This is a genomic window from Phycicoccus duodecadis (assembly GCF_002846495.1).
GTDB lineage: Bacteria > Actinomycetota > Actinomycetes > Actinomycetales > Dermatophilaceae > Phycicoccus > Phycicoccus duodecadis.
In genome coordinates this window covers 3399489-3456367 of record NZ_PJNE01000001.1, presented here as the reverse complement: position 1 = coordinate 3456367, position 56879 = coordinate 3399489, and the positions used below count along the sequence as shown (strand labels likewise).

The following is a 56879-nucleotide window of genomic DNA, read 5'->3' as shown; positions in this document are numbered from 1 at the left end:
CCAGCAGGGCGGCCCGGATGGCGGTGACCACCCACTCGGGGTGCGAGTGGCGCACGGCCAGTGCCGGCACTCCCCCGCCCGCGGGCGTCACGGCCTCGGTCCACTCCTCGAGCGAGCGCTCGCTGGTGCGGCGCAGCACGGCGTTGACCAGCCCCGACGCGCCCTGCCCGACCACGGTGCGCGCCAGCCCGACGGTCTGGTCGGCGGCGGCGTGAGCGGGGACCCGCATCCCGAGCAGCTGGTGCACCCCGAGCCGCAGCACGTCGAGGATCTCGGGGTCGATGCGCTCGACCGGGCGGTCGGCGGCCACGGCGATGACGGCGTCGTAGAGCCCCTGCCAGCGGACCGTGCCGAACGCGAGCTCGGTGGCGAAGGCGGCGTCCCGGGGGCCGAGCGCGCGCTGGCGGATGATCCGGGGCATCTCGAGGTTGGCGTAGGCCCCGTCGGCGACCGCCCGCAGCAGCTGGAAGGCGGCGAAGCGGGTCGGCTCGGCGCGGCGGGTCCGCTGCGCCGGGGTGGTGACGGAGCGGCGGCGCGGGCCGCCGCCGGTGGGTCGGTCGGGGCGGTCGGGCACCCGCCGAGGCTAACGGTCAGCGGCCCGCCCGTCCCACCCGCCTCACCGGCGACCGGCCGGCGGCCCCAGCCGCCACCGGGGCCGCTGATGTGCTGAGATGCCGTCATGGCACCGGACGACATCAGCGAGTGGCGGCGCGCGCACGACCGCGTCTGCACCCTCGTCCTCGACGCCGGCGACGACGCGATGGAGTTCACCGTGCCGGCGACCCCGGCGTGGACCGCCCGCGACCTGCTGTCGCACATGGTCGGCCTGGGCGCCGACGTGCTCGCCGGCGACGAGCCCGACGACCACAACGCCACCTGGACCCAGGCCCAGGTCGAGGCGCGGCGCGGCCGCCCTGCCTCCGCGCTGGTGCGCGAGTGGCGCTCGCTGGCCCCCGACCTCGTCGACTGGATGCGCCTGAACGGCACCCGCCCACTGGGCGACGTCGTCATCCACGAACAGGACCTCCGGGGAGCGCTCCGCATGCCCGGCGCCCGCGACACCCCCGGGCTCGACGCCGTCCGTGAGCGGATGCTGGGGCGCTGGCGCGCCGCCGTCGCCGACCTCCCCCCGGTGCTGCTCGACGCCGGCGACCGCCGCTGGGTGTCCCACGGGACCGACGACGACGCGGCGACGGTGCTGCAGGCCTCCGGGTTCGACCTCTTCCGGGCCCTCACCGCCCGCCGCACCGAGGCCCAGCTGCGGAGCTGGGTCGCCCGCGGTGACGTGCAGCCCTACCTGGCAGCGTTCAGCGGGCTCGGTCCCCTCCCCGCGGAACCACTGCCGGGCGAGTGACGCGCGCGCCTCAGCCCAGGGTCTCGCCCTCGGCGACGCGCACGCCCCGGGCCCAGTCGGCCGCGGCCATCCCCTTCTTGCCGGCCGGCCGCACCTCGCCCAGGACGACCGGGCCGGAGGCGGTACCCACCAGCACCGCACGCTTGGTGGCGCGGACGGCGCCGGGCGCGAGCGCGGGCCCGTCGTCCGGCGGCGCGGTGACGGACGCGAACGGCCCGATGCCCAGCCGCTCGCCACGGAACGTGCTCCAGGCCCCGGGGTTCGGGGTGCAGCCGCGGACCTGCCGGTCGACGACGTGCGCCGGGAGCGCCCAGCGGACCGCGGCCTCCTCGGTCGTCAGCTTGGGCGCGTGGCTGACCCCGTCGGCAGGCTGGGGCACCGCGACCAGCGAGCCCTCCTCGAGCCCGTCCATGGTGGCCACCAGCAGCCCGGCGCCGGTGTCGGCCAAGCGGGCCAGCAGCGTGCCGGCGGTGTCGTCGGGGCGGACGGTCTCGGTGACGGCGCCGAGCACGGGGCCGGTGTCGAGACCCTCCTCGATGACGAAGGTGCTGGCGCCGGTGAGCTCGTCGCCCGCCATCAGGGCCCGCTGCACCGGTGCGGCCCCCCGCCACGCGGGCAGCAGCGAGAAGTGCAGGTTGACCCAGCCGTGGACGGGGACGTCGAGCGCGACCCGCGGCAGCAGCGCCCCGTAGGCGACCACCGGGCAACAGTCGGGGGCGATGGCCCGCAGCCGGTCGAGGAACTCCGGGTCGCGCGGCCGGTCGGGCGTCAGCACCTCGAGGCCGTGCTCGAGCGCGACCTGCTTGACCGGCGAGGCCACCAGTGAGCGGCCCCGACCGGCGCGGGCGTCCGGGCGGGTGACGACGGCCACGACCTCGTGGCGCGAGGCCAGCAGGGCGCGCAGCGACGGGACCGCGGTGTCGGGGGTACCGGCCAGGACGAGACGCACCCGGCGAGTCTAGGTGCGCCCCGGGACCCCGCCTCAGGAGGCGGGGTCGCGGGGGTCGACCCGCACGGTGACGGGGTCGGGCTCCTTGCGGGCCGAGGCCCGGGCCTTGAGGGCAGCGAGCTCGCGCGCGAGGACGGCGCCGTCCTCGACCGTGGCGGTGAGCAGGGCCCGCCAGCGGTCGCCGGCCTGCGGCAGCGGGCCGAGCACGGAGGCCGGCACGAGGGGCTCGAGCTCGGCCAGGGCCGCCGCCACGGCCGCTCGCGACCCGGTGAGCGCGGCCAGGCGCGCGGTGGGCGGCAGCGACAGCTCGCGCCGCTCGTCGAGCTCGCGGCCGGCGAACCAGGCGGGGTCCCAGCGCACGAGCGCCTCGACGGCCGGGACCGACACGTGGGTGGGGGCTCCGGCCAGGACGACGCGCCCGCCCTCGGCGGCCGGGCGCACCAGGGCCACGGCCGCGCACCAGCGGCGCAGGGCCTCCTCGCCGGCGTCGAGCGTGGGGCGGTCGAGCAGGGCCCACGCGTCGAGCAGGAGGGCCGCCGCGTAGCCGCCGTCGGCCACCGGCTCGGCCCCGGGCGTGGAGACGACCAGGCGCGGCCCGCCGGCCACCGCGTCGAGCACGGTGCCGGCTCCCGAGCGCTCGACCGGCACCCCCGGGAACGCGCGCCCCAGCTCCTCGGCGGTGCGGCGCGCCCCCACCACCGACGAGCGCAGCCGCGTCCCCGAGCACGCGGGGCACGAGAACGCCGTCTCGACCCGCCCGCACCAGCGGCAGGCCGGCGGCCCGGCGGGGCCGGCCAGCGCCAGCGGGCCGGCGCACACGACGCACCGGGCCGGCCGGCGGCAGTCCTGGCAGGACAGCGACGGCAGGTACCCCCGGCGCGGCACCTGCACCAGCACCGGCCCCGACGCCAGGGCCTCCTTGGCCAGCCGCCATCCCACGCTCGGCAGGTGCGCGGCGGCCGCGGCGGGATCGCGCTCGACGTCGGTGCCCTCACCGGCCACGCGGACCGCCGCCACCGCCCCACGCACGGCGGTTCGCGGGGCGTCGACGGCCTTCAGCACGTCACGCGCCACGAGGTCGGCCACGGCGACCGAGCGGGTGAGGCCGGCGGTGAGGACGGCCGCCCCCTCCTGCTCGGCGCGCGCCAGCAGGACCTCGCGCACGTGCGGGTAGGGCGCCCGCGGCTCCTCGAGCAGGTCGTCGCCGTCGTCCCACCACACGACCAGGCCGAGGTCGTGCACCGGCGCGAAGGCGGCCGCCCGGGTGCCGACCACCACCGGTACGTGGCCGCGCCGCGCCTTGAGGTAGGCGGTGTAACGCGCCTGCGGCCCCTGGTCGGCGGTGAGCCGGACGTGGCGCCCCGGACCGAGGACGGCCAGCAGGGCCGCCTCGACCCGCCGTACGTCGCGGTGGTCCGGCACGACCACGACGGCCCCGCGCCCGGCCTCGACGCAGGCCCGGGCCGCTTCGGCCACCAGCGCGGGCCACGCGGCATCCGGCGCGACGGTGGGCAGCGCCAGCACCGAGGCCCGGGGAGCGCCCCCACCGCGCAGGTGGGTCAGGAAGGCCGGCCCTGCGGGGTACGGGAGCCAGGCTCGGGGCTCGTGCTCGGGGAGGGGCGGGTGCTCGGGCGGCTCGGGGGGCAGCGCCTGCTCGGCCCGGGCGTGGCGCGGAGGCACCGCGAGCCGCAGGACGTCGCCGAGGGTCCCCGCGTAGCGGGCGGCCACCGCCCGCGCCGCGCGCAGCACCTCGGGGGTGAGCACCGGCTCGGGCGAGACCACCCGGCGCAGCGGCGAGAGGCGGCCCGCGTGGTCGGCGGCGTCGCGGCGCTCGAGGACCCAGCCGTCGAGGTCCTGCCCGGCGAAGCGCACCTTCACCCGCACCCCGGGCTCGGCAGCGGCGGCGGCCGACTCGGGCACCGTGTACTCGAAGGGCCGGTCGAGGTGGGCCAGGCCGGTGTCGACCTGGACCAGGGCCACCGGCCGGTCGTCGGTGGTGGGGTCGGCGCCCACGGGCCGGCGCCGCGGGGCCGGCGTGGGCGCGGCGGGGACGCCGAGGGCCAGCTGCTGGCCCTCGTCCGCACTCCCCGTCACGGCCCCGAACCTAGCGGAGCCCGCCGACCCCGGAAGGGCCGGCGGGCTCCGCCTGTGGACGACGGGCCGGTCAGCCGGCCACCGCGCGCTGGAGCGCCTCGACGCGGTCGGTGCGCTCCCAGGTGAAGGCGTTCTCGACGCCCGCGGCGCTCGTGCGGCCGAAGTGCCCGTACGCCGCGGTCGGCTTGTAGATGGGCCGCAGCAGGTCGAGGTCCTCGAGGATGGCGAGCGGGCGCAGGTCGAAGACGCGGTGGATGGCCGCCTGGATCTTGTCGACCGGGGCGGTCTCGGTGCCGAAGGTCTCGACGTAGAGCCCCACGGGCTGGGCGACGCCGATGGCGTAGGCCACCTGCACCTCGCAGCGGCGGGCCAGGCCGGCCGCGACGACGTTCTTGGCGACCCACCGCATCGCGTAGGCGGCCGAGCGGTCGACCTTCGAGGGGTCCTTGCCCGAGAACGCGCCGCCACCGTGGCGCGCCATCCCGCCGTAGGTGTCGACGATGATCTTGCGGCCGGTGAGGCCGGCGTCGCCCATCGGGCCACCGATGACGAACTTGCCGGTGGGGTTGATGTAGGTCGTGTAGGAGTCGGTGCGCAGCTGGGTGCCGGAGTCGGCGAGCTCGGCCAGGACCGGCTCGATGACGTGGCTGCGGATGTCGGGGTCGAGCAGGCCGTCGAGGCTGATGTCGTCGGCGTGCTGGGTCGAGAGCACCACGGCGTCGAGCGAGACGGCGGTGTCGCCGTCGTACGCGATGGTGACCTGGGTCTTGCCGTCGGGGCGCAGGTAGGACAGCTCGCCGTTCTTGCGGACGGCCGTCAGGCGCTCCGAGAGCCGGTGCGCGAGGTAGATCGGCAGCGGCATGAGCTCGGCGGTGTCCTCGCAGGCGTAGCCGAACATCAGGCCCTGGTCGCCGGCGCCCTGCTTGTCCTTGGGGTCGACCCCGCCGGTGCGGTTCTCGAACGCGGTGTCGACCCCCTGGGCGATGTCCGGGCTCTGCTGCCCGATCGACACCTCGACGCCGCACGAGGCGCCGTCGAAGCCCTTGGTCGAGGAGTCGTAGCCGATGCCGAGCACCGTCTCGCGGACCACCTGCGGGATCTCGACGTACGCCTCGGTGGTCACCTCGCCGGCGACGTGGACCAGACCGGTCGTCACCATCGTCTCGACCGCGACCCGGCTGTGCGGGTCCTGGGCGAGGAGCGCGTCGAGGATGCTGTCGGAGATCTGATCGCAGATCTTGTCCGGGTGGCCCTCGGTGACGGACTCGGACGTGAACAGGCGTGCGGACACGCGGCAACTCCTTCATGGTCGACATCCACCGCGAACCGGTGGTGGCACCTCGTCAATCTACCTGCCGCGTGAGACCCGCTTCCTCTGGTCCGGCACGTGGCGGGCCGTTCTGTAATCATGGGCCTCGTGTCCGACCGGTCGAGCAGTGAGCCGACGACGACGGGCCGTGCGCCGACGCCGCCCGCGAGCCCCGTCGACGAGGCGCTGGGCCTGCTCACCCGGGCCCAGACCCTGGCCGACCAGCTCCGTGAGGACGCGGGTCGCGAGCTGCGCGAGGCTCGCGCCGAGGCGGCCCGGATACGTGACGAGACCGCCGCCGCCGCCCACGAGCTCGCCACCCTCTCGGCGCGCGTCGAGGCCGGCCGGGCCGAGGCCGAGCGCACCCTGGCCGACACCCGTGCCGAGGTCGAGATCATGCTGGCCGACGCCGCCGACCAGGCGGCACAGCTGCGCGCCGGGGCCACCAAGGCCACCGACGAGGCGCTCAACATCGCCCAGGACCAGGCCGCCGCCCTGCTGGCCGACGCCCAGGAGCGCGCCGAGGCCCTGCTGGGCACGGCCCGCGGCGAGCACGACACCACGATGGCGCGGCTCGCCGACGAGGAGCGCGCCCACCAGGAGCGCTGGACCCACGAGCACGAGCGGCACACCGGCGAGCTCGTCGCACTGCGGGAGTCGACCGAGCAGGAGCTGCACGGGCTGCGCGACGAGGCCGAGACCTACGCGGCGCGCCACCGCGAGGAGGCCGAGGCCGAGGTCGCCTCCCGGCTGGCGGCCCTCACGACCCGCGAGAACGGCGCCCGCGTCGAGGCCGACCTGCTGGTCGAGGACGCCCGCACCGCCGCGGCCCGCATCGTCACCGACGCCGAGATCGAGGCCCACGCCACCGTCGAGGCCGCCGACAAGCACCTCACCTGGGCACAGGGAACGGTCCGCGAGATCCTCGACCGCACCGAGACCGAACGCGAGCGGCGCGCCCGCGAGCACCACCAGGAGCTCGCCGACCGGGCCCGCACCCACCGACACCGGGTCCAGACCCTCCTCGGGAGCGCCACCGCCAAGGCCCGCGACCGGCTGGCGGAGGCCGAGGCCGAGTCGCGCCGGCTGCGCGAGCAGGCCGCGTCGGTGCTGGCCGAGGCCCGCGCCGACGCCGAGCGCACCCGGGCCGCCGCCACGGCCGAGTCCGACCGGCTCCTCGAGGAGGCCCGCCGCCGGGAGGTCGAGTCGACCCGGCGCGCCGAGCGCCGCCTGGCCGAGGCCGAGGACGGCGCCCGCCTGGTGCGCCAGCGCGCCGCCGAGGACGTCGAGCGGATGCAGCGGGAGGCGCACGAGTACCACCGCGGCGCCCGGGCCGAGATCGTGCAGGCCTCGGAGGAGGCACGCCTGCGCGCCGACACGGTGCGGGCCGAGGCCCACGCTGCGGTCGAGCGCGCCCGCGCCGAGGTGCATACACTCGCAGCGCGACGTGATGCGATCACGGCTCAGCTCGGGCGGCTGTCCGGGGTCATCGAGGCCCTCGCCGTCCAGGACCCGCAGCCGACCGGGGCCTCCCCGGGCGGGTCCCCGCGGCCCGAGCCCGCCACCGCTTCCACCGACCTCACCTCTGAACCACAGGAGTCCTCATGAACCAGCCGGAGTTCCCGACCGTCTTCCGTGGCTACGACCCCGTCCAGGTCGACGCGCACGTCGCCGCGCTGCACCAGGCCGTCGAGTCGGCCCGACGCGAGGCGGAGGCGGCGCGCCAGGAGGCCGCCGAGAGCTCGGTGCAGCTGACCAAGGTCCGCCAGGACCAGGAGGCGACGGCGGGTGAGCTCGAGGCGCACCGCGCCAAGGTCTCCGAGCTGGAGGAGCAGACCCGCAAGGCGTCCAGCCCCACCTTCGCCGACCTCGGCGAGCGGATCGGGCGGATGCTGGGGCTCGCCGACGAGGAGGCCGGCTCCATCCGCCAGAGCGCCCAGGCCGAGGCCGCCGAGGTCCGCCGGGTCGCCGCCGACGAGACCCAGCTGGTGCGCGCCGAGGCCGACCGCTACGCCGAGGAGGTCCGCAACCGGGCCGACACCGACGGCGCCCAGGTCCTCGCGCGGGCCAAGGCCGAGGCCGACTCCATCATCGACGACGCCGCCCGTGAGGCCGCCGCCCGCCGCGAGGAGGCGGAGGCGTACTTCGAGAAGCAGCGGGCCACCGCGGCCGCGCAGGCCGCCGACTTCGAGAAGACCCTCGGTGAGCGTCGCGACCGTTCGGCCGCCGAGTTCACCGAGCAGATGGCCAAGCAGGACGACGCGCTGCGCGCGGTCCAGGAGCGGGCCGACCTGCTGGCGCGCGAGGCCGACGAGGACCACCGCACCAAGTCCGAGGAGGCCGCCCGCGTCCTCGAGGCCGCCCGGACCGAGGCCGCCCAGCTCGTCCGGGCCGCCCGCGAGCAGGCCGAGCGGGTCCGCCGCGACTCCGAGCGCGAGCTGGCCGCCGCCACCGCCCGGCGCGACAGCATCACCGCGCAGCTCTCCAACGTCCGCAACATGCTCGCCACCCTCGGCGGCCCGGCCGCGGCCGAGGCCATCGTGGCCCAGGCCGACGAGGCACCCGCCGCGCCCGAGGCGCCGGCCGAGACCCAGCCGGCCGAGACCCAGCCGGCCGAGACCGTCGAGGAGGAGGTCGAGCCGGAGGACGCCGCGACCGGCGAGGAGCCGGCCGCCCAGGTTCCCGACGCCGCGCCCGCCGAGACGCACCCGTCCGAGGACACCCCGGCGCCCCAAGGCCGGAAGAAGCAGCCCGCGCGGCGGTGAGCCCCGGCCTGCCCCCTGTGCCGCCGCAGCGGCTGCGGGTGTTCCCGGACCTGGCGGGCGAGCTGGGCCGCGGCTGGTCGGTGGAGTACACCGCCACCTGAGGGCGTCCCGGCCGGCTCAGAGCAGGTCGCCCACCACGTCCCAGACGGCGCCGGCCACGGCGTCCTTGCTCGCAGGCCCGACGTCGAGCACCCCGTCGCTCCCCCGCCGCAGCACGTGCACGGTGTTGACGTCGGTGCCGAAGGCCTTGCCGGGCCCGACCTCGTTGACCACGAGGACGTCGCAGCCCTTGCGCTCGAGCTTGGCGCGGCCGTGCTCGAGCACCGTGCCGTCCTCGTCACCGGTCTCGGCCGCGAACCCCACGACGAGCGGCGACGACGACGCACCACGTGCGGCGACCAGCCCCGCCAGGATGTCGGGGTTGCGGACCAGCGCGACCACCGGGGCCGACTCGTCGGGGGTGCCGCCCGGAGCAGCAGCGTGGGTCTTCTTGATCTTGTGCGCGGCGACCTCGGCGGGGCGGAAGTCGGCGACCGCCGCGGCCATCACCACGACGTCGGCCTCGGCGCCCGCCGCGTGCACCGCGGCCGCCATCTCGAGGGCGGTCTCGACGGGGACGGCGCGGACCCCGGCGGGCACCGGCAGGCCGGACGTCGTGACCAGCACGACCTCGGCGCCCCGGGCCGCGGCGACCGCGGCGACCGCGTACCCCTGCTTGCCGGAGCTGCGGTTGCCCAGGTAGCGCACCGGGTCGAGCGGCTCACGGGTACCGCCGGCGGTGACCACCACCCGGCGCCCGGCCAGCGGGCCACGCGCCGCGGGCCCGGCGGGCACCTCGCCCCCGGGGCTGCCCTGCGCCAGGACCCGCTCGCACACGGCGAACAGCTCCGCGGGCTCGGGCAGCCGGCCGGGACCGGTGTCCTGGCCGGTGAGGCGCCCCGAGGCGGGCGGGACGATGTGCACGCCACGCTCGCTGAGGGTGGCGATGTTCGCCTGGGTGGCCGGGTGCTCGTACATCTCGGTGTGCATGGCCGGGGCCATCACCACCGGGCAGCGCGCCGTGAGCAGGACGTTGGTGAGCAGGTCGTCGGCCTGGCCGGTGGCGGCGCGGGCCAGCAGGTCGGCCGTGGCCGGGGCGACGACCACGAGGTCGGCCTCCTGGCCGATCCGCACGTGCGGCACCTCGGTGATGTCGGACCAGACGTCGGTGTGCACCGGCTTGCCCGACAGCGCCGCCCAGGTCGCCTCGCCCACGAAGTGCAGGGCGGAGGCGGTGGGGACGACGGTCACGTCGTGGCCGGCCTCGGAGAGCAGGCGCAGCAGCGAACAGGCCTTGTACGCCGCGATGCCCCCGGCGACCCCGAGGACGACCTTCACGCGGTCAGGCCTTGGGGAGGAGCTCGCCGGCGTCGTTGGTCGGCTCGGAGGTGAGCAGGCCCTCGTTGATCTCGCGCAGGGAGATCGACAGCGGCTTCTCGTGCACCTCGGAGTCGACGAGCGGCCCGACGTACTCGAGCAGGCCCTCCTGGAGCTGCGCGTAGTAGGCGTTGATCTGCCGGGCCCGCTTCGCGGAGTAGAGCACGAGCGCGTACTTGGAGTCGGCGCGCTCGAGGAGCTCGTCGATCGGCGGGTTGGTGATGCCGATGGGGTTCGCGATGGTTCCGGACACGCGTCAGTCTCGATTCGTGGGGGGTACGGGGGATCCCATCCATGATACGAGTTCCTCCGCCGCGCGCCGAACGTCGTCGTTGACGATGCTGACGTCGAACTCCTCGGCAGCGGCGAGCTCGACCCGGGCGGTGTCGAGCCGCGCGGCCCGCTCGGCCTCGTCCTCGGTCCCCCGGCCGACCAGGCGGCGGACCAGCTCGTCCCAGCTGGGCGGCATCAGGAAGACGAAGAAGGCGTCGGGCATGCTCGCGCGCACCTGGCGGGCACCCTGCAGGTCGATCTCCAGCAGGGCGGGGCGCCCCGTGGCGAGGACCTCCTCGACGGGCGCCCGCGGCGTGCCGTAGCGCGCCCGGCCGTGCACGACCGCCCACTCCAGGAGGGCGCCGTCACGCACCATCTCGTCGAAACGCTGGTCGTCGACGAAGTGGTAGTGCACGCCGTCGACCTCGCCCGGGCGGGGTCGACGGGTGGTCGCGGAGACGGAGAGCCACACCTGCGGATGGTGCTCGCGGACGTACGCCGCGAGGGTCCCCTTGCCGACCGCGGTCGGCCCGGCGAGGACGGTGAGGCGGGAGCGGCCCGTCACTGCCGCCCGAAGCGGTCGAGCAGGGCGGACACCTGGTTCTGGCCGAGCCCCCGCACCCGCCGGCTCTCGGAGATGCCGATGTCCTCCATGATCTGGCGCGCGCGCACCCGGCCGACGCCGGGCATCGACTCGAGCAGGGCCGAGACCCGCATCTTGCCGATGACGTCGTTGGTGCGACCCTCGGCGATGACGCCCTGGAGGGAGGCACCGGAGCGCTTCAGGCGGTTCTTGACCTCGGCGCGCTCGCGCCGGGAGGCGGCCGCCTTCTCGAGCGCCGCGGTGCGCTGTTCCTGGGTGAGGGGAGGGAGTGCCACGTAGTGATCCTCGATTTTGACGTGCGGATGCTGGCTGCTCAACACCCGGCGGTACCTTCGCGACTGTACCTGCCCACCGCCTGAGCGTCTCCTCAGCCCCGGTGTGTCTCGACCCCGGATGCCAGAGCCTCGGCCGCGGCCCGGGCCGCGGCCCGCAGCGCGGAGGCCTGGGGCCCCGCCCGGAGCACCTCGCGCGAGCTGTTGCCGAGCACCAGCGCCAGGGCGTCCCCGAAGGTCGCGCGCAGCCCGTCGGCGGTGCCGCCCTGGGCCCCGAGCCCCGGCGCCAGGACGGGCCCGCCGGCTCCGGCGAGGTCGAGCCCGAGGTCGGCGACCGCCGAGCCGACGGTGGCGCCGACCACGGTGCCGATGCTGCCGAGCTCGCCGGCCGCCCGCGCGGCGGCGTTGTCGGCGGCCACGCCGTCGACCACCGCGGCGGCCACGGTGCGCCCCGCGCGGACGGCGTGCTGCACCGAGGGGCCCTCGGGGTTGGAGGTGAGGGTCAGGACGAACACGCCCCTCCCCGTGGCGGCCGCCAGGTCCAGGGCCGGGCGCAGCGACTCGTACCCCAGGTAGGGGCTGACCGTGAGGGCGTCGGCCCGGAGCGGGGAGGCGTCGGAGAGGTACGCCTGGGCGTAGCCCGCCATCGTGGTGCCGATGTCACCGCGCTTGGCGTCGAGCAGGCTGAGGGTGCCGGCCTCGCGCAGGGCCTCCAGGGTGCGCTCGAGCACGGCGACGCCGCGGGAGCCGAACCGCTCGAAGAACGCCGACTGCGGCTTGACGCAGGCCACGGCCCCGCCGAACGCCTCGACGCAGGTCAAGGCGAAGCGCTCGAGGCCGTCGACGGTGTCGGGCAGGCCCCAGGCCTCCAGCAGCGCGGCGTGCGGGTCGATGCCGGCGCACAGGGGGCCGTGCTCGTCAATGGCCGCCCGGAGCCGGACCCCGAACGGGGTGGGGGCGGCGGTCTGCGGGGTGGGGCTCATGGGCGGGCCATCCTCTCGTGGGCGATGCCGACCACGTCGGCGAACCGGTCGAAGCCGTGCCGGTCGATCTCGGCCTCCAGCTCGGTGAGCACGCGGCGCGGCGCACTCGGGTCGTTGAAGGTCGAGGTGCCGACCTGCACGGCGCTGGCCCCGGCGGCGACGAGCTCGAGGGCATCGCGCCCCGTGCGCACTCCCCCGACCCCGATGACCGGTGCGCTCGCCAGGGTGCCGGCCCGCATCGCGGCGGTGACCTGCCAGATGGCGCGCACCGCCACCGGGCGCACGGCCGGCCCCGAGAGGCCACCGGTGACGCCGGCCAGCTGCGGGCGCAGCCGGTCGGTGTCGATGACGATGCCGAGCAGGGTGTTGACCATGGTCAGGCCCGAGGCTCCGGCCCCGAGGGCCGCCGCCGCGATGGCGACGATGTCGGTGACGTCCGGGGTGAGCTTGGCGAAGACCGGGACCGACGCGGGGACCCGACCGCGCACGATGCGCACCACGCGCTCGGACGACACCGGGTCGCACGCGAAGACCAGGCCGCGGTTGGCCACGTTGGGGCACGAGATGTTGGCCTCGACGCCGACCACGCACTCCCACGCGGGGCTCGCCACGAGCCGCTCGACCACCTCGCCGAACTCCTCGGCGGTGTTGCCGGCGACCGACACCAGCACCCGCGCCCCCTGCGCCTGCAGCCACGCGAGGTCCTGCTCGCAGAAGGCGTCGATGCCAGGGCCCTGGAGCCCGATGGAGTTGAGCATCCCGGACGGCGTCTCGGCCATCCGGGGCGTCGGGCGCCCGGAGCGCGGGTCGCGCATCACGGTCTTGGTGACGAAGGCGCCGAGCTCGGAGACGGGGAAGAACCGCTGCAGCTCCTTGCCGCCCGCGGCGCAGCCCGACGCCGTCATCACCGGGTTCGGCAGCGAGGCGCCCGCGAGGGTCGTCGACATGTCGGCCATCAGTGGCCTCCCGGCCTCGGGGCGCCCACGGCGTCGTCCGGCACCCGGGAGATGCCGTCGCCGATCGCGTCCCAGCGGACCCGGTCGCCGCGGAAGACCGGGCCCTCGACGCAGGAGCGGACCATCCGGGTGAGCCCGTCGGCGCCGGTGACGGGCAGGACGCAGGTCATGCAGACCCCGATGCCGCAGGCCATCGACTCCTCGACCGCCACCTGGGCGACCGCGCCGTGGGCCTGCGCCACCTCGGTGACCGAGCGCAGCATCGCCATCGGGCCACAGGCGTAGACCACCCCGGCCGCCGTGCGCTCGACGACCTCGCCGAGCACGTCGGAGACCCAGCCCTTGCGGCCGGCCGAGCCGTCGTCGGTGGTGACGTGCACGGCATCGGCCGCGCGCCGGCCCTCGACGACGCCGAACAGGCGGTCCTCGGAGGCGGCGCCCAGCACCATCTCGACGTGGCAGCCCCGCTCACGCAGGGTCTCGGCCAGCCAGAACAACGGCGCCGAGCCGTAGCCGCCGCCCACCAGTACGCACGACACGGGCTCCGACGGCAGCGGGAACGCCCGCCCCAGCGGCCCGACGACGTCGACCGCGTCGTGCGGGCGCAGGGCCGTCAGCCACTGGGTCCCCGGCCCGTGCGCCGCGATGACGACGTCGACGGTGCCGCCGTAGGTGCCCGAGGGCTTGACCCGGTGCAGCGAGAAGCAGCGGCGCAGGAGGTTGGCCGACGTGGGCCCGCCCACCGCCAGCGCCACGAACTGTCCCGGTGCCGCCGGCTCGGCCACCCCGGGCGCGACCACGGTCAGGTGGTGGTAGGCCCCGACCCGCCGGTTCGCGATGAGCTCGCCGGTGACCTGCACGACGCCGCTGCTCACGCGTCGGCCTCGACGCCGAACAGGTCCAGCGCCGCGGTGTGGTCCTGCAGCGAGGTGACCGTGAGGTCGTCGCGCTGGACGGCCTCGATGGCCAGCACGGCCGCGGCCAGCTGCTGCACGGTGGTGATGATGGGCTTGTCCATCGCCGCCGTGGCCGCCCGGATGGCGTAGCCGTCGGCCCGGGCGTCGGCGCTCGGGCCGCTCGGGCTGTTGACCACCATGTCGACCTCGCCGGCGTTGATGAGGTCGACCACCGAGGTGTCGCCCTCGCCACGCTGCGCGTGCTTCAGGACGACTTCCGCCTCGATGCCGTTGCGGTGCAGCACCTCTGCGGTGCCGGAGGTCGACAGGATGCGGAAGCCCAGGTCGACCAGGCGCTTGACCGGGAAGATGATCGCCCGCTTGTCGCGGTTGGCGACCGAGACGAACACCGTCCCCGAGGTCGGGAGGCCGCTGACGGCGCCGAGCTGGGCCTTGGCGAAGGCCCGGGCGAAGTCGGTGTCGATGCCCATGACCTCGCCGGTGGAGCGCATCTCCGGGCCGAGCAGGCTGTCGACGACGAGGCCCTCGGCGGTCCGGAACCGCTTGAAGGGCAGGACGGCCTCCTTGACCGACACCGGCGCCGTGGCCGGCATCCGGCCGCCGTCGGTGTGGCGCGGCAGCACGCCCTCCTCGCGCAGCTGGGCCACCGTGGCGCCCAACATGATCCGCGCAGCGGCGTTGGCGAGCGCGACCCCGGTGGCCTTGGCCACGAACGGCACCGTGCGTGAGGCACGGGGGTTGGCCTCGAGCACGTAGAGGATGTCCTGGGCCAGGGCGAACTGCACGTTCATCAGGCCGCGCACCCCGATGCCCTCGGCCAGCTTCAGGGTGGACTCGCGCACCCGCTCGAGCTCGGAGGCCCCGAGCGTGACCGGCGGCAGCGCGCACGAGGAGTCGCCGGAGTGGATGCCGGCCTCCTCGATGTGCTCCATGATCCCGCCGAGGTACATCTCGTGGCCGTCGTAGAGGACGTCGACGTCGATCTCGATCGCGTCGTCGAGGAAGCGGTCGACCAGCACCGGGTGCTCGGGGCTCGCCAGGGTGGCGCGCTCGACGTAGCCGCCGAGGGTCTCGTCGTCGTAGACGATCTCCATCCCGCGGCCGCCGAGCACGTACGAGGGGCGCACCAGCACCGGGTAGCCGATCTCGCGGGCGATCTCGACGGCCTCGGCCGCGCTGTAGGCGGTGCCGTGCTTGGGCGCGGGCAGCCCGGCCTCGGCCAGCACCCGGCCGAAGGCGCCGCGGTCCTCGGCCAGGTCGATGGCCTCGGGGCTGGTGCCGACGATCGGCACCCCGGCCTCCTTGAGCGCCTTGGCCAGCCCCAGCGGGGTCTGGCCGCCGAGCTGCACGATGACGCCCGCCACGGGCCCGGCCTGGGTCTCGGCGTGCACGACCTCGAGGACGTCCTCGAGGGTCAGCGGCTCGAAGTACAGGCGGCTGCTGGTGTCGTAGTCGGTCGAGACGGTCTCGGGGTTGCAGTTGACCATCACGGTGTCGTAGCCGGCGTCGCGCAGGGCGAAGCTGGCGTGCACGCACGAGTAGTCGAACTCGACGCCCTGGCCGATGCGGTTGGGGCCGGAGCCCAGGATGACCACGGCCGGGCGCTCGCGGGGCGCGACCTCGGACTCCTCGTCGTACGAGCTGTAGTGGTACGGCGTGTGCGCGGCGAACTCGGCCGCGCAGGTGTCGACGGTCTTGTAGACCGGGCGCACCCCGAGCGCGTGCCGCACCCCGCGCACGACGGCCTCGGGCATCCGCCGCAGCCGCGCGAGCTGGGCGTCGCTGAAGCCGTGCCGCTTGGCCAGGCGCAGCAGGTCGGGGCTCAGCTGCTCGGCGGCGGCGACGGTGTCGGCGACCTCCTCGATGAGCGCCATCTGGTCGAGGAACCAGGGGTCGATGCCGGTGGCGTCGTGGACCTCCTCGACGCTGAGCCCACCGCGCAGCGCCTGCTGCACGAGCACGATGCGCCCGTCGGTGGGGCGCCGGGCCTGCTCCAGCAGGGCGCGGGCCTCCTCGGTGGTGGGCCGCTCGCCGTCCCAGTGGAAGCTGCTGCCGCTCTTCTCGAGCGAGCGCAGCGCCTTCTGCAGGGCCTCGGTGAACGAGCGGCCGATGGCCATCGCCTCGCCGACCGACTTCATGGTCGTGGTGAGGGTGTCGTCGGCCGCGGGGAACTTCTCGAACGCGAACCGCGGCACCTTGACCACGACGTAGTCGAGGGTGGGCTCGAACGACGCCGGGGTCTCCTGGGTGATGTCGTTCGGCACCTCGTCGAGGGTGTAGCCGATCGCCATCTTGGCGGCGATCTTGGCGATCGGGAACCCCGTCGCCTTGGAGGCCAGCGCCGACGAGCGCGACACCCGCGGGTTCATCTCGATGACGATGATGCGGCCGTCGTCGGGGTTCACGGCGAACTGGATGTTGCAGCCGCCGGTGTCGACGCCGACCTCGCGGATGATGGCGATGCTGAGGTCCCGCAGCCGCTGGTACTCGCGGTCGGTCAGGGTGAGGGCGGGGGCGACGGTGATGGAGTCGCCGGTGTGCACGCCCATCGGGTCGAGGTTCTCGATGGAGCAGACGATCACGACGTTGTCGACGTGGTCGCGCATGACCTCGAGCTCGTACTCCTTCCAGCCCAGGATCGACTCCTCGAGGAGCACCTCGGTGACCGGGCTGTACTGGAGGCCGGCGCCGGCGATGCGGCGCAGCTCGTCGGGGGTGTGCGCGAAGCCCGAGCCGAGACCGCCCATGGTGAACGACGGCCGCACCACCACGGGGTAGCCGAGGTCGTCGGCGGCCGCCAGCACCTCGTCCATGGTGTGGCAGATGGCCGAGCGGGCCGACTCGGCCCCGCAGCGCTCGACGACGCCCTTGAACTTCTCGCGGTCCTCGCCGAGCTGGATGGCCTCGACGTTGGCGCCGATCAGCGGACAGTCGTACCTCTCGAGGATGCCGCGCTCGTGCAGCTCCATCGCGCAGTTGAGCGCGGTCTGGCCGCCCAGGGTCGCCAGCACCGCGTCGGGGCGCTCCTTGGCGATGATCTTCTCCACGATCTCGGGGGTGATCGGCTCGACGTAGGTGGCGTCGGCGAACTCCGGGTCGGTCATGATCGTGGCCGGGTTGGAGTTCACGAGGATGACGCGGATGCCCTCCTCGCGCAGCACCCGGCAGGCCTGGGTGCCCGAGTAGTCGAACTCGCAGGCCTGGCCGATGACGATCGGGCCGGAGCCGATGACGAGCACGCTCGTGATGTCGTCGCGCTTGGGCATCTCAGGCCACCTCTCCGTGCGTCGTGCCGGGCGTTCGCGCGCTCTCCATGAGCTGGATGAAGCGGTCGAAGAGGTAGGCGGCGTCGTGCGGGCCGGCCGCGGCCTCCGGGTGGTACTGCACCGAGAAGGCGACCAGGCGCTGGTCGCGGCGCACCTCCAGCCCCTCGACGACGTCGTCGTTGAGGCAGACGTGGCTCACGGTGACCTGGCCGAACTCGGTGCTCGTCGAGCCCTCGAGCGGGGCGTCGACGGCGAACCCGTGATTGTGGGCGGTGACCTCGACCTTGCCGGTGGTGCGGTCCATCACCGGCTGGTTGATGCCGCGGTGACCGTACTTGAGCTTGTAGGTGCCGAAGCCCAGGGCCTTGCCGAGGATCTGGTTGCCGAAGCAGATGCCGAAGTACGGGATGCCGGCGCGCAGCACCCCCTGCAGCAGCTCGGCCTGGACCTGGGCGGTGGCGGGGTCGCCGGGGCCGTTGGAGAAGAACACCCCGTCGGGCGCGGTCTCGCGCACCTGCTCGAGGGTGGCGGTGGCCGGCAGCACGTGCACCTCGATGCCGCGCTCGGCCATCATCCGCGGGGTCATGGCCTTGATCCCGAGGTCGACGGCGGCCACGGTGAAGCGCCGCTCCCCCACCGCCGGCACCACGTAGGCCTCGGTGGTGGCGACCTCGGCGGCCAGCGAGGCGCCGGACATCTCGGGCGCCGCGGTGACCCGCGCGAGCAGCTCGGCGGCCGGTAGGGCGGCCTCCTCCCCGCTGAAGATCCCGACCCGCATGGCCCCGCGCTCGCGCAGGTGACGGGTCAGGGCCCGGGTGTCGAGGTCGCAGATGCCGACCACGCCCTGGGCGTCGAGCTCGTCCTCGAGCGAGCGGTTCGAGCGCCAGCTCGAGGGCCGCAGCGCGGGGTCACGCACGACGTAGCCGGCGACCCAGATGCGCCCGGACTCGTCGTCCTCGTCGTTCCACCCGGTGTTGCCCACGTGCGGGGCGGTCATCACGACGACCTGGCGGTGGTAGCTGGGGTCGGTGAGGGTCTCCTGGTAGCCGGTCATCCCGGTGGAGAAGACGGCCTCGCCGACGGTGGCGCCCCGGCGGCCGTAGGCCCGGCCGGTGAGGGTGCGCCCGTCCTCGAGGACGAGGACGGCGGGTTCGCGGGTGGTCAGCATGCGGTGGGCTCCCCTTCGCGCGCGGTGACGGCGCCGCGCAGGATCGTGGTGTGGACGGCACCGGTGAGGCGGGCACCGTGCCACGGCGTGTTGCGGGACAGGGACTGCGAGGTGGCCCGGTCGACGGTGACCGGGGCCGTGGGGTCGACGAGGACGAGGGTGGCGGGCTCGCCGGCGGCGATGGGGCGTCCGTGCCCGGTGAGGCCGGCGACGGCCGCCGGGCCGGTCGACATCACCCGGGCGAGGTCGGCCATCGACATCCGGCCGGTGCGCACCATCAGGTCGTGCACGACGCTGAACGCGGTCTCGAGACCGAGCATCCCGAAGGCCGCGTCGACGAAGGCGTGCTCCTTGTCGTGCCGGGCGTGCGGGGCATGGTCGGTGGCGACGGCGTCGATGCTGCCGTCGGCCAGCCCCGCGCGCAGGGCCTCCTGGTCCTCGGTGGGCCGCAGCGGTGGGTTGACCTTGTAGACGGGGTCGTAGCCGCTGAGCAGCTCGGTGCCGAGCGCCAGGTGGTGCGGGGCGACCTCGGCCGTCATCGCGATCCCCTGGGCCTTGGCCCAGCGCACGACGTCGAGGCCCTCGGCCGTGCTGACGTGGGCCACGTGCACCCGGCTGCGGGTGTGCCGGGCCAGCATGGCGTCGCGGGCGATGATGCTCGCCTCGGCCACCGGCGGCCATCCGGGCAGCCCGAGGCGCCCCGACAGCTCGCCCTCGTGGCAGCAGGCCTGCGGGCCGGCCAGGGCCGGGTCCTGGCTGTGCTGGCTGACCACGCCGCCGAAGGCCCGGACGTACTCCAGGGCCCGGCGCATCACCCGGCCGTCGGCGACGCAGTGGCCGTCGTCGCTGAAGACGCTGACCCGGGCTCGGCTGCGGTGCATCAGGCCGAGCTCGGCGAGCTCGTGCCCTTCGAGGCCCTTGGTGACCGCGCCGATGGGCACGACATCGACCAGCCCGGCGGCGCGGCCGAGGTCGAGGATGCGCTCGGCGGCCTCGGCGGTGTCGGTGACGGGGCTGGTGTTGGCCATGGCGAGCACGGCGGTGTAGCCGCCGACCGCGGCGGCCCGGGAGCCGGAGGCGATGGTCTCGGCGTCCTCGCGGCCCGGCTCGCGCAGGTGGGTGTGCAGGTCGACGAAGCCGGGCAGCAGGGTGAGGCCGTCGGCGTCGAGGCGTTCGACGCCCGACGGGGCGTCGGCCGCGGCGGCGGCGCCGACGGCGGCGATGCGTCCGTCGACGACGAGCACGTGGGCGGTGCCCTCGCCGAGGACGTCGGCACCGCGGATGAGCAGGTCGCTCATGCCGCCACCTCCTCGCCGGCCAGCAGGTGGTAGAGCACGGCCATCCGCACCGCCACCCCGGCCGAGACCTGGTCGAGCACCAGGCTCTGGGCGGCGTCGGCGGCGTCGGCGCTGATCTCGAGGCCCCGGTTCATCGGGCCCGGGTGGCAGATGACGGCTTCGGGGTTGGCGGCGGTCAGCGCGCGCAGCCGTTCGCGGGTCAGGCCGAAGCCCACGGTGTACTCCCTCGGCGTCGGGAAGAAGCCGCCGCTCATCCGCTCGCGCTGGACGCGCAGCATCATCACGGCGTCGGGGCCGGACGCCAGCACGGCGTCGAGGTCGTCGGTGAGCTCGAGTCCGTCGGCCGCCGCCCAGGCGGTGATGCCGCTGGGCATCAGGGTGGGCGGCGCCACCAGGGTGACGTGGGCGCCCAGGGTGCGCAGCGTGATGGCGTTCGAGCGGAACACCCGGCTGTGGGTGAGGTCGCCGACGATGGCCACCCGCCGCCCTTCGAGGCTGCCCAGGCGCTGCTCCATCGTGTAGGCGTCGAGCAGGGCCTGGGTGGGGTGCTCGTGGGTGCCGTCGCCGGCGTTGACCACGCTGGCGTCGACCCACTGCGAGACCTGGTGCGCGGAGCCGCTGGCCATGTGCCGGATGACCACGCAGTCGACGCTCATGGCGTCGATGGTCATCACGGTGTCGCGCAGGGACTCGCCCTTGCTCGTGCTGCTGCCCTTGCCGGTGATGTTGATGGTGTCGGCGCTCATCCACTTGCCCGCGATCTCGAAGCTGCTGCGGGTGCGGGTGGAGTCCTCGAAGAAGAGGTTGATGATGGTGCGCCCGCGCAGGGTCGGCAGCTTCTTGACGTCGCGGTGCTGCACCTCGTGCATCTCGGCGGCGGTGGCCAGCAGCATCCGCACGTCGTCGCGGGTCAGGTCGGCGCTCGAGAGCAGGTGCCTCATCGGGTGACCTCCGGGGTGCTGGGGCGGCCCGCGCGGGTCTCGCCGTGGGCGATCGACACCGAGTCACCGCCAGGGTCGTCGACACCGGCGAGGCGCACCATGACCCGCTCGCTGTGGGCGGTGGGGAGGTTCTTGCCCACGTGGTCGGCCCGGATCGGCAGCTCGCGGTGGCCGCGGTCGACCAGCACCGCGAGGCGCACGGCGCGCGGGCGGCCGAGGTCGGAGAGGGCGTCGAGGGCGGCCCGGATGGTGCGCCCCGAGTAGAGGACGTCGTCGACCAGGACCACGACGCGCTCGTCGACACCGCCCGCCGGGAGGCGCGTCTTCATAGGCGCGCGGGTGGGCTGGTGGCGCAGGTCGTCGCGGAACATCGTGATGTCGAGCTCACCGACCGGCACCTGGGTGCCCTCGATCTCGGCGAGCAGGTCCGCGAGGCGCTTGGCGAGCTCGACGCCGCGGGTCGGGATGCCGACCAGGACGAGTTCGGAGGCGCCCTTGTTGCGCTCGACGATCTCGTGCGCGATGCGCCGCAGGGCCCGGGCGACGTCGGGCTCGCTCATCACGGTGCGGGGAGCGGCGGGGTCGGGCGGGGGCCCGGGGGGCAGCGTGTCGTCGGCGCGCGTCATCCGCGTGCGACCTCCTTCCCCGCCTCACAGGACGGGTCGTTAAAGGATGTCTGGCGGGGACCACTCTAGAGGGTCCGGACCCGGGGCCGGCGCACGCATCCGCGGGTCGGACGGGTCACGGGATGGCGTCCACCCGCTGTGCGCCGGTCGCTGGAGCGAGCGTCCGCGCTGGCACCCGGGGCCGCGCGGGCTCAGGAGGGTTCGAGGCCGTCGGCCATCGCGTCGGCCACGCCCCGGGTCTGCGCCCGTTCCTCCCGGAGCAGCCCCTCGACGACCCCCGAACGGTCGTCCGAAGAGCGGTTCTGGCTGAGCTTCTCCTTGCCCTCCACCGCTGTCACGGTCAGCTCGAGCCCCACGATGCCCCGCAGCTGCCCCTCGACGTACTCCGGAGGAGCATCCGTGACACGCCACCGGTCGTGGCGGCCGGCCTCGTGCCGGTCGGTGAGGTCGGTGACGGCTGAGCGCAGCCACTCGGGGTCCTCGTGGACACGGGCCACCCCGGTGAGGTGCACCGCGCTGTAGTTCCAGGTCGGCACGACCCGGCCGTGCTCCGCCTTGGACGCGTACCAGCTCGGGGAGACGTACGCGTCGGGTCCGGTCACGACCAGGAGCGCCGGGGTGCCGTCCCCGATCTCGCGCCAGTGCGGGTTCGCCCGGGCCAGGTGGGCGACGACGGTGTCCTCCCGCCACAGGACCGGGAGGAACGACGCCGACGGCGCGGACCCGGCGCGGCTCGTGACCAACCAGCCGGCCCCGACCTCGGTGACGAGGCGGCGTACCGCGAGGTCGTCCTCGGCACGGTTGAACGGTGGGATGTACATCGGCCCCGATGCTACTCAGGGCGGGGTGCGCGGGCGGAAACCGGAGCACAGCACTCGCAGGTGCGTGATGCGGTCGCCGTCGCCGCGGTAGTAGGCCTGCTGCTCGGCGACCGCGTCCCCGTCGGGGGTGCTGAGGGCGAGCCGGTACGAGACGCGGTGGGTGTCGCTGACGCGCGCACCGCGGGTGACGTCGAGCAGGCCGGTGACCACGTCGGTGTCCTCGAACCAGCTCTCGAACAGGATGTCGAGCACCTCGTCGGCGGTGGTGGCTTCCCACGCGCGGTTCGGGGTGAGGCCGCGGAAGTCGACGTCCTCGGCCAGGATGCCGCGCAGGGCGGTGCGGTCCTTGGTGGCGACGGCGTGGGCGAAGCGGGGCCCCAGAGAGGTCATCCCCCAGTGTGCGGCCCCTCGGGGTCGGGGCACCAGGGGCGTGGGCCGGGCCGGGTCCGCGGGCGTCTCGGCGAGCGAGACGCATAACGAACACCTATGGTTTCAGTAACACACTGTGATGCACGGATCCGACCAGCGCCGAAGGAGGCCACGATGTCCGACCAGCCCGCACTCCCCCACGGTGGCATCGTCTGCGCGGCGCCTGCGGCTGTCACCGGCCCGGCCGCCCGGGCCGGGGCGCTCTTCCCGCCGAAGGACGCCGACGCCGAGACCTACCGGCGCTGGCTCGCGGCGTCGCCGTGGCCCGAGGTGGTCTTCGCCAGCGCCCGCTGACGGCCCCCGGCGTCCAGTCCGGCGGCCGAACCCGCTGCCGGACCGCCTCAGGCCAGGGTCGGCTTGACCTCGACCAGGCGGGCCAGCAGGCCGTTCACGAAACGCGGGCTGTCGTCGGTGGAGAGCTCGGTGGCGAGCCCCACCCACTCGCTGATGGCGACCGGCTCGGGCACGTCGCTGGAGTACAGCACCTCGAAGGCACCCAGCCGCAGGATGGCCCGGTCGACCGCGGGCATCCGCTGCAGCGACCAGCCCTGCGAGTAGGTGCTGATCAGCTCGTCGAGCTGCGCCCGGTGCTCGGCCACGCCGGTGACCAGGTCGGCGGTGAGCTCGGCCAGCGCGTGCTCGGTGACCGGCCTGGCCAGCCGCTCACGCAGCAGGTCCGCGGGGTCGATGCCGCGCTGCTCGGCCTCGAACATCAGGTCGAGGGCGCGCTTGCGGGCCTTGGTGCGGGCGGCCACGGGTCAGCTGACCCGACCGAGGTAGGAGCCGTCGCGGGTGTCGACCTTGACCTTGGTGCCGGTCTCGAGGAAGAGCGGCACGGCGATCTCGGCGCCGGTCTCGAGCGTCGCGGGCTTGGTGCCGCCGGTGGAGCGGTCGCCCTGCAGGCCCGGCTCGGTGTAGGTGATCTCGAGGACGACCGAGGCCGGCAGCTCGATGAAGAGCACCACGCCCTCGTTGCGCGCCACGATCGCGTCCTGGTTCTCGAGCATGTACTTGGCGGCGTCGCCGACGACCTCGGGGCTCACCGAGATCTGGTCGTAGGTGTCGCCGTCCATGAAGATGAAGTCGGTGCCGTCGTTGTACAGGTACTGCATGTTCCGCTTGTCGACGTTCGCGGTCTCGACCTTGACGCCGGCGTTGAAGGTCTTGTCGACGACCTTGCCGCTGAGGACGTTCTTGAGCTTGGTCCGCACGAAGGCCGGGCCCTTGCCGGGCTTGACGTGCTGGAACTCGACGACGGTCCACAGCTGGCCCTCGATCTTGAGGACGAGGCCGTTCTTGAGGTCGTTGGTCGATGCCACGGGAGCGTTCGCTTTCTGCCAGTCGGAGGGCGCCCGCGTCGGGGCGCGCGTCAGCCCCGCGAGGGGGCTGGGGATCAGCGACCATCGTAGCGCCCCGGCCACGAGCCCCCGGACGCCCTCGACGGGCCTCAGCCGGTGAGGGCGGCGTACGCGCCGCGCAGCACCCGGTCGTCCGGCCCCTCGAGGCGCACCGGGTTCGCCAGGCCGTCGAGGACCACGAAACGCAGCGTGGCGCCGCGGCTCTTCTTGTCGCGCGCCATCACGGCGAGCAGGTCGTCGAACCGCCCCGGCGCGTAGGTGGTCGGCAGCCCGACCGCCGCGAGCACCGACCGGTGGCGCGCCAGCAGCGCGTCGTCGACGGTGCCGGTGGCGTGCCCGAGCTCGGCGGCGAAGACCATCCCGATGGCCACCGCCTCACCGTGCCGGCGCCGGTACCCCTCGAGCTGCTCGACCGCGTGGCCGAGGGTGTGGCCGTAGTTGAGGATCTCGCGCAGGAACGACTCGCGCAGGTCGGCCGCGACCACCTCGGCCTTGACCCGGACCGCGCGCTCGACCAGCTCGGCCAGCACCGGAGCGTCCCAGCGGGTGGCCGCCCCGGGGTCGGCCTCGACCAGCTCGAGGATGCGGGGGTCGGCGATGAAGCCGCACTTGAGCACCTCGGCCAGCCCGGCCACGACGTCGGCGTGCGGCAGCGTCCGCAGCACGTCGAGGTCGCAGACGACCCCGGCCGGCGTGTGGAAGGCGCCCACCAGGTTCTTTCCCTCGGCGGTGTTGATGCCCGTCTTGCCGCCGACGGCCGCGTCGACCATCGCGAGCAGCGTGGTCGGCACGTGCACGACCGACACGCCGCGCAGCCAGGTCGCGGCCACGAAGCCCGCGAGGTCGGTCACGGTGCCTCCCCCCACGGCCACGACGGCATCGGTACGGGTGAAGGCCAGCTCGCCGAGCACGGCCCACAGCCGCGCCGCGACGTGGACGTCCTTGGCGGCCTCGGCCTCCTCGACGGCGGCCAGGTGCACGGTCAGCCCGGTGGCGGCCAACAGGTCGGCGACCGTCCGGGCGTACGTCTCGAGCCCCTGGGGGTGCACCACCATCACGCGGGCGACCCCGGGGGGTAGCATCCCCGCCACGCGGTCCAGCACGCCGCGCCCGACGACCACGTCGTGCAGCGAGCCGACCGGGATGGTCAGCGCCGCCCGGCCGCCGTCCTCACCATCGTGCGCAGTCACGCGCCGCCGACCAGACCGGCGACCTCGGCCGCAACCTCGTCGGGGGTGCGTCCGGCCGTGTCGACCACATGGGTGGCGACCCGCTCGTACACCGGGCGGCGGGCGTTCATCAGGCGCACCCACGATGCGCGCGGGTTGACGGCCAGCAGCGGGCGGCTGCGGTCGAACCCGACCCGCTTGGACGCGTCGGCGATCCCGACGTCGAGGAACACGACCACGTGGTCGGCCAGCAGCGGCTCGGTGAGCGGGTCGACCGGCGCCCCGCCGCCGAGCGCGACCACGCCGTCCTCGTCGGCCAGCGCACGAGCCACCTCGGCCCGCTCGAGGTCGCGGAAGGTCGCCTCACCGTCCTCGACGAAGATGTCGCCGATGCTGCGCCCCTGCGCCGCCTCGACGCCCTCGTCGGTGTCGTGGAACGGCACGCCCAGCAGCGCCGCGAGCGCGCGGCCCGTCGTCGTCTTGCCCGACCCGGGCGGCCCGACCAGCACGGCGCGGGGCATCAGGCGTCCCACGTGCGCATCGAGGCGGGCACGGCGTCGAGGTAGGCGCGGTGGTTGCGGGCGGTCTCGGTCACCGAGTCGCCACCGAACTTCTCGAGGCACGCCTCGGCCAGCACGAGCGCGACCATGGCCTCGGCGACCACCCCGGCGGCCGGCACGGCGCACACGTCGGAGCGCTGGTGGATGGCGGTCGCGGCCTCGTCGGAGGCGACGTCGACCGTGCGCAGCGCCCGCGGCACCGTGGAGATCGGCTTCATCGCGGCGCGGACCCGCAGGACCCCGCCCACCGACATCCCGCCCTCGGTGCCGCCGGCCCGGCCGGTGGCGCGCCGGATGACGCCGTCGGCGCCGCGGTCCATCTCGTCGTGGGCCTGCGAGCCGCGGCGCGCCGCGGTGCGGAAGCCGTCGCCGACCTCGACGCCCTTGATGGCCTGGATGCCCATGAGGGCGGCGGCCAGGCGGGAGTCGAGGCGGCGGTCCCAGTGCACGTGCGAGCCGAGCCCCGGCGGCACGCCCACGGCGACGACCTCGACGACGCCGCCGAGGGTGTCGCCCTCCTTGCGGGCGGCGTCGACCTCGGCGACCATCGCGGCCGAGCCGGCGGCGTCGAAGGCGCGGACGGGGTCGGCGTCGAGCGCGGCCACGTCGTCGGGGCCGGGCAGCGGCGCGTCGTCGGCCACGCCGGCGGTGCCGATGGAGACGGTGTGCGAGACCAGCCGGATGCCGTAGGCCTGCTCGAGGAAGCGGGCCGCCACGGCCCCCAGCGCCACCCGCGCCGCGGTCTCGCGAGCCGAGGCGCGCTCGAGGACCGGGCGGGCGTCGTCGAAGCCGTACTTCTGCATCCCGACGAGGTCGGCGTGCCCGGGGCGCGGCCGGGTGAGGGGGCGGTTGCGCGCCACCTCCTTCTCGGCGTTGACGTCGTCGGAGGCGGCGTAGTCCTCGGGCGCCACCGGGTCGGGGCTCATCACCGTGCGCCACTTGGGCCACTCGGTGTTGCCGATCCGGATGGCGATGGGCGAGCCCAGGGTCAGCCCGAGCCGGACACCGCCGAGGATCTCGACCTCGTCCTGCTCGAACTTCTGGCGGGCGCCGCGGCCGTAGCCGAGCCGACGGCGCGCCAGGGCGTCACCGATGTCGGACGTCGTGACCTCGACCCCGGCGGGCAGCCCGTCGACGGTCGCGACGAGGGCGGGGCCGTGTGACTCCCCCGCGGTCAGCCAGCGCAGCATGGGCTCGATCCTTCCACGCCGGGCTCAACCGCCGACCAGCGCGGTCGCGATGCGGGACGTGGCGCCCACGGCGACCCAGGCGCCGAGGCACATCGCGGGCCCGTAGGCGATGGACGACTTCAGCCCCACCCGGCGCCCGAGCAGGAGCACGACGGCGGTCACGCCGCCGATGAGGAAGCCGGCCGCCATCCCCACGAACAGGTGCCCGAGGCTGAGCCAGCCCAGCAGCGCGCCGATCACCGGGGCCAGCCGGATGTCGCCGCCCCCGACGCCCCCGCCGGGCAGCAGGCCGAGCAGCAGGTAGAACCCGCCCATCACGACGGCGCCGACCACCCCGCCCAGCCACCGGGAGTCACCACTGGCGAGGCTGGCGACGGCCAGGAGCACCAGCAGCGCACCCCCGGTCGGGACGACGAGCCCCACCGGCAGCCGGTGCACGTCGAGGTCGATCCAGACCAGCCCGACCGTGAGCCAGGCGAACAGCAGGAAGGCCGGCAGCGCGGCCCAGTGGGCGAGGTCGCCCACGGCGGCGGCGGCCAGCGCGGCCAGCGCCCCGGTGGCGAGGCCGGGCCACCACGGCCGGCCGGTCGGGTGCTCGGCCTCATCCTCACGGATGCGGTAGCCGCCGGTCGCGAGCTCGCGCCCGGTCAGGTGACCGACGGCTCCCATGACCAGCGCGCAGAGGACGACGACCCACCAGGGGCTCACCCGGGCTCCCCCAGCGCCCGCAGCCCGGCGGCCCGCATCGCGGCGAGTGGCGCCTCGTGCCCCGTGAAGAGCCGGAACTGCTCGGCCCCTTGGTGCAGCAGCATCTCGAGCCCGGAGACCACGCGCATCCCGGCGGCGGCGGCGGCCCGCGCCACCGGAGTGGGCCAGCCGGCGTAGACGACGTCGAGCAGCACGCCGTCGTGGGCGGCCGGCACGGTGCGGGCCACCTGGTCGGCCGCCGCCGGCGGCACGGTGGAGACGACCACGTCGTCGGCCGTGGTGACCCACGGCTCGAGGCCGGCCACCGAGCCGCTGCGGATGCCGACACCGGCGTCGAGCGCCCAGGCCAGCAGGTCGGCGGCGCGTGCGGTGTCGCGGGCTCGCACGGTGAGGGTCGTGACCCCGAGCTCGGCCAGCGCCAGCACGCAGGACCGGGCGGTGGCCCCGGCGCCGAGGACGAGGGCGCGGGTGGGCGGCCGCGCCAGCCGGGGCGCGAGGGCGCCCACCACGCCGGCGACGTCGGTGTTGGTGGCGTCCCAGCCACCGTCGGCGCGGCGGACGAGGGTGTTGGCGGCCCCGGCCCGCCGCGCGACGGGCGAGACCTCGACGGCCTGCGCCAGCGCCGCCTCCTTGAGCGGCATCGTCAGCGACAGCCCGCGCCAGGAGTCGTCGAGCCCCGCGAGATGGGCGGCCAGGCCGGGCACCTCCACGTCGGCGCGCCCGTACTCCCAGTCGAGGAGCCCGAGCGCCTCGTACCCGGCCCGGTGCAGGGCGGGTGAGAGCGAGTGCTCGACGGGGTGCCCGAGGACCGCGGCCCTCAGCACCGGTGCGTCCTCACCCGGTGCACTTGCCCGGGTTGGCGTCGCACCACTGGTTGAGCTTCTGCTGGTTGGCCTGCTGCTCGGCGAAGGTGTTCGCGAACAGCGTCTCGCCGGTGTCGAGGTTGACCGTGACGAAGAAGAACCACTTGCCGGGCGTCGGGTTCGCCGCGGCGTCGATGGCTGCCTTGCCCGGGCTGCCGATGGGCCCCGGCGGGAGACCCGGCGACCCGTACGTGTCGTACGGGTCGGACTTGGCGCTCTCGTACTCGGTCTTGGTGAGGTTGCCGCGCTTGTGCAGGGCGAAGTTGACCGTGGAGTCCATCTGCAGGAAGCCGCCGGTGGGCCCGTTGGGGTCGTCGAGGCGGTTCTCGATCACCCGGGCGACCTTGCCGCGGTCGGCGTCGCCGCTGGCCTCGCCCTCGACGATCGAGGCGATGATGATCGTGCGCTGCCAGTTCTTGCGGTCGACCCCGGCGGCGGTGAGGGTCTTGACGGTCTGCGCGACCATCTGGGTCAGCTGCTCGGCGGCCGGGGTCTTGTCGCCGAACTCGTAGCTGGCGGGGAAGAGCCAGCCCTCGAGGTTGCCCTTGGCCTCGGCCGGCAGCCCCAGCGCCTTGGGGTTCTTGACGGCGGCCTGGTAGTCCTTCAGCGGCACGCCGGTGGCCTTCGACAGCGTCGCCAGGGTCTCCGACAGCCAGAGCCCCTCGCGGACGGTGACCCGCTCCGTGACGCGGTTGGCGGGGTCGGCCAGCAGCTCGAAGGCGTCCTGGGCGCGCATCCCCTTCAGCAGCACGTAGGTGCCGGGCTGGATCTTGGCGGCCGTGGTGGGGTCGGCCGCCACGACGTCGAGGTAGGCGGTGCGGGTCTTGGTGACCCCCGCGTCGCGCAGCACGGTGGCGATGTCCTCGCCGGTGGCGCCGGACGCGATGACGACGTCGGTCTCGCCCTCCCCGGGGCCGGGGAAGTCGACGTCGGTCTGCCCCCCGCCGACGAGCCCTCTGACGGTCGGCCCCAGCACACTGAACGCGCCGTAGCCGGCCGCTCCGACGAGCACCACGGCGAGCAGGAGCGTCAGCAGCCGGCGGCCGCGACGTGGGGGCCGCTTCTTGCGGTGCAGCTCGCGCCGCGAGCGCGCCGGCCGACGTTCGGTGTCGTCACCGAAGATCGTGTCGGTGAAGTCCTGGCTCACGTCCTCGTGCCCTTCGTCCGTGGCTTGCGCCGCCGTTCACCGACCGGTTCCCCGGCCGGATGGCCGGTCGACCGCTCGGTGTCGAGGGCCGACTGGAGGATGAGCACCGCCGCGGCCTGGTCGACCACGGAGCGCTGCCGCCTCCCGGCGACCCCGCTCTCCCTGAGCGCGCGGTGGGCCTCGACCGTCGTCAGCCGCTCGTCCACGAGACGGACCGGAACCGGGTCGATGCTCATCGCCAGCACGCCAGCATACGTGCGGGCCCGCGCCGCGGACACGCCTTCGTCCCCCGAGAGCGACCGGGGCAGGCCCACGACCACCCCCACGGCGGCGTGCTCGACGACCAGCGCGGCGATCCGGCGGAGGTCCTCGTCGATGGCCGCAGGGGTCTCGGCCGACGCCCGCGGGAGCGTCTCGAGGGGGGTCGCGAGCAGGCCGTCGGGGTCGCTGCGGGCCACCCCCACGCGGACCGACCCGACGTCGACGCCCAGGAGGACGCCGCGACGCCGGGCCGGGCCCGGGGTGGTCGTCAACCGGCGAGCTCCCCGACGCGCCACTCGACCGCGGCCAGCGCCTCGCCCGCCTTGGTCGGGTCCTGGCCGCCGCCCTGGGCGATGTCGTCCTTGCCGCCGCCGCCGCCACCGAGGGTGCCGGCCGCGATGCGGACCAGCTCGCCGGCGGTGATGCCGCGGGCGCGAGCGCCCTCGTTGGTGGCCACGACGACCACCGGCCGGCCCTTGGCGACGCCGGTCACGGCGACGACGCTGGGCCGGTCGTTGCCGAGGCGACCGCGCAGGTCGAGGACCATGGTGCGCACGTCGCCGGCGTCGGCCTCCCCCGCGTCGTGCGCGAGGAAGGTGACCCCGCCGACGTCACGGGCGCGGTCGGTGAGCGAGCCGGCCGCGGCCTGGAGCTGCTCGGTGCGCAGGCGCTCGAGGTCGCGCTCGGCGTCCTTGAGGCGGGTCAGGAGGCCGCCGATGCGCTCCGGCAGCTCCTCGGGGCGACCCTTCACGAGCTCGGTGAGCTGGCCCACGATGGCGCGCTCGCGGGCGAGGAAGGAGAACGCGTCGTTGCCGACCAGCGCCTCGACGCGGCGCACGCCGGAGCCGATGGAGGACTCGCCGAGCAGCGTGACGAGGCCGAGCTGCGTGGTGCGCTCGGCGTGGGTGCCGCCGCAGAGCTCGCGGGCCCAGTCGCCGACCGAGACCACCCGCACGGCGTCGCCGTACTTCTCGCCGAACAGGGCCATGGCGCCGGCGTCGCGCGCCTGCTGCTGGGTCATCACCTCGGCGCTGACCGACAGGTCGTCGAGCAGCAGGGCGTTGACCCGCGACTCGACGTCGGTGAGCACCGACATCGGCAGCGCCGACGGGGCGTGGAAGTCGAACCGGAAGCGGCCGGGCGAGTTCTCGGAGCCGGCCTGGGTCGCGGTGTCGCCCAACGCTTCCCGGATGGCCTTGTGCACCATGTGGGTCGCCGTGTGGGCGCGCGAGATGGAGCGGCGGCGCTCGATGTCGACCTCGGCGTGCGCCTGCTCGCCGACCCCGACCTCGCCGGACACGACCGTGGCCCTGTGCACCACGAGACCGCTGATGGGGCTCTGCACGTCGCGGACCTCGACCAGCGCCCCACCGGCGAGGCGGACCAGACCGCCGTCGGCCAGCTGGCCGCCACCCTCGGCGTAGAACGGGGTGCGGTCCAGGACGAGCTCGACGTCCTGGCCCGCGGTCGCCGACGACACCGGCGCGCCGTCGAGGAGCATCCCCGCGACCCGCGCCTCGGAGGTGACCTCGTGGTAGCCGGTGAACTCGACCCGGCCGCCCACACCGTCGGAGAGCGCCCGGTAGACGCTGGTGTCGCCGTGGGCCGACTTCTTGGCCTTGGCGTCGGCCTTGGCCCGGTCGCGCTGCTCCTGCATCAGCCGGGTGAAGCCCTCGCGGTCGACCTCGAGCCCCTGCTCGGCGGCCATCTCGAGGGTGAGGTCGATGGGGAAGCCGTAGGTGTCGTGCAGCGCGAAGGCCTGGGCGCCGCCGAGCACCTGGCCGCCGCCCTCCTTGGTGCGCGCGACCGCGGTGTCGAGGATGGTGGTGCCGGCCGTCAGGGTGCGCCGGAACGCCTCCTCCTCGGCGTAGGCCGTCTGCGAGATGCGGTCCCAGTCGCTGCGCAGCTCGGGGTAGGACTTCTCCATCCGCTCGAGCGAGACCGGCAGCAGCTCGGGCAGGCAGGGGTCGTCGTAGCCGAGCAGGCGCATCGAGCGGATGGCGCGGCGCAGCATCCGGCGCAGGACGTAGCCGCGGCCCTCGTTGCCCGGGGTGACGCCGTCGCCGATGAGCATGAGCGAGGAGCGCACGTGGTCGGCCACGACCCGCAGCCGCACGTCGTCGGGGTGGGACTCGCTGACCATGTGGCCCGACGAGACGCCGTAGCGCTTCCCGGCGAGCGCCGCGGCGCGCTCCAGGACCGGGTAGACCTCGTCGATCTCGTAGAGGTTGTCGACGCCCTGGAGCAGCGTCGCCATCCGCTCCAGACCCATGCCGGTGTCGATGTTGCGCTGGGGCAGCGGGCCCGCGACGTCGAAGTCGTCCTTCGCGCGCACCGCCGAGAGCTCCTCCTGCATGAAGACGAGGTTCCAGAACTCGAGGTAGCGGTCCTCGTCGACGGCCGGCCCGCCCTCGCGCCCGTACTCGGGCCCGCGGTCGAGGTAGATCTCGCTGCAGGGGCCCCCCGGGCCGGGGACGCCCATGTGCCAGTAGTTGTCGAGCTTGGCGCGGCGGGTGATGCGCTCGACCGGGAGCCCGATCTGCTCGTGCCAGATGGCGAAGGCCTCGTCGTCGTCGACGTAGACGGTGGGCCAGATGAGCTCGGGGTCGAGGCCGTAGCCGCCCTGGTCCTGGGGGGTGGTGACGAGCTCCCAGGCGAGGCGGATGGCGCCTTCCTTGAAGTAGTCGCCGAAGGAGAAGTTGCCGTTCATCTGGAAGAACGTGCCGTGGCGGGAGGTCTTGCCGACCTCCTCGATGTCGCCGGTGCGCACGCACTTCTGGACGCTCGTGGCGCGGTCCCAGAGCGGGGTCTCCTGGCCGAGGAAGTACGGCTTGAACGGGACCATGCCCGCGTTGACGAAGAGCAGGTTCGGGTCGTCGAGCAGCAGTGAGGCGCTCGGCACCACGGTGTGCCCGCGGCCGGAGAAGAAGTCGAGCCAGCGGCGCCGGATCTCAGCGGTTTCCATGTCGTGTCAGTCCTGGGGTCGTGGGCCGTGCGCGGGCGATCCGACATCGTATGCCGGGCCGGCATGGCGGGGTTGGGGCAGGCGGAGGCGGGGGCGGCTGCCCCTACCGAGCTCGCGCGTCGTGACCCCGCACGACGTGGGCGGACATCGCGGGCGCGCCCGTGCGCGCCGCGGTCCCTCCGAGCGTGACCTCCATACCCACGACCCTACAAGGAGCGGCGGACGCCCCGCCTCACGCGTGCCGGACGCAGCGGGCCGCCCAGGGCCGGGCCTCGAGACGAGCCGCCGGGATGGGCTCGCCGCAGACCTGGCAGCGCCCGTAGGTGCCGTCGGCGACGCGGGCGCGGGCCGCGCGGACCTGGGCCAGGGTGTCGAGGAGCTGTTCCTGCACTGCCACGGCCGAGAGCCGGTCGACCGCCAGCGAGGTGCCCTCACCGATGCGCTTGCCGAAGGAGATGTTCTCGCCGGCGGGCGGGGCGGCGGTGAGCGTGGCGAGGTCGGCCACCAGCTGCTCCTCGTGGGCGGCGAGCGCGGCGTCGGTGTCCATCGGCCCACCGTAGGCGAGGCCGCCGACGGCGCGGACCACGCGGGCCGGCGCGCGCGCCCCTGGGCTCAGCGGCCGAGGCGCTCCTTCAGCCAGCGCCACCGCTCCTGGAGGCGCCCCTCGAAGCCGCGGTCGGTGGGGCGGTAGTAGTCGGTGGTGCCCGCGAGGTCGTCGGGCAGGTACTGCTGGCGCGCCACCCCGTCGGGCTCGTCGTGGGCGTAGACGTACGACGGCGCGCGGCCGCGGCCCGTGGCGGCCGCCGAGGCCTGCGCGATGCGGTCGGCCCCGCCGTAGCCGCTGCCCCGCAGGTGCAGGGGCACCGGCCCGCCCTTGCCGGCGCGCACGTCGGCGATGGCCTCGTTGATCCCGGTGTAGGCGGCGTTCGAGGCCGGGGCCAGGGCGTTGTGGACCACGGCCTGGGCCAGGATGATGCGCGCCTCGGGCATCCCGATCTGGGCGACCGCGTGCATGGCGGCCACCGCCGTCTGCAGTGCGGTGGGGTCGGCCATCCCGACGTCCTCGGAGGCGGCGATGACGATGCGGCGCGCGATGAAGCGCGGGTCCTCGCCCGCCTCGAGCATCCGCGCCAGGTAGTGGAGGGCCGCGTCGACGTCGGAGCCGCGCATCGACTTGATGAGGGCACTGGCGACGTCGTAGTGCTGGTCGCCGGTGCGGTCGTAGCGCACGGCGGCGTGGGCGACGGCCTGCTCGGTCTGGGCCAGGGTGATCTCGACGACCTCGGGCCGGGCCGCCCCGGGGGCGAGCGAGTCGTCGGCCACGCCGGCGGCCGCCTCGAGGAACGTGAGCGAGCGCCGGGCATCGCCGCCGGAGAGCCGCACCAGGTGGTCGCGGGCGTCGTCGGCCAGGGCGTAGGCCCCGGCCAGGCCCCGCGGGTCGGCCACGGCGCTGGTGAGGACCTCGGCCACCTGCTCGTCGGTGAGCGGCACCAGCGTGACGAGCATCGAGCGCGACAGCAACGGGGCGATGACCGAGAAGGACGGGTTCTCGGTGGTGGCGGCCACCAGGACCACGAGCCGGTTCTCGACACCCGGGAGCAGGGCGTCCTGCTGGGCCTTGGTGAAGCGGTGGATCTCGTCGAGGAAGAGCACCGTCTGGCGGCCGTAGAGGTCGCGGGTGCGGGCGGCCCCCTCCATCACCGCGCGCACGTCCTTGACGCCGGCGGTGACGGCCGAGAGCTCGACGAACTCGCGCTCGGCCGCGGTGGCCACGAGGTGAGCGAGGGTGGTCTTGCCGGTGCCGGGCGGCCCCCAGAGGATGGCCGAGAGCGGGCCCGCCGCTCCCCCACCGCCCTCGATGAGCCGGCGCAGGGGGCTGCCAGGGCGCAGCACCTCGGCCTGGCCGCGGACCTCGTCGATGCTGCGCGGCCGCATCCGCACGGCCAGGGGGGCCATCGCCGACGAGCCGGCACCCGGGCGGTCACCGGCCGCGGCGCCGAAGAGGTCGGTCCCGTCCTGGCTCATCCCGCGAGGCTAGCGCCGCGCGCCGACGCCACCGGCCCCGGACGCTCCCTCCGGTCAGAAGTAGCCGGTCTCGCCGTCGAGCAGCTCGCGCAGCAGGTCGAGGTGGCCGGCGTGCCGGGCGGTCTCCTCGAGCATGTGGTGCACCATCCAGCGCAGCGACGCCTCGCCGACCGAGTGCAGCGCGGTGCTGCCGGTGTCGTCGAGTGACCGCCCGGCGATGGCGGCGTCGGAGCGCGCGCAGGCGGCCTCGTAGCGGTCGAGGACCTCGGCCAGCGACAGGTGGTCGACGCGGAAGTCGCCGTCGTCGTCCTCGCGGCGCAGCCCCGGCAGCTCGGAGGGCTCCCCCAGCAGCACCTCGCGGAACCACAGGTCCTCGGTCGAGGCCAGGTGCGACACCACGCCGGCCACGGTCATCAGCGGCGAGGTCGGCACCAGCGACCGGTGGGCGTCCGCGTCCGAGAGCCCCTCGCACTTCAGCCGGACGACGCCCCGCTGGAGGTCGAACCAGCCGAGGAGCTGGGTCCGCTCGTCGGCGACGGTCGGGGGACGGGTGCGCGTCGCGGGCATCGGCCCACGGTAGCCATCGGGGCGGCGGAACGGTGCCCCCGCGCACCCGGCGCCCGGGACGCCGGGCCCGCGTGCGAGATTGCTGCCATGAGCGAGGTCCGCCCGATCGGGACGTTCGAGGAGCTGCTGGAGGCCTCCGGGCACCACCCGGTCGTCGAGCTCGACGTCGGCCGCGGGTTCGCGCCGCCGGGATGGGCGGTGGCGCTCGACGGCACCGGCGCGGTCGCGTTCCCCCGCCGCTCGGACCACGGCGTCCCCGGCGCGTCGGTCCTCGGTGACGGGCCGGCCATCGACGCGCTCCTGGCCGACCCCTGGGTGCGCTCCTGGTTCGCGGCGGGCGACTTCCGCCATCTCAGCCGGCCCCGTGAGCACCACGACGTCGTCGACCGGCACCTGCCGATCGACGGCCCGGGCGGCGACTGGGACTGGCTGTGGACCCGCGACCTGCCGCCCACCGACGTCCCCGGCGAGGACCGGGTGGTGGTGCTCGACCCGGCGGAGGCCCCGGAGGCCAGGGCGCTGCTGGCCGTGGCGAGCCCCCGCACGCACGGCCAGCCGTTCGCGCGGCCCGGCCAGCTCTGGGTGGGCGTGCGCGACGACGCCGGCGCTCTGGTCGCCTGCGGGGGCAGCGAGCCGTCGGGCGCCGGCACCCCCACCCTGGCCGGCATCGCGGTCGCCACCACGGCCCGCCGCCAGGGGCTGGGGGCCGCCGTGACCGCCGCCCTCACCCGCCGCGCGGTCACCGCCACCGGCGCCTGCGCGCTCGGGATGTTCGCCGACAACGACGACGCCCGCCGGGTCTACCGGCGGCTCGGGTACCGGACGGGGATGCAGTGGCGCAGCCGCTGGCGCGCCGGGGCCCTGCCGCCCCCGCCGACCCCCTCCTGACCGCCGGGACAACTCTTTCGCCCCCTGCGGGAACCTGCGTCAGGCCGTCGGCGGCTCGGGGGCGCCCTTCGGCGGCTCGGGCTTCGCGTCGACCCCGGCCTCCTTGCGCTGCTCCGGCGTGATCGGGGCGGGCGCGTCGGTGAGCGGGTCGTAGCCGCCACCGGACTTCGGGAACGCGATGACGTCGCGGATGCTGTCGAAGCCGCCGAGCAGCATCACGATGCGGTCCCACCCGAAGGCGATGCCGCCGTGCGGCGGGGCGCCGAAGGCGAAGGCGTCGAGGAGGAAGCCGAACTTCTCCTGCGCCTCCTCCGGCGCGAGCCCCATCACCTGGAAGACGCGCTCCTGCACGTCGCGGCGGTGGATCCGGATGGACCCTCCGCCGAGCTCGTTGCCGTTGCAGACCATGTCGTAGGCGTAGGCCAGCGCCGACCCGGGGTCGGTGTCGAAGGTGTCCATGAACTCCTCCTTGGGGGAGGTGAACGCGTGGTGCACGGCCGTCCAGGCCCCGGAACCCACGGCGACGTCGCCGGCCGCGACCGCCTCCGACGCCGACTCGAACAGGGGGGCGTCGAGGACCCACAGGAAGCTCCAGGCGTCCTCGTCGACCAGCCCGCACCGCTGGCCGATCTCGAGCCGGGCCGCCCCCAGCAGGGCGCGCGACGCGCGCGGTGCGCCGGCGCCGAAGAAGATGCAGTCACCCGGCTGCGCCCCGACGTGTGCGGCCAGGCCGGCGGCCTCGGCCTCCGAGAGGTTCTTGGCCACGGGGCCGCCGAGGGTGCCGTCGTCCTGCACCAGCACGTAGGCCAGGCCCTTGGCGCCGCGCTGCTTGGCCCACTCCTGCCAGGCGTCGAGCTGCTTGCGCGGCTGGCTCGCACCGCCGGGCATGACGACCGCGCCGACGTACTCGGCCTGGAACACGCGGAACGAGGTGTCGGCGAAGAACTCGGTGCACTCGACGAGCTCCTGGCCGAAGCGCAGGTCCGGCTTGTCGCTGCCGTAGCGGCGCATGGCCTCGGCGTAGGTCATCCGCGGGAACGGCGTGGGCAGGTCGACGCCGATCAGCTGCCAGATCTCGCGGACCAGCGCCTCGCCGAGCTCGAGGACGTCGTCCTGCTCGACGAAGCTCATCTCGATGTCGAGCTGGGTGAACTCGGGCTGGCGGTCGGCGCGGAAGTCCTCGTCGCGGTAGCAGCGGGCGATCTGGTAGTACCGCTCCATCCCCGCCACCATGAGCAGCTGCTTGAACAGCTGGGGGCTCTGCGGCAGGGCGTACCAGCTGCCCGGGGCCAGACGGGCCGGCACCAGGAAGTCGCGGGCGCCCTCGGGCGTCGACCGGGTGAGGGTCGGGGTCTCGATCTCGACGAAGTCACGGTCGCCGAGGACGCGGCGCGCGGCCTGGCTCACCTTCGAGCGCAGCCGGATGGCGTGCCCGGCCGAGTGGGCGCCCGGGCGGCGCAGGTCGAGGTAGCGGTGCTTGAGCCGTGCCTCCTCACCGACCGTCACGCGCTCGTCGACCTGGAACGGCAGTGGCGCGCTGGGGTTGAGGACCTCGATCTCGCGGGCGACCACCTCGACGGCCCCGGTCGGCAGGTCGGGGTTGACGTTGCGCTCCGCGCGGGCGGTGACCTCGCCGGTGACCTTGACGACGTACTCGCTGCGCAGGTCGTGGGCCGCGCCGGTGAGCACCTCGTCGCGCGCGACCACCTGGGCGACGCCGCTCGCGTCGCGCAGGTCGATGAAGGCCACCCCGCCGTGATCGCGCCGCTTCGCCACCCACCCGGTGAGGGTGACGGTCTGGCCGGTGTGGTCGGCACGCAGGGTGCCGGCCTCGTGGGTGCGGAGCACGGAGGATCCTTCGAGTCGGGGTCGGTGTGGACGGCTGCCGGGCGGGCGGGGCCGCACGCGGCCACCGGTCCCCCGGACCGGCCCAGTCTACGGAGGCCCGACGCCGGCGCCGAACGGGTTGCCGGGGGCGCCGCTCAGGGCCGCCGGGCCGGGAGCAGGCAGAGCTCGTTGCCCGAGGGGTCGGTGGCCAGCCGCCACGGCAGTCGGCCCCATCCGGGCTCCCACTCCCGGCCGCCCAGCTCGACGACCCGCGCCACCACGGCGTCCTCGTCGTCGCCGGCCTCGAGCCGGACGTCGAGGTGCATCCGGTTCTTCAGAGCCGCGTCCTTGGGCGCGGCCTCGGGGCACAGCTCGAGCAGCGGCCCGAGCCCGGACGGGTGCTGGAGGGCCGTCAGCGGGCTCCCGGGCACCGGCCGCCAACCCGTGAGCGCGGCCCAGAAGGCGGCGTCACGCGCGGGGTCGGTGCTGCTGAGCGGGAGCGCGGCCACGGCGCCCGCACCGGCGTACTCGGGCCGCTCCTCCATGACACAGAACGGGTTGCCCTCGGGGTCGGCCAGCACCACCCACGGCACGTCGCCCTGCCCGATGTCGAGGGGGCGCGCCCCCAGCGCCAGGGCCCGCTCGACGACCTCGCCCTGGCGCGTGCCGCCGGCGACGTCGACGTGCAGCCGCGGCGCGGGCGCGACGGGCTCGGGCACCGACGGGAAACACAGGTCGAGGACCGGGCCGCCCGGCACGGCCAGCCGGCTCTCGACCAGGTCGGGCCCGTCGGTGAGCGGCTCGGCGCCGAGGAGGCCCTGCCAGAACCGGCCCAGGAGGCGCGGGTCGTGGGCGTCGAGGCTGACGTTCTCGAGGTACATCCCGCTGTCGTACCACCCGGCCCCGACAGCCGCGTGAGACTACCCTTCGGCGGTTCGGCCGAGGCCCCCGGCACCTTCGGCCACCAGTGCCGCCGACTCGCCGCGGACGCGGCGTTCGCCGCCATAGGATGCCCGCGATGTCACTCCCCGGCCCTGTCCCAGTCTTCGACCCCGGAGAGATCTTCCCGGACCTCGAGGAGCTTCGAACCCGAGCCACCGACGGCGATCTCCCGGGCGCCCTCGAGCGCCTCGTGGCGGTCGGGCGCGGTTCCGCGTCCGACCAGGTCATGGCCTTCGACGTGCTCGCCGAGAGCGAGGCGCTCGACGGCCCCCTCGCCGCGCACCTGGCCGCGCACCCCGACGACCGCACCGCGCGCCTGCTCGCGTGCCTGCGCCGGGTCCGCGCCGGCTCCGACCGCGCCTCGGCCCTCGCGGCCGAGCAGGACCTCATCCGGCTCGTGGCCGAGGACCGCTCCGACGCCACGGCCTGGTTCGTCCGCCTCGTCACCGCCGCGGCCGCCGGGCTCGGCCCGAGCGAGACCCGCCGCCGCTACGAGCGTCTGCGCGAGCTGGCCCCCGAGCACAGCGTCGCGCAGCGGCTCATGCTCCGGGCCCTGGTGCCGGCGCCCGGGGGCGCCTGGGACGAGGTCCTGGCCCACGTCCGCAGCGCGACCGCGGGCGCACCCGACGGCAGCCCCGACTGGGGCCTGGTGCCGCTGCTGCACCTGACCCGCTGGCACGTCGAGAGCCCCACCGGCGAGACCGACTACCTGCGCCAGCCCGAGGTCCGCACCAAGCTCGAGGAGGCCTCCGAGCGCTTCACGGCCGCCCCCTGCACCTCCCCCTACGCCGCCGTCGAGGTCCACACCGACTTCGCCGTCGTCACGGCCCTGGCCGGTCAGCGCGGCCGCTCGATGAAGCACTTCCGCGCGCTCGGCCCCGCCCTCGCCCCGGGCGCCTGGGAGCTCGCGGCCGCCCACCGCGAGGACCTCGAGACCGTCCGCGGCGCCGCCGTGGCCGAAGGAAGGCGTCGATGAGCGTCACCGAGACCACGGTCGACGGCATCCCGGTCTTCGTCGCCGACCGCGACGACGGCCTCTGCAGCGGCGGCCTCATCTTCCGCGTGGGCTGGGCCGACGAGACGCTCGCCGTGCGCGGCCTCACCCACCTGGTCAGCCATCTCGCGCTGCACCAGGTCGTCGTCGGCGACCCCCACCAGAACGTCGAGATCCACGACCGCTACACCCACGTGTACGCGCAGGGCTCGGCCCAGCAGGTGGCCAACGTCCTCAACGGCGTCTGCGCCAACCTCCAGCAGCTGCCCACCCACCGCATCGCGCTCGAGAGCGACGCCCTGCGGGCCGAGGAGGCCCGCCGCACCGAGGAGCGCCGGGCCTCGCCGCTGCTGCGCTACGGCGCCCAGGGCTACGGGCTGGCCTCCTTCCCCGAGCTCGGGCTGCCCGGCATCGACGCCGATCTCGTGCAGCTCTGGGCCGATGCCGCCTTCACCCGTGAGAACACCGTGGCGTGGCTGGCCGGTGACATCGCGCCCGGCTCCCTGAAGATGCCGCTGCCCGAGGGCGAGCGCTCGACCCTGCCGGTCGTCACGACCGCGTTGGGTCAGGCGCCGATGTGGTTCCGCGACAGCACCACCGACACCCTCGTGGTCTCGGGGGTCGTGACCCCCGGCCCGGCCGCGGTGGTCTACACGATGCTGCTCGGCCGCGCCCTCGACCGCGACCTGCTGGACGGCGACCGGATCAGCCTCAGCGCCTCGGCCACCCTCGAGGTGCGCGACGCCGAGGCCGCCATCGTCACCATCACCGCCGACTGCCTGTTGCAGCACCGCGGCGGTGCACTCGTCGGAGCGGTCGTCGACGCCATGGCGCGCCTGCGCTGGGGCCCGCTCGGCGCGGCCGAGGTCACCTACGCCGCCCGGGCGGCCGCCGAGACGCACCGCGCCGCCGACGCCACCCCGGACGCCGCGCGCCGGCGCGCCCTCGACCGCGTCCTCGGCCTCGCGTCCGAGGGGCCCGCGTGGGGGCCCGGCGACTTCGCCGGCATCACCCCCGACCAGGTGCGCGCCGTGGCCGAGGAGCTGCACGCGAGCGCGCTGGCGCAGCTGCCCGACCTCGGGCTCGACTGGGCGGGCTGGAACCAGATCCCGATGCACTCGCCCCGCACGGTGGCGGGCACCGAGTACCCGGGGCGGGGCTACTCCGACGCCGTGCTGGTCGTCGGCGACGACGGCGTGATGGTGCGCACGCCCCGCTCGCGCTCGACGGTGGCCTTCGACCAGGTGGCGATCATGCAGGCCTACGAGGACGGCGGGCGCTGGCTGGTCAGCACCGACGGCTTCCAGGTGCAGGTCGAGCCGACGATGTACGAGCTCGACGACGCCGCCATCGCGGCCATCGACGCCGCGGTCGACCTCGCCCGCGTCGTCCGGCTGTCCGCGCGCCGGCCCGAGGACCTCCCGCAGCCGCGGGACACCACCCCCGAACAGGACGCGGCCGCGAGCCCGGAGCAGCGCCGCGCCGCCCGCGACCGGCGGTCCTGGCTGCGGCGCGTCACCGGTCGCTGAGCCTCGCACGGGGGCCATGGCGTGCGACGGTAGGGACGTCCCGTCCGTCTGGAGGCCCTGTGACCAGCCCGTTCCCGCGCCGGGCCGCGCTGCGCGGCGTGGCCCTGGCCACCCTGGGCGCGGCGGTGGCCGCGGGCTGCACGACCCAGGCCTCCGGTACCGGCGGCCCCACAGGGTCGGGCACCCCGACGTCGGCGCCCCCGACCCCCCCGGAGCCCTCGGCCCCGGCCCGGCACGAGCTCGTGGTCCACCCCGACGGCCGGGTCGGCGTCCTCGACCCCGACACCGAGCCCACCGTGGCCGCCGGCCGGGCGCTGCTCGAGCGCTGCACCGCGGTGGTCGTCACCTCCCCGGCCGGGGCCGACGTGGCCACCGGCCTGCGCGTGGCCACCGCCCTCGGCCTGCCGCTGCTGCTCGACGGGCCCGACCTCGCCCAGGAGCTGCGTCGTCTGGGGGCGCGCACCACCGTGCGGGTCGACCGCACCACCCTCGGCACTCCCGACGTCCCCGGCCTCCCGCCCCTCCCGCCCGAGACCCCGGCCCGGCTGGTGCTCGCCCCGGGGGCCGTCGTCCCCCGGGTCCTCGCGCCGATGCTGGCCGCCACGGGCGCGCGCACCGTCCGGCTGGGCTCCACCGACCCGCGGGTGCGCCCCGCCGACATCGCCGCCCTGCGCGACGCGCCGGTGGCCACGGTCCTGGGCCTCGGCGCCCTCGGCCCGCACTTCGCCCAGCGGGTGCGTACCGCCCGCACCGCCGCCACGCTGCCGGGTGGCGGGCTGCTCCCCCTGACCGGTCGCCGGATGGTCGCGCTGTACGGGCACCCCAGCACCCCGGCCCTCGGCCTGCTGGGCGAGCAGGGGCCGGCGGCCGCGGTGACCCGCGCCCAGGCGACCGCCCGCGCCTACGCCCGGCTGTCCGACGTCCCCGTGGTGCCCGCCTTCGAGCTCATCGCCACCGTCGCGTCGGGGTCGGCCGGCGGCGACCACCTGTACTCGCGGCGCACCGCCGTGTCGGTGCTGGCGCCGTGGGTCGCGGCGGCCCGGGCGTCGGGCGTCTACGTCGTCCTCGACCTCCAGCCCGGGCGGGCCGACTTCCTGTCCCAGGCGCGCGTCTACGAGTCGCTGCTGCGCGAGCCGCACGTCGGGCTGGCCCTCGACCCCGAGTGGCGTCTGGGGCCCCACGAGCAGCCGCTCGAGCAGATCGGCCACGTGGGGGTCGCCGAGGTCAACGCGGTCGGGCGCTGGCTCGCTGCGCTGGTCCGCCGCCACGACCTGCCGCCGAAGGTGCTCACCCTGCACCAGTTCCGGGCCTCGATGGTCCGCGACCGCGAGGACCTCGACACCGGGCTCGACGAGATCCAGTGGCTGGTGCACGCCGACGGCCAGGGCAGCCAGCCGGCCAAGCGGGCCACCTACGCGGCGGTGCGGCGCGGACTGCCGCCCGGCGTGCGGCTCGGCTGGAAGAACTTCGTCGACGAGGACTCCCCGATGCTGACCCCGGCCCAGACGCTGGCTCAGGTGCGCCCCGCCCCCTCGTTCGTCAGCTACCAGTGACCGGCCACGCCCCGGGCGCCGTCACCCGGGCGAGCCGGGCTCCGGACCCACGTAGAACCACCGGCCGGCGCGGCGCTCGAAGCGGCTGCGCTCCTGCACCTCACCCCGCTGGCGGGTCCGGCCCTCCCCCGCGAGCCAGGTGGCCCGGAACTCCACGACGCCGCTGTCGTCGCCGGCCGCACCGCCGACCACGTCGAGGACCTCGAGCCCGGCCCACCGCACCCACGGCTCGGGGTCGACGCTCTCGGGGCGGGTCCGCGGATGCCACGTGACGAACAGGTGCATCCCGTCGGCCAGGGCGTACGCGGTGTAGCGCGAGCGCATCAGGCGCTCGGCGGTCTCGGCCCGGCGCTCGCCCTCGATGACCGGGCCGCAGCACTGGGCGAAGGACGCGCCCGGGGGCACGCCGCCGCAGGGGCAGGGGCCGGTGGGGTCGAGGGTGTCCTCGCTGCCGGACACCTTGAGCCAGGCCTGCGACCCCCTGCCGTTCCCGAAGGTCTCGGCCACGAGGTCATCCTCCCACGTCGTCCTGGGCGTCACAGGGGGGACGTACCCCGCCGGGGGGCTCGGTACTCGCGGCGGTCAGGAGCGGGTGCGCCCCGGGCTGCGCTCCGGCCACGGGGCGTCCGCCGGCCGCAGGCCCCGCCAGCCGCGGGCTCGGCACGCGTGCGCGGCCAGCACGGCGATGACCAGGGTGGGGCTGTGCAGCCGCCCGTCGAGGACCCCCTCGACCAGCGCCTCGAGCGGGACGCGGCGCTGCGGCATCCCCAGCTCCTCGCCGTGGCGCTCGAAGCGGTCGGCGTGGGGCACGTCGGCCAGGTCGCGCGCCAGGAAGATGCGCAGACTCTCGCTGGAGCCGCCCGGCGAGGACCAGTGGTCGACCAGGGTCGCCCAGGAGCCGGCGGTCAGGTCCGCCTCCTCGTGCAGCTCGCGGGCCGCGGTCACCTGCGGGGGCTCGCCGTCGACGTCGAGCAGCCCGGCCGGGATCTCCCAGTCGAACGCGCCGACGGGGTGGCGGTACTGCTGGATGACGACGGCGCGGTCGTCGTCGTCGAGGGCCAGCACGGCCACGGCGCCGGTGTGGTCGACGAAGTCGCGGGTGACGACGCCGGCCTCGCCGAGGTCGACGCGCTCGCTGCGCACGTCCCAGACCCGCCCCTCGAACGAGAGGGTCGACTCCAGCACCGGGCGGCGCTCGAGCCGGTCGCGCAGCAGGTCCTCCCCCGGGTCAGGCACGCGCGTCGGCGGGCTCGACGACCCGCGGCCGCTCGACCTCGACGAGCCGGGCGGCCCGCTGCTGCTCGATGGCCGCACCGACCAGGCCCGCGAACAGCGGGTGCGCGCGGGTCGGGCGCGACTTGAACTCGGGGTGCGCCTGGGTCGACACGTAGTACGGGTGCACCTCGCGCGGCAGCTCCACGAACTCGACCAGGCCCAGCTGGGGGTGGGTCCCGCTGATGACGAGCCCGGCGTCCTCGAGGGCCTCGCGGTAGGACTCGTTGACCTCGTAGCGGTGGCGGTGGCGCTCGTCGGCGAAGGTGGCTCCGTAGGCGCCGGCCACGACCGAGCCCTCGCGCAGCGCGGCGCGCTGGGACCCCAGCCGCATGGTGCCGCCGAGGTCGCCCGCGCCCTCGACGAAGGCCTTCTGCTCCTCCATGGTCGCGATCACCGGCGCCGGGGTGTCGGGGTCGAACTCGGTCGAGCTCGCGCCCTCGATGCCGGCGACGGCGCGGGCGTACTCGATGACCATGCACTGCAGGCCGAGGCAGATGCCGAGGGTCGGGACCTGGCGCTCGCGGGCCCACCGCAGCGCGCCGACCTTGCCCTCGATGCCGCGTACGCCGAAGCCGCCGGGCACCAGCACGGCATCCACCCCGCCGAGGGCCTTCTGGGCGCCGGCCTCGGTCTCGCACGAGTCCGAGGGCACCCAGCGGATGCGGACCCTGGCGTCGTGGTGGAAGCCGCCGGCCCGCAGCGCCTCGGTGACCGACAGGTAGGCGTCGGGCAGGTCGACGTACTTGCCGACCAGCGCCACCTCGACCTCGTGCTCCGGCTGGTGCACGCGTTGCAGGAGGGTGTCCCAGTCGGTCCAGTCGACGTCGCGGAAGGTGAGCCCGAGGCGGCGGATGACGTAGGCGTCCAGACCTTCGCGGTGCAGGACCTTCGGGATGTCGTAGATGCTCGGGGCGTCGACGGCGGCCGCGACGGCCTCGGTGTCGACGTCGCACATCAGGCTGATCTTGCGCTTGATCGACTCGGGGATCTCGCGGTCGGCCCGCAGCACGAGGGCGTCGGGCTGGATACCGACCTGGCGCAGCGCCGCGACCGAGTGCTGGGTCGGCTTGGTCTTCAGCTCGCCGCTGGGCGCGAGGTAGGGCACGAGCGAGACGTGCAGGAAGAACACGTTGTCGCGGCCCAGGTCGTGGCGCACCTGGCGGGCGGCCTCGAGGAACGGCAGCGACTCGATGTCACCGACGGTGCCGCCGATCTCGGTGATGATGATGTCGGGTGCCTCGGCGTCCGAGACCCCGGGCGAGCCGGCCGCCTGGGCCCGCATCCGCTCCTTGAGCTCGTTCGTGATGTGCGGGATGACCTGCACGGTGTCGCCGAGGTACTCGCCGCGGCGCTCCTTGGTGATGACCCGGTTGTAGACCTGGCCGGTCGTCACGTTGGCGCTGCCCTTGAGGTTCACGTCGAGGAAGCGCTCGTAGTGGCCGATGTCGAGGTCGGTCTCGGCCCCGTCGTCGGTGACGAACACCTCACCGTGCTGGAACGGGTTCATCGTCCCGGGGTCGACGTTGAGGTAGGGGTCGAGCTTCTGCATCGTCACCCGCAGCCCGCGGGCCCGGAGCAGGTGCCCCAGGCTCGAGGCGGTGAGCCCCTTGCCGAGCGAGGAGGCGACGCCTCCGGTCACGAAGATCTGTTTCGTCGTCTGGAGCACCACGGGCTTCAACGATACGTCATCGGGCGCGCCCCCGGTCCGGCGACGCACCGGACGGGGTCCCGGGATCCCACCGCGCGCACGCGGACGGCCCTCAGGAACCCGTGCGGGCGAGGGCGTAGGCGGTCTCGGCGGCGGCCAGGGCGTCGGCCTCGGACGGCAGCTCGCCCGCCCGTTCGACCGCCTTGGACCTCAGGTCGTCGCGCACTCCCCCGTGGGTGACGACGTCGCGGATGCCGCGCGAGAGCGACACCGGGTCGCCGCCCGGGACGAGGATGGCGGCGTCGCCGACGACCGCGTGGGTGCCCCCGACATCGGTCGCCACGATGGCGGCGCCGGCGTGCAGGGCCTCCTGGAGCCCCACGGGCTGGCCCTCCCACACCGCGCTCGAGACGACCACGTCGGCGGCGGCCAGCAGGTCGGGCACGTCGTCGCGGACTCCGAGCAGGCGCACCGGCAGCCGCTCGGCGTCGATGCGGGCCTGGAGCCGCGCCCGCAGCGGGCCGTCGCCGGCGACCACCGTGACCAGGTCGAGGTCGCGCAGGTCCCGGTGGGCGTCGAGGAGGAGGTCCAGGCCCTTCTGCGGCGCCAGGCGGGCCAGGACGACGCCGAGGCAGGTCCGCGCGTCGAGGCCGAGCTCACCGTGCACCGTGTAGCGGTCGCCCGACGGCAGCCGGCGGGGCGGCGCCGGGACCACGGCCAACGCGGTGTGGGCGGCGCCGAGGGCCTCCATCCGCTGCACCAGGTCGGCCGAGACGCCCAGCACCACGCGCGAGCCGCGGGCCACCACCCGCTCGAGCCCGGCGTAGACCGCGCCGGTGAGCAGCCCGGTGGGGGCGGCGTTGTGCAGGGTGGTGACGACCGGGGTGCGCGAGCGGGCGGCGGCCAGGACCGCGACGGCCCCCGCGCGCAGGCCGTGGGCGTGCACGACGTCGGCCCCGGCCACCAGCGGCACCAGGTCGCGTATCGCGCGCGCGTCGCGACGGGGGTGCGGCCGGTCGGTGACCTCGACGGGCGAGACGGTCGCGTGCTCGCCCAGCGCGAACGTCTCGGCGACGGCGGCCGGGGCGGCCACCATCACCAGGTGCCCCGCCCCGGCCAGCAGCCGTGCGAGGCCTTGGACGTGGCGGCCCACCCCGCCGGCGCTGGTCCCGAGCACGAGCAGCACCTTCACCCGCCCTCCCCTCCCCGACGCCGCGAGCGGCCGCCGTCGCGCATCTGGCCCATCATCGTCCGGTCACCGTAGAAGACGGTCAAGAGCCCCGTGACGAGGGCGAGCGCCCCGGTGGCCACCCCCCAGAGGGCGGCGTCGGCCAGACCGTCGTAGCTGCGCCCGCGGGTGACGAGGTCGCCGACCAGCACGGCCAGCGCCACGGCCACCACGACGGCGCCGAGCGTGCGGGCCATCCCTCGCGTGACCTCCGGGCCCCAGGCGCGGCGGACCAGCAGCACCAGCAGGGCGGCCGACAGGGTCATCCCGAGGGTCGACGAGAGACCGAGCCACCGCAGCGTGGTCAGGGCGCCGCGGTCGGGCCCGACGAGCACCAGCGGCAGGACCGCGGCCACCGCCCAGCCGAGGGAGACGGCGAACGCGGCGTCCAGCGGGCGGCCGCGCACGTACAGCGCCCGGGTCAGCAGCGCCGTCAGCCCGAAGCCGACGACGCCGGGCGCGTAGGCGGTGAGGGCCGGCGCCAGCGCGGCCAGGGCGTCCGGGCTGGAGCCGTCGGGCCCCTTGTTGGCGTCGAGGGCGCGGAAGAACGCGCCGACCGTGGGGGCGGCCGCGATGAGCACCCCGGCCGCGACCCCGCACAGTACGAGGACGGCGCGCAGCGACCGGGCCAGGGTGCCGGTGACGTCCTCGCCCGCCCCGGTGCGGGCCGCGAGCGCCGGGAACGCGCTGGTCGCCACCGGTACCGCGAGGACCGCGTAGGGCAGCAGGTACACGGCCTGCACGTACTGGTAGACGGTGAACGACCCGCGGGTGCCCGAGTGGTTCGCCAGCCAGACGGTGGCCAGGACGGCCGCCTGCTGGGCGCCGAGCGCGAGCACCCCGGCGCCGGCCAGCGCACCGATGCGCCGGGCGTCGTCGGGGTCGAGGCGCAGGCCCGGCCGCCACCGCCAGCCGGTGGCCAGGGCGGGGACCAGCAGGGGCAGCGACAGCACGACGACGCCGAGGGTGGTGCCCCAGCCCAGGACGGCGACGGCCCGGTCGCCGACCGACGACGGTGACACCGCGCCCCCGGTCAGGGAGCCGTACCAGAGGTAGGAGCCGAGGACCACGACCGACGAGACCAGCGGGGCCAGGGCGGCGGCCAGGAAGCGGCGGTGGGCCTGGAGCAGGCCGGCCAGGATGATGCCCACGCCGTACAGCGGCACCTGCACCGCGAAGATGCGCAGCAGCGTGGTGCCGAGGGCCTGGGCGCGCGGGTCGAAGTCGTCGACCAGCCACCCGGCCAGGACCGGGGCCGCGAGCGCGAGCAGCAGCCCCAGCGGCACCAGCACCACCAGGGCCCAGGTGAGCAGCACCGAGGCCAGGCGGTCGGCGTGCTCACGCTGCCCGGCCCCCAGCCGGTGCGCGATGAGCGGCACGGCGACGGCGGCGAGCACCCCGCCGGCGGCCACCTCGAACAGCACGTTGGGCAGGGCGTTGACGCTCTGGTAGATCTCGCCCACACCCCGGGCGCGCACCGAGTCGGCGAAGACGAGGATGCGGGCGAACCCGGCCACCCGCGACACCATCGTGACGAGGGCGATGAGTCCGGCGGCCCCGGCGACACCGGAGGCCAGGCGGCGGCGGGTCATCGGGTGGGCCGGCCCCACGCGTCGAGCTCGCGCAGCCCCGGGGTCGACTCGATGACCGCGGTGAAGCTGACCCGCTCGGACGCCAGGGTCAGCGCCGTCAGGACGCCGAGGGCCACCAGCCGGCCGGAGCGCCCGGTGGTGCCGAGGAGGGCCGTGCCGAGGAGGGCGCCGGCGGCGTTGGCCCCGGTGTCGCCGAGCATCGCGCGCCCGGCGAGGTCGTCGCGCAGCACGCCGAGGGAGGCCCCCACGGCGGCCGACGCCTGCACGCGGGGCGCGCGGCGGCCCGCGGCGCCGGCGAGGAGGAGCGGAGCGGCGGCGAGCAGGGTGGCCTTGAGGGCTCGGCCGGGGCGCAGGTCGAGGAGGTTGACCAGGTTGGCGGCGCCGGCGACGACCGCACCCCCGACGAGGGTGTCGACCACCCCCAGGTCATCGCGGCCGCGGTCGGCCAGGGCGGCCGCGGCCAGGCCGGTGAGCCCGATGCCGACGACCTTGACGGCCCCGGTGGTCAGCTCGCCGCGGGCGGCCGCTCCCAGGTGGCCGCGCAGGCCCTTGGACGAGCCGTCGCCGGCCAGGTCGTCGAGGGCGCCCAGCGCGCCGGAGCCGGCGACCGCGAGCAGCCCCGCGGGCCCGCCCAGCGCTGCGCCGGCGGCGGCTCCGGCCACCCAGGCCGGACCTTCGAGCAGCGTCACGTCGCTACCGGCGTGGTTGGTGCGGCGCCAGCGCGCGCCGGTGACGCTGCGCGTGAGCAGCCGCAGGCCCAACCCGGCCGTGACCGCGGACGTGACCGCGGCCAGGGCTCCGGCCGCCGCGACCGGGCGACGGGGTGGGCTCACGTCCCCGGGACCGGCGCGTAGGCGGCGTCGGCGCGCGGGCCGAGCCCGTACTGCCCGGCGCTGCCGCCGTTCTGCTCGGCGAGGCCGAAGACGACGCTCGCGACGCCGGTGGGGCTCGCCACGTCGTCGACGCCCGACACTGCCTTGGAGACGGCGGAGTCCTCGCGCAGGGTGGTCAGCACCGAGGTGCCGGTGGGTTCGGACTCGATGTCGGCGGCGACGACGACACCGCGCGAGCGCGCATCGAGGGCCGCGGCCAGACCCACCCAGCGCTGCGCGGTCCCGGTGCGTACCTGTTCGGAGCCGTCGGTGACCGCCCCCGACAGGACGACCACGAGCTCGGCGCGGGTGAACGCGGGAGCGTCGATGGAGAGCAGCCCGCCGTCCGCCAGTGTCTGCAGGGCGGCGCGGGCGGTCTCGTCGTCGGGGCCGCTGTCACCCGCCGGGGCGGTGCGGGTGAGCAAGGTGGCGAGCAGCACGTCACGGGGAGTGAGCGCTGCCGCCGACCCGGGGTCGACGGCGGCGTCCTTCGCCGCCTGCTGCACCAGGCGGTCGCGGGTGCCGGCGACCTTCTGGTTGGTCGACACCCAGTCGGCGCTGACCGACGTGGTCGACGCGATGCGGCCGCCGGCGGCGTCGACGGCCTCGGTGACGGCCTCGCTCGCGGCGGCGTCGGCGCCCGGGAGCACCACGAGGGCGACGGTGCGCTCGGTGAGCGTCCCGGCGAGGACGCGGGACGAGACCGCCGCCAGGTAGGCGTCGCGCTGCTCGACCTTCGCCTGGAGCGCGTCGCGCTCGGTGTTGAGCTGGGCCTTGTCGTCACGCAGCCCCGCGATCTCGTTCTGGAGGGTCGAGCCGATCTCACCCTGCAGGGGCCCCGCGCCCAGGACGATACCCACGGCGAGCGCGAGGAAGATCGAGACGATCGAGACGATGTGGTAGCGGAAGTCGATCACGGCAGGACTCCTTGGACGGCCGCCCAGACGTCGTCGACCCGGGCGGCGAGGACCTCGAGCATCGCGCGGCCACCGTCGGTGGACCACAGCGCGGCCCCGAGGGCCAGCACGGCCACGAGGAGCATCAGCACGACGCTGAACGAGGAGATGCGGTTGCGGTAGAGGCGGCTCACGCCCTTGGCGTCGACGAGCTTGCCACCCACCCGGAGGCGGGTGAGGAAGGTGCTGGCCATCCCCTGCCGCCCCTTGTCGAGGAACTCGACCAGCGTCACGTGGGTGCCCACGGCCACGATGAGCGAGGCACCCTTGTCGTCGGCCAGGAGCATCGCGACGTCCTCGCTGGTACCCGTGGCCGGGAAGACGACGGGCTCGACGCCGAGCTCTCGCACCCGCTCGAGCCCCGGCGCACGGCCGTCGCGGTAGGCGTGCACGACGATCTCGGCGCCGCTGCGCAGGGCACGGTCGCTGACCGAGTCCATGTCGCCGACGATGAGGTCGGGCGAGTGACGGGCCTCGATGAGGGCGTCGGCGCCGCCGTCGACCCCGATGAGGATCGGCTTGTACTCGCGGATGTAGCTGCGGAGGGTGTCGAGGTCCTCTTTGTAGTGGTAGCCGCGCACGACGATGAGCGCGTGCCGACCGTCGAGCTCGGTGCGGATGTCGGGGACGCCGACCCCGTCGAACAGCAGCTCGCGCTCCTTGCGCAGGTAGTCCATCGTGTTCTCGGCGAAGGCCTCGATCTCGGCCGACAGCCCCGCGCGCGCGAGGGTCATCGCCTCCTGCACCGCGTCGGGGTCGAGCAGGCTGCCGCCGCCGACGGGCCGGTCGCCGTGCAGCAGCAGGCCACCCTCGATGCGCAGCGGCGCGCCGTCCTTGAGCGCCATCACCTCGGGCCCGGCGCGGTCGACCAGCGGCACCCCGGCGGAGACGATGATCTCCGGGCCGAGGTTGGGGTATCGCCCGGAGATCGAGGGGGCGGCGTTGACCACGAAGGCCGGGCGGCACGCCACGAGCGCCTCGGCGCTGACCCGGTCGATGTCGAGGTGGTCGATGACCGCGACGTCGCCGGGACGCAGCCGCTTGGTCAGGTTCTTGGTCCTGCGGTCGACGCGGGCGGGACCCGAGGATCCCTCGGAGGGGTCCCGGTCACGACGGGAGAGCAGGCGGATGGACATCTGCACCATCGTGCCACGCCGGGTCAGCCGCGGGCACGCGCCATCAGGTCACGGGCGTGGTCGAGCGCGGCGTCGGTGCCGGAGCCGCCGAGCATCCGCGCCAGCTCGGTGACGCGGTCCTCGCCGCTGACCTCGTGGACCATGCTGCGGGTGACCTGGCCGTCGTCGGACTTCTCGACCACGAGGTGCCGGTCGGCGTGCGCGGCGACCTGCGCCAGGTGCGTGACGACCACGACCTGCGCGTGGCGGGCGAGCTCGGCCAGCCGGGCACCGACGTCGAGCGCGGCGCGCCCGCCCACCCCGGCGTCGACCTCGTCGAAGACGAAGGTGGGGACCGATGCGGTCTCCTGGGCGGTGGCGACCTCGATCGCCAGCATGACCCGCGAGAGCTCACCACCCGAGGCGGCCTTGGTGACCGAGCGCGGGGTGGTGCCGGGGCCGGCGGCCAGGCGCACCTCGACGACGTCGGTGCCGTCGGGCCCGAAGCGGCCGGCGTCCTCGACCGCCACGGTGACCGTGGCCGAGCCCATCGCGAGATGGCCGAGCTCGGTGGTGATGCGAGCGCCGAGCGCGTCGGCAGCGGCGGCTCGGGCGGCCGTGAGCGCCGCGGCGGCGTCGGCCCGCGCCGCGGTGAGGGCGACCGCGGCTGCCTCGAGGTCACCGATCCGGTCCCCGGTGCCCTCGAGCTCGGTGACGCGGGCGGCCGCCTCGCGCCCCCAGGCCAGGACGTCGTCGACACCCGGCCCGTAGAGGCGGGTCAGGTCGGTGAGCGCTGCGCGCCGCTGCTCGACCTGGTCGAGGCGGGCGGGGTCGACGTCGGCATCGGCCAGGTAGGAGCCGAGGTCGGCGGCGACGTCGGCGGCGAGGTAGCGCAGCTCGTCGACGCGGGTGCCGAGTGCCGCCAGGGCGGGGTCGTTGTGGGCGGCGGTGGCGATGCGGCTCGAGGCGTCGGCCAGGGCCTCCAGGACGCCGGGGGCCGCGTCGGTGGCGTCGTCGGCCCCCGCGAGGGCATCGTGCGCTCCCCCGGCCGCCGCCCGCAGCTCCTCGGCGTGGCCGAGCCGCTCGGACTCGGCGCGCAGGGCGTCGTCCTCACCGGGCTGGGGGTCGAGGGCCTCGATGCGCTCGAGCCCGATGCGCAGGGTCTCGGCCTCGCGGGCTCGCTCGGCGGCCGCGGCCCGCAGCGCCGCGAGCTCGTTCTCGGCCGCGGTGAGCTCGGCGTGCAGGGCCCGGTAGGACGCCAGCGGCTCGGCCACCGCGCCGCCGCCGTAGGCGTCGAGGACCTCGCGATGCTCGTCGGTGCGCCGCAGCCGCCACTGGTCGGCCTGCCCGTGCACGGCCACGAGATGCTCGGCGAGCTCGGCCAGCACCCCGACCGGCGCCGCCCGCCCGCCCACGTGGGCCCGCGACCGTCCGTCGGCCGCCACCGAGCGCACCAGGACGAGCCCGTCGCTGACGTCGGCGCCGGCGTCGGCCGCGCGGAGCAGGGCCGGATGGCCGTCGGGCAGGGCGATGACGCCCTCGACGACGGTGCGCGCCGCGCCGGAGCGGACCAGGCCGGAGTCGCCGCGGCCGCCGAGCAGGAGCCCGAGACCGGTCACGACCATGGTCTTGCCGGCGCCGGTCTCGCCGGACAGCACCGTGAGCCCCGCGTGCAGCGGCAGGACGGCCTCGTCGATGACCCCGAGGTCGCGGATGCGGATCTCCTCGATCACCGCGCCACGTCCTCCCCGTCGTCGCGCTGGCGGCGGGCCGCGCCCCGCCAGCCGTGGACGGGGAGGTCGAACTTCTCGACCAGGCGGTCGGTGAAGACACCCTGCGACAGGCGGGCCAGGCGCACCGGCAGCGCGGAGCGGGTGACCTCGACCTGCGCTCCGGGCGACAGCCCGACCGCGCGCCGCCCGTCGCACCAGAGCACCGCGCCGGCCTCGGCCTGCGGCAGCAGCTGCACCGCGAGGTGGGACTGCGGGCCGACGACGACCGGGCGCGAGAACAGCGCGTGGGCGCTGATGGGGACCAGCAGCAGGGCCTCGACGTCGGGCCAGACCACCGGGCCGCCGGCCGAGAAGGCGTACGCGGTGGAACCGGTGGGTGTGGCCATGACGATGCCGTCGCAGCCCCAGGTGGACAGCGGCCGACCGTCGATCTCGACGGTGAGCTCGAGCATCCGCTCGCGGGACGCCTTCTCGACGGTGGCCTCGTTGAGGGCCCAGGACGAGAACACCTCGTGGCCGTCGACCCGGGCCACCACGTCGAGGGTCATCCGCTCCTCGACGGTGTAGTCGCGGGCGCAGATGCGCTCCACAGTGGCGTCGAGGTCCTCGCGCTCGGCCTCGGCCAGGAAGCCGACGTGCCCGAGGTTGACCCCGAGAAGGGGTGCCCCGGAGCCGCGGGAGATCTCGGCACCGCGCAGGATGGTGCCGTCGCCGCCGAGCACGCAGACCAGCTCGCAGTCGAGGTCGGTCCTGGTCTCGTCGACGCAGCCGACGCCGTCGACGGCGGCCAGTGGGGTCTCGCCCGCGAGGTCGGCCGACGGGGCGCAGACCCCGATGCCGGAGGCCAGCAGCCGGGTGGCGACGGCCGCGGAGAGCTCCTGGGCGTCGCGACGGCTGGCGTGGGTGACGAGCAGGACGCGGCGCGGCGCTGGCGTCATCGTCGGGCTCCTCGGTGTCGGGGGGTGGCCGCATGCACGGCGTCGCGGACCTCGTCCTCGGTCATTGTGTCCGACGGGTCCGACCGTACCCACAGGAGGTACTCGACGTTGCCCGTCGTCCCCAGGAGCGGGCTGGGCGCCACGGCCCGCACGTGCAGCCCTGTCCGCGCGAAGGCCGACGTGACCGCCAGCAGGGCGTCGCGCCGGTTCCCGGGGTCCCCGACGACCCCGCCGCGCCCCAGCCGGTCGCGGCCGACCTCGAACTGCGGCTTGACCAGCGCCACGAGGTCACCGTCGGGGCGCAGCAGAGCGGCGAGCTCGGTGGCCACCAGGGTCAGCGAGATGAACGACAGGTCGGTGACGACGACGTCGAAGGGTCCTCCGACGGCCGCGGGGCCGAGGTCGCGCACCGAGGTGCCCGGGCGGTCGTCGACGCGTGGGTCGTCGGCCAGCTCACGGACCAGCTGATCGTGCCCGACGTCGAGCGCGACGACGTGGGCGGCCCCGTGGTGCAGCAGGACCTGGGTGAAGCCCCCCGTGGACGCGCCGACGTCGATGCAGCGACGCCCCGCCACGACGAGGCCGGATTGCCCCCAGCCCTCCAGGGCCGCGAGCAGCTTGTGGGCCCCCCGGCCCACCCATCGGGGGCCGTCGTGCTGCACCGACAGGGCGCTCGCCGCGTCGACGGGCTGGGCCGGCTTGCGCGCGGGTACACCGTCGACCCGGACCAGCCCGTCGGCCACCAACGTCTGCGCCTCCCCCCGCGAGCGGGCCAGACCCCGGCGCACGAGCTCGGCGTCGAGCCGGGCGATGTCAGCCGCCGAGGTCGCCGAGACGCGAGCGGAGCGTCTGCTGCACGTGCTCCCCCGCGGCCAGCTGGCCGTCGAGGTCGTCGGTCGGGACGGCGGCCAGGTCACGCAGGGCCGCGTCCACCAGGATGTCGCCGGTCTCGGGTGCCTCGACGGCCTCCTCGGCCGGTGCCTCGTCGTCCGCGAGCGTCTCGTGGTCGGGGGTCTCGGTCACGCCGACGACCCCGTCGTCGGGGCGGTCGTCGCGGTGTCGTTCGAGGTCGCGGTGGTCGGCGTCGCCGAGGCCTTCTTCGCGGGGACCTTCTTCGCGGGGGCCTTCTTCGCGGGAGAGGTCGTCCCGGTCGAGGCCTTCCGCGCGGTGGCCTTGGTCGCCGAGGTCTTCGTCGCGGTGGCCTTGGTCGCCGAGGTCTTCTTCGCGGTGGCCTTGGTCGCCGAGGTCCTCTTCGCGGGCGACGTCGTCCCGGTCGAGGCCTTCCGCGCGGTGGCCTTGGTCGCCGAGGTCTTCTTCGCGGTGGCCTTCGTCGTCGAAGCCTTCCGCGCGGTGGCCTTGGCCGCCGAAGCCTTCGTCGCAGGTGCGGCCTTCGACGCTGCCCCCGCCGTCGTCGCGGCGGCCTTCGTCGCGGTACCGGCGGCCGACGCACGCTTCTGGGCGGCCTTCTTCACCGCAGCCCGGGTGGGACGCGGTGACGCCGGGGCGGCGGTCCGCACCGGGGGCGACGCGGCGGCCGGGGCGCCGGACCCGCTGTGCACCAGGCCGGCTCGCGTCCCTACCGCGCGCGCCAGCTCGTCGACCTGGGTGGCCAGGCCGGTCACGGTCGCGGCCAGTGCCTGCATGTCGGCGACGACGGCACCGGCGTCCAGCCGTTCGACGGCGGCTTCGACCTCACGCTGTACGAGGGCGACCACCTGGTTGCGGTTCTCCTCCGCGGCCCGCAGCAGGTCATCGGCCAGACGGCCCACCTGCTTGGCCATCTTCTTCGGTGACGCTTCGGACCCGGCGATCGCCACGAGCTCCTGGGCTGCTTCGACGGCACGGGCCCGGGTGACCTCCCCGAGACCGACGGCGAGCTCGACGTACGCGCGGATGGATCGTGTGACCATGGGTTCCTCCTGGAGCCGGGGCGACCTGCAGGGGTGTCACGCTACTCGGCGTGCAGGTCCGCCAACATCCGGCGCGCGGTCTCGCGCAGCGCCGCCGCCCGCTCCCCCGCCCCGTCGTCGGCAGCACGGTGCACCGCCGCGACGGCCGCTGCGAGGTCCGCCAGCGAGGGTGAGCCGTCCTCGGGATCGCGGTGCAGCCAGCGCAGATCGGGGGCGACGAAGGTCGGTCGGCGCTCCGCGGGCGCGTCGAGGACGGCGTCCAGGTCGTCGACTCCCGTCAGCACCAGCAGCGAGTCGGCGCCGGCGCCGACCGCGCCCTCGATGTCGGTGTCGAGGCGGTCACCCACCGCCAGCAGACGATCGGCCGCGACGTCGAGCCGCTCGGCAGCCAGCAGGTAGAGCGGCGGATGCGGCTTGCCCGCCACCGCGTCGGGGTTACGCCCCACGGCCCGGGCGACCGCCGCCACCAGCATGCCGTTACCCGGCGCCACCCCACGGTCGGTCGGCAGGGTGGCGTCGGTGTTGGTGGCCACCCACCGCGCTCCGTCCTCGACGGCGTACGCGGCCTCGGCCAGGTCCGTCGCCGTCACCCCGGCGCCGTACCCCTGGACGACCGCCGCGTAGC

55 protein-coding genes (2 of these 55 cut by a window edge) are annotated in these 56879 nt (G+C 75.2%); 8 read left to right on the top strand and 47 right to left on the bottom strand.

What is annotated here, in order from left to right; all coding sequences use genetic code 11:
- On the bottom strand, window positions 1-574 hold the start of the coding sequence (locus ATL31_RS16035; RefSeq protein ID WP_101396986.1) for an RsmB/NOP family class I SAM-dependent RNA methyltransferase. 914 nt of this gene lie to the left of the window's left edge; the window shows 574 of its 1488 coding nt (coding positions 1-574); the start codon lies at window positions 572-574; its stop codon lies off the left edge, out of view.
- Window positions 575-679: 105 nt separating this feature from the next.
- Between ATL31_RS16035 and ATL31_RS16030 the strand changes: the two genes are divergently transcribed.
- Entirely contained in the window at window positions 680-1354 is a 675-nt protein-coding gene (locus ATL31_RS16030; RefSeq protein WP_101396984.1) for a maleylpyruvate isomerase mycothiol-dependent enzyme family protein, read from the top strand.
- 10 nt (window positions 1355-1364) lie between these two features.
- Here the strand turns inward: ATL31_RS16030 and fmt are convergent, their stop codons facing one another.
- The 3 genes from fmt to metK all read right to left on the bottom strand — a co-directional run bounded on the left by fmt (window position 1365) and on the right by metK (window position 5688).
- Window positions 1365-2303: a methionyl-tRNA formyltransferase gene (gene fmt, locus ATL31_RS16025; protein ID WP_101396982.1), complete on the bottom strand. Its 939-nt coding sequence runs from the start codon at window positions 2301-2303 to the stop codon at window positions 1365-1367.
- A 33-nt stretch (window positions 2304-2336) separates the two neighbouring features.
- Window positions 2337-4397, bottom strand: coding sequence for a primosomal protein N' family DNA-binding protein (locus ATL31_RS16020; RefSeq protein ID WP_101396980.1), 2061 nt, complete (start codon window positions 4395-4397; stop codon window positions 2337-2339).
- Between the two features lie 70 nt (window positions 4398-4467).
- The gene (metK, locus tag ATL31_RS16015; protein WP_101396978.1) at window positions 4468-5688 is read right to left on the bottom strand and encodes a methionine adenosyltransferase; all 1221 of its coding nucleotides are present in this window, start codon (window positions 5686-5688) and stop codon (window positions 4468-4470) included.
- A gap of 126 nt (window positions 5689-5814) precedes the next feature.
- Here metK and ATL31_RS16010 point away from each other — a divergent pair, with 126 nt between their 5' ends.
- Together ATL31_RS16010 and ATL31_RS16005 are read left to right on the top strand one after the other, a co-directional pair.
- Window positions 5815-7314: a coiled-coil domain-containing protein gene (locus ATL31_RS16010; protein ID WP_101396976.1), complete on the top strand. Its 1500-nt coding sequence runs from the start codon at window positions 5815-5817 to the stop codon at window positions 7312-7314.
- Window positions 7311-8471 carry a coiled-coil domain-containing protein gene (locus ATL31_RS16005; RefSeq protein ID WP_101396974.1) on the top strand — a complete coding sequence of 387 codons (1161 nt, stop codon included), beginning with the start codon at window positions 7311-7313 and terminating at the stop codon, window positions 8469-8471. Before ATL31_RS16010 ends, ATL31_RS16005 begins: the two co-directional genes overlap by 4 nt.
- Before the next feature lie 117 nt (window positions 8472-8588).
- On the opposite strand, the gene coaBC is transcribed toward ATL31_RS16005, so the two are convergent.
- The 14 genes from coaBC to ATL31_RS15935 form a co-directional block, all read right to left on the bottom strand.
- Window positions 8589-9848, bottom strand: coding sequence for a bifunctional phosphopantothenoylcysteine decarboxylase/phosphopantothenate--cysteine ligase CoaBC (coaBC, locus tag ATL31_RS16000; RefSeq protein WP_101396972.1), 1260 nt, complete (start codon window positions 9846-9848; stop codon window positions 8589-8591).
- Between the two features lie 4 nt (window positions 9849-9852).
- Complete coding sequence (rpoZ, locus tag ATL31_RS15995; RefSeq protein WP_055812195.1) at window positions 9853-10140, bottom strand: DNA-directed RNA polymerase subunit omega; 288 nt, start codon at window positions 10138-10140, stop codon at window positions 9853-9855.
- Window positions 10141-10143: 3 nt separating this feature from the next.
- A complete protein-coding gene (gmk, locus tag ATL31_RS15990; protein WP_101396970.1) occupies window positions 10144-10725 on the bottom strand; it encodes a guanylate kinase in 582 nt (193 codons plus the stop codon).
- Complete coding sequence (mihF, locus tag ATL31_RS15985) at window positions 10722-11039, bottom strand: integration host factor, actinobacterial type (RefSeq protein ID WP_101396968.1); 318 nt, start codon at window positions 11037-11039, stop codon at window positions 10722-10724. Before mihF ends, gmk begins: the two co-directional genes overlap by 4 nt.
- A gap of 92 nt (window positions 11040-11131) precedes the next feature.
- Window positions 11132-12019: an orotidine-5'-phosphate decarboxylase gene (pyrF, locus tag ATL31_RS15980; protein ID WP_101396966.1), complete on the bottom strand. Its 888-nt coding sequence runs from the start codon at window positions 12017-12019 to the stop codon at window positions 11132-11134.
- Window positions 12016-12975 (bottom strand): dihydroorotate dehydrogenase, encoded by a 960-nt coding sequence (locus ATL31_RS15975; protein ID WP_101396964.1) that lies wholly within the window; start codon window positions 12973-12975, stop codon window positions 12016-12018. Before ATL31_RS15975 ends, pyrF begins: the two co-directional genes overlap by 4 nt.
- Window positions 12975-13850 (bottom strand): dihydroorotate dehydrogenase electron transfer subunit, encoded by an 876-nt coding sequence (locus ATL31_RS15970; protein ID WP_101396962.1) that lies wholly within the window; start codon window positions 13848-13850, stop codon window positions 12975-12977. Before ATL31_RS15970 ends, ATL31_RS15975 begins: the two co-directional genes overlap by 1 nt.
- Complete coding sequence (carB, locus tag ATL31_RS15965; protein WP_101396960.1) at window positions 13847-17158, bottom strand: carbamoyl-phosphate synthase large subunit; 3312 nt, start codon at window positions 17156-17158, stop codon at window positions 13847-13849. The genes ATL31_RS15970 and carB overlap by 4 nt, the downstream gene beginning before the upstream one ends.
- Window position 17159: 1 nt before the next feature.
- Window positions 17160-18326, bottom strand: coding sequence for a glutamine-hydrolyzing carbamoyl-phosphate synthase small subunit (gene carA / locus ATL31_RS15960; RefSeq protein WP_101396958.1), 1167 nt, complete (start codon window positions 18324-18326; stop codon window positions 17160-17162).
- Window positions 18320-19624 carry a dihydroorotase gene (locus ATL31_RS15955; RefSeq protein WP_101396955.1) on the bottom strand — a complete coding sequence of 435 codons (1305 nt, stop codon included), beginning with the start codon at window positions 19622-19624 and terminating at the stop codon, window positions 18320-18322. Before ATL31_RS15955 ends, carA begins: the two co-directional genes overlap by 7 nt.
- Window positions 19621-20565, bottom strand: coding sequence for an aspartate carbamoyltransferase catalytic subunit (locus tag ATL31_RS15950; RefSeq protein ID WP_101396953.1), 945 nt, complete (start codon window positions 20563-20565; stop codon window positions 19621-19623). Before ATL31_RS15950 ends, ATL31_RS15955 begins: the two co-directional genes overlap by 4 nt.
- Window positions 20562-21191 (bottom strand): bifunctional pyr operon transcriptional regulator/uracil phosphoribosyltransferase PyrR, encoded by a 630-nt coding sequence (gene pyrR, locus ATL31_RS15945; protein ID WP_281256274.1) that lies wholly within the window; start codon window positions 21189-21191, stop codon window positions 20562-20564. Before pyrR ends, ATL31_RS15950 begins: the two co-directional genes overlap by 4 nt.
- Before the next feature lie 191 nt (window positions 21192-21382).
- Window positions 21383-22012 (bottom strand): FMN-binding negative transcriptional regulator, encoded by a 630-nt coding sequence (locus ATL31_RS15940; protein ID WP_101396951.1) that lies wholly within the window; start codon window positions 22010-22012, stop codon window positions 21383-21385.
- Between the two features lie 15 nt (window positions 22013-22027).
- On the bottom strand, window positions 22028-22402 hold the full coding sequence (locus tag ATL31_RS15935) for a hypothetical protein (RefSeq protein ID WP_101396949.1): 375 nt from the start codon (window positions 22400-22402) through the stop codon (window positions 22028-22030).
- A 153-nt stretch (window positions 22403-22555) separates the two neighbouring features.
- Here ATL31_RS15935 and ATL31_RS15930 point away from each other — a divergent pair, with 153 nt between their 5' ends.
- Window positions 22556-22735 carry a hypothetical protein gene (locus tag ATL31_RS15930; RefSeq protein ID WP_101396947.1) on the top strand — a complete coding sequence of 60 codons (180 nt, stop codon included), beginning with the start codon at window positions 22556-22558 and terminating at the stop codon, window positions 22733-22735.
- 47 nt (window positions 22736-22782) lie between these two features.
- Here the strand turns inward: ATL31_RS15930 and nusB are convergent, their stop codons facing one another.
- The 13 genes from nusB to ATL31_RS15865 form a co-directional block, all read right to left on the bottom strand.
- Window positions 22783-23196 (bottom strand): transcription antitermination factor NusB, encoded by a 414-nt coding sequence (gene nusB, locus ATL31_RS15925; RefSeq protein WP_101396945.1) that lies wholly within the window; start codon window positions 23194-23196, stop codon window positions 22783-22785.
- 3 nt (window positions 23197-23199) lie between these two features.
- Window positions 23200-23760, bottom strand: a complete 561-nt coding sequence (efp, locus tag ATL31_RS15920) for an elongation factor P (RefSeq protein ID WP_055812156.1) — start codon at window positions 23758-23760, stop codon at window positions 23200-23202.
- Between the two features lie 128 nt (window positions 23761-23888).
- Window positions 23889-24989, bottom strand: coding sequence for a 3-dehydroquinate synthase (gene aroB, locus ATL31_RS15915; RefSeq protein WP_143598414.1), 1101 nt, complete (start codon window positions 24987-24989; stop codon window positions 23889-23891).
- Window positions 24986-25489 (bottom strand): shikimate kinase, encoded by a 504-nt coding sequence (locus ATL31_RS15910; protein ID WP_101397756.1) that lies wholly within the window; start codon window positions 25487-25489, stop codon window positions 24986-24988. Before ATL31_RS15910 ends, aroB begins: the two co-directional genes overlap by 4 nt.
- Window positions 25489-26718, bottom strand: coding sequence for a chorismate synthase (gene aroC, locus ATL31_RS15905; protein WP_101396943.1), 1230 nt, complete (start codon window positions 26716-26718; stop codon window positions 25489-25491). Before aroC ends, ATL31_RS15910 begins: the two co-directional genes overlap by 1 nt.
- 24 nt (window positions 26719-26742) lie before the next feature.
- Window positions 26743-27426, bottom strand: a complete 684-nt coding sequence (locus ATL31_RS15900; protein ID WP_101396941.1) for a prepilin peptidase — start codon at window positions 27424-27426, stop codon at window positions 26743-26745.
- Window positions 27423-28250, bottom strand: coding sequence for a shikimate dehydrogenase (locus ATL31_RS15895; protein ID WP_211284049.1), 828 nt, complete (start codon window positions 28248-28250; stop codon window positions 27423-27425). Before ATL31_RS15895 ends, ATL31_RS15900 begins: the two co-directional genes overlap by 4 nt.
- Window positions 28251-28260: 10 nt before the next feature.
- Complete coding sequence (gene mltG / locus ATL31_RS15890; RefSeq protein WP_101396939.1) at window positions 28261-29436, bottom strand: endolytic transglycosylase MltG; 1176 nt, start codon at window positions 29434-29436, stop codon at window positions 28261-28263.
- Complete coding sequence (ruvX, locus tag ATL31_RS15885; RefSeq protein WP_101396937.1) at window positions 29433-29969, bottom strand: Holliday junction resolvase RuvX; 537 nt, start codon at window positions 29967-29969, stop codon at window positions 29433-29435. Before ruvX ends, mltG begins: the two co-directional genes overlap by 4 nt.
- Window positions 29966-32662: an alanine--tRNA ligase gene (gene alaS, locus ATL31_RS15880; RefSeq protein ID WP_101396934.1), complete on the bottom strand. Its 2697-nt coding sequence runs from the start codon at window positions 32660-32662 to the stop codon at window positions 29966-29968. The genes ruvX and alaS overlap by 4 nt, the downstream gene beginning before the upstream one ends.
- 232 nt (window positions 32663-32894) lie before the next feature.
- Entirely contained in the window at window positions 32895-33209 is a 315-nt protein-coding gene (locus ATL31_RS15875; RefSeq protein WP_101396932.1) for a TraR/DksA family transcriptional regulator, read from the bottom strand.
- A 65-nt stretch (window positions 33210-33274) separates the two neighbouring features.
- Window positions 33275-34687 (bottom strand): replication-associated recombination protein A, encoded by a 1413-nt coding sequence (locus tag ATL31_RS15870; RefSeq protein WP_101396930.1) that lies wholly within the window; start codon window positions 34685-34687, stop codon window positions 33275-33277.
- A 54-nt stretch (window positions 34688-34741) separates the two neighbouring features.
- Window positions 34742-35254: a DinB family protein gene (locus ATL31_RS15865; protein ID WP_101396928.1), complete on the bottom strand. Its 513-nt coding sequence runs from the start codon at window positions 35252-35254 to the stop codon at window positions 34742-34744.
- Window positions 35255-35341: 87 nt separating this feature from the next.
- Between ATL31_RS15865 and ATL31_RS15860 the strand changes: the two genes are divergently transcribed.
- Entirely contained in the window at window positions 35342-36142 is an 801-nt protein-coding gene (locus ATL31_RS15860) for a GNAT family N-acetyltransferase (protein ID WP_101396926.1), read from the top strand.
- 39 nt (window positions 36143-36181) lie between these two features.
- Here the strand turns inward: ATL31_RS15860 and aspS are convergent, their stop codons facing one another.
- Complete coding sequence (aspS, locus tag ATL31_RS15855) at window positions 36182-37990, bottom strand: aspartate--tRNA ligase (RefSeq protein WP_101396924.1); 1809 nt, start codon at window positions 37988-37990, stop codon at window positions 36182-36184.
- Between the two features lie 134 nt (window positions 37991-38124).
- Window positions 38125-38850, bottom strand: a complete 726-nt coding sequence (locus ATL31_RS15850) for a VOC family protein (protein WP_101396922.1) — start codon at window positions 38848-38850, stop codon at window positions 38125-38127.
- 137 nt (window positions 38851-38987) lie between these two features.
- On the opposite strand from ATL31_RS15850, the gene ATL31_RS16480 reads away from it, so the two are divergent.
- The 3 genes from ATL31_RS16480 to ATL31_RS15830 are packed head-to-tail and all read left to right on the top strand — an operon-like array spanning window position 38988 to window position 42987.
- Window positions 38988-39887 carry a hypothetical protein gene (locus ATL31_RS16480; protein WP_158239860.1) on the top strand — a complete coding sequence of 300 codons (900 nt, stop codon included), beginning with the start codon at window positions 38988-38990 and terminating at the stop codon, window positions 39885-39887.
- Entirely contained in the window at window positions 39884-41434 is a 1551-nt protein-coding gene (locus tag ATL31_RS15835) for an insulinase family protein (RefSeq protein WP_143598413.1), read from the top strand. Before ATL31_RS16480 ends, ATL31_RS15835 begins: the two co-directional genes overlap by 4 nt.
- 59 nt (window positions 41435-41493) lie before the next feature.
- Complete coding sequence (locus tag ATL31_RS15830; RefSeq protein WP_101396916.1) at window positions 41494-42987, top strand: hypothetical protein; 1494 nt, start codon at window positions 41494-41496, stop codon at window positions 42985-42987.
- A gap of 21 nt (window positions 42988-43008) precedes the next feature.
- Here the strand turns inward: ATL31_RS15830 and ATL31_RS15825 are convergent, their stop codons facing one another.
- The 14 genes from ATL31_RS15825 to ATL31_RS15760 all read right to left on the bottom strand — a co-directional run.
- Window positions 43009-43494: a YchJ family protein gene (locus ATL31_RS15825; RefSeq protein ID WP_245862565.1), complete on the bottom strand. Its 486-nt coding sequence runs from the start codon at window positions 43492-43494 to the stop codon at window positions 43009-43011.
- 75 nt (window positions 43495-43569) lie between these two features.
- Window positions 43570-44223, bottom strand: a complete 654-nt coding sequence (locus ATL31_RS15820; protein WP_101396914.1) for an NUDIX domain-containing protein — start codon at window positions 44221-44223, stop codon at window positions 43570-43572.
- Complete coding sequence (locus ATL31_RS15815) at window positions 44216-45928, bottom strand: CTP synthase (RefSeq protein WP_101397750.1); 1713 nt, start codon at window positions 45926-45928, stop codon at window positions 44216-44218. The genes ATL31_RS15820 and ATL31_RS15815 overlap by 8 nt, the downstream gene beginning before the upstream one ends.
- Window positions 45929-46022: 94 nt before the next feature.
- Complete coding sequence (locus tag ATL31_RS15810; protein ID WP_101396912.1) at window positions 46023-47102, bottom strand: glycosyltransferase family 4 protein; 1080 nt, start codon at window positions 47100-47102, stop codon at window positions 46023-46025.
- Complete coding sequence (murJ, locus tag ATL31_RS15805) at window positions 47099-48730, bottom strand: murein biosynthesis integral membrane protein MurJ (RefSeq protein ID WP_143598412.1); 1632 nt, start codon at window positions 48728-48730, stop codon at window positions 47099-47101. The genes ATL31_RS15810 and murJ overlap by 4 nt, the downstream gene beginning before the upstream one ends.
- Window positions 48727-49563 (bottom strand): hypothetical protein, encoded by an 837-nt coding sequence (locus ATL31_RS15800; RefSeq protein WP_101396908.1) that lies wholly within the window; start codon window positions 49561-49563, stop codon window positions 48727-48729. The genes murJ and ATL31_RS15800 overlap by 4 nt, the downstream gene beginning before the upstream one ends.
- The gene (locus ATL31_RS15795; protein ID WP_158239859.1) at window positions 49560-50519 is read right to left on the bottom strand and encodes a copper transporter; all 960 of its coding nucleotides are present in this window, start codon (window positions 50517-50519) and stop codon (window positions 49560-49562) included. Before ATL31_RS15795 ends, ATL31_RS15800 begins: the two co-directional genes overlap by 4 nt.
- Window positions 50516-51694 (bottom strand): putative cytokinetic ring protein SteA, encoded by a 1179-nt coding sequence (gene steA / locus ATL31_RS15790; protein WP_245862561.1) that lies wholly within the window; start codon window positions 51692-51694, stop codon window positions 50516-50518. The genes ATL31_RS15795 and steA overlap by 4 nt, the downstream gene beginning before the upstream one ends.
- A 23-nt stretch (window positions 51695-51717) precedes the next feature.
- Window positions 51718-53406, bottom strand: a complete 1689-nt coding sequence (gene recN, locus ATL31_RS15785) for a DNA repair protein RecN (protein ID WP_101396902.1) — start codon at window positions 53404-53406, stop codon at window positions 51718-51720.
- Window positions 53403-54344, bottom strand: coding sequence for an NAD kinase (locus ATL31_RS15780; RefSeq protein ID WP_101396900.1), 942 nt, complete (start codon window positions 54342-54344; stop codon window positions 53403-53405). Before ATL31_RS15780 ends, recN begins: the two co-directional genes overlap by 4 nt.
- Window positions 54341-55156 (bottom strand): TlyA family RNA methyltransferase, encoded by an 816-nt coding sequence (locus ATL31_RS15775; protein WP_101397748.1) that lies wholly within the window; start codon window positions 55154-55156, stop codon window positions 54341-54343. The genes ATL31_RS15780 and ATL31_RS15775 overlap by 4 nt, the downstream gene beginning before the upstream one ends.
- A gap of 1 nt (window position 55157) precedes the next feature.
- Window positions 55158-55367 carry a hypothetical protein gene (locus ATL31_RS15770; protein WP_101396898.1) on the bottom strand — a complete coding sequence of 70 codons (210 nt, stop codon included), beginning with the start codon at window positions 55365-55367 and terminating at the stop codon, window positions 55158-55160.
- On the bottom strand, window positions 55364-56254 hold the full coding sequence (locus tag ATL31_RS15765) for a DNA-binding protein (protein WP_101396896.1): 891 nt from the start codon (window positions 56252-56254) through the stop codon (window positions 55364-55366). The genes ATL31_RS15770 and ATL31_RS15765 overlap by 4 nt, the downstream gene beginning before the upstream one ends.
- Before the next feature lie 41 nt (window positions 56255-56295).
- Window positions 56296-56879, bottom strand: the 3' portion of a protein-coding gene (locus ATL31_RS15760; protein ID WP_101396894.1) for an HAD-IIA family hydrolase. Its footprint extends 358 nt past the window's final position; only the last 584 of its 942 coding nucleotides appear in the window; its start codon lies beyond the right edge, outside the window; its stop codon occupies window positions 56296-56298.

What these genes read in the sequence shown, in the direction of transcription:
- ATL31_RS16030 (WP_101396984.1), top strand. Translation starts at nt 680, where the DNA reads ATGGCACCGGACGACATCAGCGAGTGGCGGCGCGCGCACGACCGCGTC.
- ATL31_RS16005 (WP_101396974.1), top strand. Translation starts at nt 7,311, where the DNA reads ATGAACCAGCCGGAGTTCCCGACCGTCTTCCGTGGCTACGACCCCGTC.
- pyrF (WP_101396966.1), bottom strand. Translation starts at nt 12,019, where the DNA reads ATGAGCCCCACCCCGCAGACCGCCGCCCCCACCCCGTTCGGGGTCCGG.
- ATL31_RS15975 (WP_101396964.1), bottom strand. Translation starts at nt 12,975, where the DNA reads ATGGCCGACATGTCGACGACCCTCGCGGGCGCCTCGCTGCCGAACCCG.
- carB (WP_101396960.1), bottom strand. Translation starts at nt 17,158, where the DNA reads ATGCCCAAGCGCGACGACATCACGAGCGTGCTCGTCATCGGCTCCGGC.
- carA (WP_101396958.1), bottom strand. Translation starts at nt 18,326, where the DNA reads ATGCTGACCACCCGCGAACCCGCCGTCCTCGTCCTCGAGGACGGGCGC.
- ATL31_RS15955 (WP_101396955.1), bottom strand. Translation starts at nt 19,624, where the DNA reads ATGAGCGACCTGCTCATCCGCGGTGCCGACGTCCTCGGCGAGGGCACC.
- ATL31_RS15950 (WP_101396953.1), bottom strand. Translation starts at nt 20,565, where the DNA reads ATGAGGCACCTGCTCTCGAGCGCCGACCTGACCCGCGACGACGTGCGG.
- pyrR (WP_281256274.1), bottom strand. Translation starts at nt 21,191, where the DNA reads ATGACGCGCGCCGACGACACGCTGCCCCCCGGGCCCCCGCCCGACCCC.
- ATL31_RS15940 (WP_101396951.1), bottom strand. Translation starts at nt 22,012, where the DNA reads ATGTACATCCCACCGTTCAACCGTGCCGAGGACGACCTCGCGGTACGC.
- ATL31_RS15935 (WP_101396949.1), bottom strand. Translation starts at nt 22,402, where the DNA reads ATGACCTCTCTGGGGCCCCGCTTCGCCCACGCCGTCGCCACCAAGGAC.
- ATL31_RS15930 (WP_101396947.1), top strand. Translation starts at nt 22,556, where the DNA reads ATGTCCGACCAGCCCGCACTCCCCCACGGTGGCATCGTCTGCGCGGCG.
- ATL31_RS15910 (WP_101397756.1), bottom strand. Translation starts at nt 25,489, where the DNA reads ATGCCCCGCGCCGTGCTGGTCGGGCCGCCCGGGTCGGGCAAGACGACG.
- aroC (WP_101396943.1), bottom strand. Translation starts at nt 26,718, where the DNA reads ATGCTGCGCTGGCTGACCGCGGGGGAGTCACACGGCCCCGCCCTCGTC.
- alaS (WP_101396934.1), bottom strand. Translation starts at nt 32,662, where the DNA reads ATGGAAACCGCTGAGATCCGGCGCCGCTGGCTCGACTTCTTCTCCGGC.
- ATL31_RS15875 (WP_101396932.1), bottom strand. Translation starts at nt 33,209, where the DNA reads ATGGACACCGACGCCGCGCTCGCCGCCCACGAGGAGCAGCTGGTGGCC.
- ATL31_RS15870 (WP_101396930.1), bottom strand. Translation starts at nt 34,687, where the DNA reads ATGAGCCAGGACGGGACCGACCTCTTCGGCGCCGCGGCCGGTGACCGC.
- ATL31_RS15865 (WP_101396928.1), bottom strand. Translation starts at nt 35,254, where the DNA reads ATGCCCGCGACGCGCACCCGTCCCCCGACCGTCGCCGACGAGCGGACC.
- ATL31_RS15860 (WP_101396926.1), top strand. Translation starts at nt 35,342, where the DNA reads ATGAGCGAGGTCCGCCCGATCGGGACGTTCGAGGAGCTGCTGGAGGCC.
- ATL31_RS15850 (WP_101396922.1), bottom strand. Translation starts at nt 38,850, where the DNA reads ATGTACCTCGAGAACGTCAGCCTCGACGCCCACGACCCGCGCCTCCTG.
- ATL31_RS16480 (WP_158239860.1), top strand. Translation starts at nt 38,988, where the DNA reads ATGTCACTCCCCGGCCCTGTCCCAGTCTTCGACCCCGGAGAGATCTTC.
- ATL31_RS15835 (WP_143598413.1), top strand. Translation starts at nt 39,884, where the DNA reads ATGAGCGTCACCGAGACCACGGTCGACGGCATCCCGGTCTTCGTCGCC.
- murJ (WP_143598412.1), bottom strand. Translation starts at nt 48,730, where the DNA reads ATGACCCGCCGCCGCCTGGCCTCCGGTGTCGCCGGGGCCGCCGGACTC.
- steA (WP_245862561.1), bottom strand. Translation starts at nt 51,694, where the DNA reads ATGTCCATCCGCCTGCTCTCCCGTCGTGACCGGGACCCCTCCGAGGGA.
- ATL31_RS15780 (WP_101396900.1), bottom strand. Translation starts at nt 54,344, where the DNA reads ATGACGCCAGCGCCGCGCCGCGTCCTGCTCGTCACCCACGCCAGCCGT.
- ATL31_RS15765 (WP_101396896.1), bottom strand. Translation starts at nt 56,254, where the DNA reads ATGGTCACACGATCCATCCGCGCGTACGTCGAGCTCGCCGTCGGTCTC.